Source organism: Pseudomonas sp. TWI628 (assembly GCF_039673865.1).
Classification (GTDB): domain Bacteria; phylum Pseudomonadota; class Gammaproteobacteria; order Pseudomonadales; family Pseudomonadaceae; genus Aquipseudomonas.
Genome location: NZ_JBDJMM010000044.1, coordinates 1 through 43,490 on the forward strand (window position 1 = coordinate 1; position 43,490 = coordinate 43,490).

General features: G+C 63.2%; 39 protein-coding genes. 23 read left to right on the forward strand and 16 right to left on the reverse strand.

Annotated elements, in window-relative coordinates; all coding sequences use genetic code 11:
• Window positions 1–17: 17 nt before the first annotated feature.
• Genes ABE528_RS25690 through ABE528_RS25700 form a run of 3 tightly spaced genes read right to left on the reverse strand, consistent with a single transcriptional unit; the run spans window position 18 to window position 2,657 of the window.
• Window positions 18–599, reverse strand: coding sequence for a TetR/AcrR family transcriptional regulator (locus ABE528_RS25690; protein WP_346654441.1), 582 nt, complete (start codon window positions 597–599; stop codon window positions 18–20).
• 12 nt (window positions 600–611) lie between these two features.
• On the reverse strand, window positions 612–1,460 hold the full coding sequence (locus ABE528_RS25695; RefSeq protein WP_346654442.1) for a 3-hydroxybutyryl-CoA dehydrogenase: 849 nt from the start codon (window positions 1,458–1,460) through the stop codon (window positions 612–614).
• A 12-nt stretch (window positions 1,461–1,472) separates the two neighbouring features.
• On the reverse strand, window positions 1,473–2,657 hold the full coding sequence (locus ABE528_RS25700; protein WP_152956126.1) for an acetyl-CoA C-acyltransferase family protein: 1,185 nt from the start codon (window positions 2,655–2,657) through the stop codon (window positions 1,473–1,475).
• Between the two features lie 168 nt (window positions 2,658–2,825).
• Here ABE528_RS25700 and ABE528_RS25705 point away from each other — a divergent pair, with 168 nt between their 5' ends.
• Window positions 2,826–3,872, forward strand: coding sequence for an AraC family transcriptional regulator ligand-binding domain-containing protein (locus ABE528_RS25705; protein WP_346654443.1), 1,047 nt, complete (start codon window positions 2,826–2,828; stop codon window positions 3,870–3,872).
• Here the strand turns inward: ABE528_RS25705 and ABE528_RS25710 are convergent.
• Both ABE528_RS25710 and ABE528_RS25715 read right to left on the reverse strand, forming a co-directional pair.
• Complete coding sequence (locus ABE528_RS25710; protein WP_346654468.1) at window positions 3,841–5,292, reverse strand: catalase; 1,452 nt, start codon at window positions 5,290–5,292, stop codon at window positions 3,841–3,843. The two genes, ABE528_RS25705 and ABE528_RS25710, sit on opposite strands and share 32 nt — an antisense overlap.
• Before the next feature lie 227 nt (window positions 5,293–5,519).
• Window positions 5,520–6,062 carry a WYL domain-containing protein gene (locus ABE528_RS25715; RefSeq protein WP_346654444.1) on the reverse strand — a complete coding sequence of 181 codons (543 nt, stop codon included), beginning with the start codon at window positions 6,060–6,062 and terminating at the stop codon, window positions 5,520–5,522.
• A gap of 410 nt (window positions 6,063–6,472) precedes the next feature.
• Between ABE528_RS25715 and ABE528_RS25720 the strand changes: the two genes are divergently transcribed.
• Window positions 6,473–6,718: a type II toxin-antitoxin system Phd/YefM family antitoxin gene (locus tag ABE528_RS25720; protein WP_186604409.1), complete on the forward strand. Its 246-nt coding sequence runs from the start codon at window positions 6,473–6,475 to the stop codon at window positions 6,716–6,718.
• Window positions 6,708–6,989: a type II toxin-antitoxin system RelE/ParE family toxin gene (locus tag ABE528_RS25725; protein ID WP_346654445.1), complete on the forward strand. Its 282-nt coding sequence runs from the start codon at window positions 6,708–6,710 to the stop codon at window positions 6,987–6,989. The genes ABE528_RS25720 and ABE528_RS25725 overlap by 11 nt, the downstream gene beginning before the upstream one ends.
• Here the strand turns inward: ABE528_RS25725 and ABE528_RS25730 are convergent.
• Window positions 6,986–7,894 carry a LysR family transcriptional regulator gene (locus ABE528_RS25730; protein WP_152956131.1) on the reverse strand — a complete coding sequence of 303 codons (909 nt, stop codon included), beginning with the start codon at window positions 7,892–7,894 and terminating at the stop codon, window positions 6,986–6,988. The two genes, ABE528_RS25725 and ABE528_RS25730, sit on opposite strands and share 4 nt — an antisense overlap.
• Before the next feature lie 156 nt (window positions 7,895–8,050).
• Between ABE528_RS25730 and ABE528_RS25735 the strand changes: the two genes are divergently transcribed.
• Genes ABE528_RS25735 through ABE528_RS25745 form a run of 3 tightly spaced genes read left to right on the forward strand, consistent with a single transcriptional unit; the run spans window position 8,051 to window position 11,649 of the window.
• The gene (locus ABE528_RS25735; protein WP_346654446.1) at window positions 8,051–9,355 is read left to right on the forward strand and encodes an MFS transporter; all 1,305 of its coding nucleotides are present in this window, start codon (window positions 8,051–8,053) and stop codon (window positions 9,353–9,355) included.
• 30 nt (window positions 9,356–9,385) lie between these two features.
• Window positions 9,386–10,627: a Zn-dependent hydrolase gene (locus ABE528_RS25740; RefSeq protein WP_346654447.1), complete on the forward strand. Its 1,242-nt coding sequence runs from the start codon at window positions 9,386–9,388 to the stop codon at window positions 10,625–10,627.
• A complete protein-coding gene (locus ABE528_RS25745) occupies window positions 10,627–11,649 on the forward strand; it encodes a histone deacetylase family protein (RefSeq protein ID WP_346654448.1) in 1,023 nt (340 codons plus the stop codon). Before ABE528_RS25740 ends, ABE528_RS25745 begins: the two co-directional genes overlap by 1 nt.
• 12 nt (window positions 11,650–11,661) lie before the next feature.
• Here the strand turns inward: ABE528_RS25745 and ABE528_RS25750 are convergent, their stop codons facing one another.
• The gene (locus ABE528_RS25750; protein ID WP_346654449.1) at window positions 11,662–13,086 is read right to left on the reverse strand and encodes a PLP-dependent aminotransferase family protein; all 1,425 of its coding nucleotides are present in this window, start codon (window positions 13,084–13,086) and stop codon (window positions 11,662–11,664) included.
• Window positions 13,087–13,412: 326 nt separating this feature from the next.
• Here ABE528_RS25750 and ABE528_RS25755 point away from each other — a divergent pair, with 326 nt between their 5' ends.
• The gene (locus tag ABE528_RS25755; protein ID WP_346654450.1) at window positions 13,413–14,825 is read left to right on the forward strand and encodes an amino acid permease; all 1,413 of its coding nucleotides are present in this window, start codon (window positions 13,413–13,415) and stop codon (window positions 14,823–14,825) included.
• A 3-nt stretch (window positions 14,826–14,828) separates the two neighbouring features.
• Here the strand turns inward: ABE528_RS25755 and ABE528_RS25760 are convergent, their stop codons facing one another.
• Window positions 14,829–15,008: a hypothetical protein gene (locus ABE528_RS25760; RefSeq protein ID WP_152958786.1), complete on the reverse strand. Its 180-nt coding sequence runs from the start codon at window positions 15,006–15,008 to the stop codon at window positions 14,829–14,831.
• 96 nt (window positions 15,009–15,104) lie between these two features.
• On the opposite strand from ABE528_RS25760, the gene tam reads away from it, so the two are divergent.
• On the forward strand, window positions 15,105–15,881 hold the full coding sequence (gene tam / locus ABE528_RS25765) for a trans-aconitate 2-methyltransferase (RefSeq protein ID WP_152958759.1): 777 nt from the start codon (window positions 15,105–15,107) through the stop codon (window positions 15,879–15,881).
• 36 nt (window positions 15,882–15,917) lie between these two features.
• Here the strand turns inward: tam and ABE528_RS25770 are convergent, their stop codons facing one another.
• Window positions 15,918–16,787, reverse strand: coding sequence for a LysR substrate-binding domain-containing protein (locus ABE528_RS25770; protein WP_346654451.1), 870 nt, complete (start codon window positions 16,785–16,787; stop codon window positions 15,918–15,920).
• Between the two features lie 244 nt (window positions 16,788–17,031).
• On the opposite strand from ABE528_RS25770, the gene ABE528_RS25775 reads away from it, so the two are divergent.
• The 4 genes from ABE528_RS25775 to ABE528_RS25790 all read left to right on the forward strand — a co-directional run bounded on the left by ABE528_RS25775 (window position 17,032) and on the right by ABE528_RS25790 (window position 21,731).
• Window positions 17,032–18,348 (forward strand): MFS transporter, encoded by a 1,317-nt coding sequence (locus tag ABE528_RS25775; protein ID WP_152958762.1) that lies wholly within the window; start codon window positions 17,032–17,034, stop codon window positions 18,346–18,348.
• A 124-nt stretch (window positions 18,349–18,472) separates the two neighbouring features.
• Window positions 18,473–19,183, forward strand: a complete 711-nt coding sequence (locus ABE528_RS25780) for a YebC/PmpR family DNA-binding transcriptional regulator (protein WP_152958763.1) — start codon at window positions 18,473–18,475, stop codon at window positions 19,181–19,183.
• A 109-nt stretch (window positions 19,184–19,292) separates the two neighbouring features.
• Complete coding sequence (locus ABE528_RS25785) at window positions 19,293–20,237, forward strand: LysR family transcriptional regulator (protein WP_346654452.1); 945 nt, start codon at window positions 19,293–19,295, stop codon at window positions 20,235–20,237.
• A gap of 81 nt (window positions 20,238–20,318) precedes the next feature.
• Complete coding sequence (locus ABE528_RS25790) at window positions 20,319–21,731, forward strand: DOPA decarboxylase (protein WP_346654453.1); 1,413 nt, start codon at window positions 20,319–20,321, stop codon at window positions 21,729–21,731.
• 36 nt (window positions 21,732–21,767) lie between these two features.
• Here ABE528_RS25790 and ABE528_RS25795 read toward each other — a convergent pair whose 3' ends face one another.
• The gene (locus tag ABE528_RS25795) at window positions 21,768–23,141 is read right to left on the reverse strand and encodes an MFS transporter (RefSeq protein WP_152958765.1); all 1,374 of its coding nucleotides are present in this window, start codon (window positions 23,139–23,141) and stop codon (window positions 21,768–21,770) included.
• 475 nt (window positions 23,142–23,616) lie between these two features.
• On the opposite strand from ABE528_RS25795, the gene quiC reads away from it, so the two are divergent.
• Window positions 23,617–25,524 (forward strand): 3-dehydroshikimate dehydratase QuiC, encoded by a 1,908-nt coding sequence (gene quiC / locus ABE528_RS25800; protein WP_346654454.1) that lies wholly within the window; start codon window positions 23,617–23,619, stop codon window positions 25,522–25,524.
• Window positions 25,525–25,881: 357 nt separating this feature from the next.
• Window positions 25,882–26,553 (forward strand): TetR/AcrR family transcriptional regulator, encoded by a 672-nt coding sequence (locus ABE528_RS25805; protein WP_346654455.1) that lies wholly within the window; start codon window positions 25,882–25,884, stop codon window positions 26,551–26,553.
• A gap of 6 nt (window positions 26,554–26,559) precedes the next feature.
• Here ABE528_RS25805 and ABE528_RS25810 read toward each other — a convergent pair whose 3' ends face one another.
• Window positions 26,560–27,567, reverse strand: a complete 1,008-nt coding sequence (locus ABE528_RS25810) for a GlxA family transcriptional regulator (RefSeq protein WP_346654456.1) — start codon at window positions 27,565–27,567, stop codon at window positions 26,560–26,562.
• A 139-nt stretch (window positions 27,568–27,706) separates the two neighbouring features.
• On the opposite strand from ABE528_RS25810, the gene ABE528_RS25815 reads away from it, so the two are divergent.
• Window positions 27,707–28,177: an FAD/FMN-containing dehydrogenase gene (locus ABE528_RS25815; RefSeq protein WP_346654457.1), complete on the forward strand. Its 471-nt coding sequence runs from the start codon at window positions 27,707–27,709 to the stop codon at window positions 28,175–28,177.
• A gap of 24 nt (window positions 28,178–28,201) precedes the next feature.
• On the opposite strand, the gene ABE528_RS25820 is transcribed toward ABE528_RS25815, so the two are convergent.
• Together ABE528_RS25820 and ABE528_RS25825 are read right to left on the reverse strand one after the other, a co-directional pair.
• A complete protein-coding gene (locus ABE528_RS25820; protein WP_346654458.1) occupies window positions 28,202–29,458 on the reverse strand; it encodes a cation:dicarboxylase symporter family transporter in 1,257 nt (418 codons plus the stop codon).
• A gap of 98 nt (window positions 29,459–29,556) precedes the next feature.
• On the reverse strand, window positions 29,557–29,982 hold the full coding sequence (locus ABE528_RS25825) for a VOC family protein (protein WP_346654459.1): 426 nt from the start codon (window positions 29,980–29,982) through the stop codon (window positions 29,557–29,559).
• A gap of 172 nt (window positions 29,983–30,154) precedes the next feature.
• Between ABE528_RS25825 and ABE528_RS25830 the strand changes: the two genes are divergently transcribed.
• Window positions 30,155–31,033, forward strand: a complete 879-nt coding sequence (locus ABE528_RS25830; RefSeq protein ID WP_152958770.1) for a LysR substrate-binding domain-containing protein — start codon at window positions 30,155–30,157, stop codon at window positions 31,031–31,033.
• Window positions 31,034–31,129: 96 nt separating this feature from the next.
• Entirely contained in the window at window positions 31,130–31,342 is a 213-nt protein-coding gene (locus tag ABE528_RS25835) for a PLDc N-terminal domain-containing protein (protein WP_012314118.1), read from the forward strand.
• Between the two features lie 41 nt (window positions 31,343–31,383).
• Here ABE528_RS25835 and ABE528_RS25840 read toward each other — a convergent pair whose 3' ends face one another.
• Complete coding sequence (locus ABE528_RS25840; RefSeq protein ID WP_346654460.1) at window positions 31,384–31,710, reverse strand: hypothetical protein; 327 nt, start codon at window positions 31,708–31,710, stop codon at window positions 31,384–31,386.
• Window positions 31,711–31,913: 203 nt separating this feature from the next.
• Here ABE528_RS25840 and ABE528_RS25845 point away from each other — a divergent pair, with 203 nt between their 5' ends.
• The 5 genes from ABE528_RS25845 to ABE528_RS25865 all read left to right on the forward strand — a co-directional run bounded on the left by ABE528_RS25845 (window position 31,914) and on the right by ABE528_RS25865 (window position 39,360).
• Window positions 31,914–32,342 (forward strand): RidA family protein, encoded by a 429-nt coding sequence (locus ABE528_RS25845; protein WP_346654461.1) that lies wholly within the window; start codon window positions 31,914–31,916, stop codon window positions 32,340–32,342.
• A gap of 24 nt (window positions 32,343–32,366) precedes the next feature.
• Window positions 32,367–32,861, forward strand: a complete 495-nt coding sequence (locus ABE528_RS25850; RefSeq protein WP_346654462.1) for a GNAT family N-acetyltransferase — start codon at window positions 32,367–32,369, stop codon at window positions 32,859–32,861.
• A gap of 139 nt (window positions 32,862–33,000) precedes the next feature.
• Entirely contained in the window at window positions 33,001–35,091 is a 2,091-nt protein-coding gene (locus tag ABE528_RS25855; protein WP_346654463.1) for an EAL domain-containing protein, read from the forward strand.
• A 285-nt stretch (window positions 35,092–35,376) separates the two neighbouring features.
• On the forward strand, window positions 35,377–36,255 hold the full coding sequence (locus tag ABE528_RS25860) for a DMT family transporter (protein ID WP_152958775.1): 879 nt from the start codon (window positions 35,377–35,379) through the stop codon (window positions 36,253–36,255).
• Between the two features lie 228 nt (window positions 36,256–36,483).
• On the forward strand, window positions 36,484–39,360 hold the full coding sequence (locus tag ABE528_RS25865; protein WP_346654464.1) for an RHS repeat-associated core domain-containing protein: 2,877 nt from the start codon (window positions 36,484–36,486) through the stop codon (window positions 39,358–39,360).
• A 347-nt stretch (window positions 39,361–39,707) separates the two neighbouring features.
• Here the strand turns inward: ABE528_RS25865 and ABE528_RS25870 are convergent, their stop codons facing one another.
• A complete protein-coding gene (locus tag ABE528_RS25870; RefSeq protein WP_346654465.1) occupies window positions 39,708–40,238 on the reverse strand; it encodes a GNAT family protein in 531 nt (176 codons plus the stop codon).
• Window positions 40,239–40,363: 125 nt separating this feature from the next.
• On the opposite strand from ABE528_RS25870, the gene ABE528_RS25875 reads away from it, so the two are divergent.
• Window positions 40,364–40,987 carry a glutathione S-transferase gene (locus tag ABE528_RS25875; RefSeq protein WP_346654466.1) on the forward strand — a complete coding sequence of 208 codons (624 nt, stop codon included), beginning with the start codon at window positions 40,364–40,366 and terminating at the stop codon, window positions 40,985–40,987.
• 95 nt (window positions 40,988–41,082) lie between these two features.
• On the opposite strand, the gene ABE528_RS25880 is transcribed toward ABE528_RS25875, so the two are convergent.
• Window positions 41,083–43,182, reverse strand: coding sequence for a TonB-dependent receptor (locus ABE528_RS25880; RefSeq protein WP_346654467.1), 2,100 nt, complete (start codon window positions 43,180–43,182; stop codon window positions 41,083–41,085).
• Window positions 43,183–43,490: the final 308 nt, after the last annotated feature.

The following is a 43,490-nucleotide window of genomic DNA, read 5'->3' on the forward strand; positions in this document are numbered from 1 at the left end:
GAACAGGCCGACACAGGTTAACCCAAGGTCCGCTCGATCCCGCCAACCAGCAGGCTCTCCATCAACCCCAGCCCCTGTTCCTCAGGCAAGCCCTTGAGCATCCCCGGCAACTGGTTGAGCAAGGTCGCCACGACATGCGCCGTCGCCACCAACGCCTCGCCCTGCAACCTCGCCCGTGGCGCAATCAGCCGCAGCAACCCCGCCTCGTAGCGCTTGCGCAGCAACCCCAGGCGCGCCTGCTGTTCCTCACTCAGGCAGCACAAATCTCGCTCAGCCAGGCGAAACTGCATGGGCCGCTCGGCATGCAGCTGCCAATGCGCGGTAATCAGGCAACCCATCGCCGATGCCCCACGGGCCATGGCCCGGCGCCCTTGTTCCAAGGTCGCCTGCAGTTCCTCGTACAGCTCCTCGATCAGGTCGAACAGCAGGTCCTGCTTGCTGGGAAAATGGTGATACAGCGAGCCGGCGGTCAGGCCCACATGCGCCGCCAGCTCGCGCATGCTGACCTGGCCAAAGCCCTTTTCGGCGAACAGCGCCATGGCCCGGTCGCGTCGCTCTTCGAAGTTGGCACAGCGCATCGCGGCATTGACCGGGGGCATGGCGTACGCTCCTCAGTAGGTGAAGAAGCCGCGGCCGCTCTTGCGGCCCAGCCAGCCGGCCGCGACCATTTCCTTGAGCAGCGGGGCAGGGCGGTATTTGCTGTCGTTGAAGCCTTCATGGAAGGCCTCCATGATCGCCAGCAGGGTATCCAGGCCGATCAGGTCGGCCAGGGCCAGCGGGCCGATCGGCTGGTTGCAGCCCAGGCGCATGCCGGTGTCGATGTCTTCGGCACTGGCCAGGCCTTCCTGGCGCACGAAGATCGCTTCGTTGATCATCGGCACCAGGATGCGGTTGACCACGAAGCCCGGGCGGTTGCCGGCGGTGATCGGCGTCTTGCCAAGCTTCTCGGTGACCACCAGCGCCTGGGCATAGGTGCTGTCGCTGGTCTGCAGGCCGCGAATGATCTCGACCAGGGCCATCATCGGCACCGGGTTGAAGAAGTGCACGCCGATGAAGCGCTCAGGGTGCTCGATGCTGGCGGCCAGCTGGGTCACCGACAGCGACGAGGTGTTGGTGGCGATCAGGCAGCCGGCGGCAACGTTGGCCGCCACCTGCTGCAGGATGCGCTGCTTGAGCTGCAGGTTCTCGGTGGCCGCCTCGATCACCAACTGCGCGCTGCTCAGCTGGGCGTAGTCGGTGCTGGTGCGGATACGGGCTTTCGCGGCCTCGGCGCGCTCGGCGTCGAGCGTACCCTTGCTCACCTGGCGCTCCAGGTTCTTGCGCAAGGTGGCCACGCCACGCTCCAGCGCGGCGTCGGAAACGTCCACCAGCAGGACCTGGTAGCCGGCCACCGCGCACACCTGGGCAATACCATTGCCCATGGTGCCGGCGCCGATCACGGCAATCTGTTCAATCGTCATGGTTCAGTTCCCTCAGACGCGCTCGAAGACCACGGCGATGCCCTGACCGCCGCCGATGCACATGGTGGCCAGCGCGTAGCGGCCCTGGATGCGTTGCAGTTCGTGGATGGCCTTGGTGGCGATGATCGCACCAGTGGCACCGACCGGGTGGCCGAGGGAGATGCCCGAGCCGTTCGGGTTGACCTTCTCCGGGTCGAAACCGAGCTCGCGGGCCACGGCGCAGGCCTGGGCGGCGAAGGCTTCGTTGGACTCGATCACGTCCAGGTCGGCGACGTTCAGGCCGGCCTTTTCCAGCACCTTGCGGGTCGCCGGGATCGGGCCCAGGCCCATCAGTTCCGGCTCGACACCGGCGTGGGCATAGGCCACCAGGCGCGCCAGCGGCTTCAGGCCCAGGCGGCGCACGGCGTCGCCGGTGGCCAGCACCAGGCCGGCGGCGCCATCGTTGATGCCGCTGGCGTTGCCAGCAGTGACGGTGCCGTCCTTCTTGAACACGGTCTTCATGCCGGCCAGCTGCTCGGCAGTGACATCGGCGCGCACATGCTCGTCGACGGCGAACTGCACGGTGCCTTTACGGGTTTTCAGCTCCAGCGGCACGATCTGGCTGTCGAAGCGGCCTTCGGCCTGGGCGCGGGCGGCGCGGCGCTGGCTGGTCAGGGCCAGTTCGTCCTGCATTTCGCGGCTGATGCCCTGCTGGGCGGCAACGTTCTCTGCGGTGATGCCCATGTGGAAATGTTCGAACGGGTCCTGCAATACGCCGACGGTGTAGTCGATGCCTTGCAGGTCACCCATGCGCGCGCCCCAGCGTGCCTGCGGCAACAGGTACGGGCCGCGGCTCATGGACTCGGCACCGGCGGCCAGGGCCACGTCGGCATCGCCCAGCTGCAGGCACTGGGCGGCCGAGACGATGGCCTGCAGGCCCGAACCGCACAGGCGGTTGACGTTGAAGGCCGGGGTTTCCTTGGGGATGCCGGCGTTCATCGCCGCTACCCGCGACAGGTAGGCGTCGCGTGGCTCGGTGGGGATGACGGTGGCCATCACCACATGGCCGATCTGGTCGGCGGCCACGCCGGCACGCTCGATGGCGGCGCGGGTCACGGCGGTGGCCAGGTCGGCCAGTGGCAGGTCCTTGAGGGAACCACCGAAACCACCGATGGCGGTACGGACGGCACTGACGACGTAGATTTCTGCGCTGCTCATAGAGGCTCCGATTGCGAAGGCATGGCGGGAGCGGGCCAGGCTCTGCGAGAATGGCCGGCGATCCCGAGGTGGGTTCGAGTCTAGGCAAAGGCTCTGTTGCAGCCTATGCCGGATCTGTTCAGTCAACCTGGCATTTTTTGCCACTCAGCATAGACAGCGAATTCCGCCATGCGCGATAGCGATTCGGTCGCGGTGTACTTTCTCAATGCCATGTTGCATGCCCTGCGTGGCCAGCCCGAAGTGCTGGAGGCACGGCTGCGAGGCGTGGGCATCGACCCGGCCTTGCTCGGTCAGGCCCAGGCGCGGGTACCGGCCAAGGCCTTTGCCCGTTTGTGGCTGGAAATGATCGAGTTGCTGGACGACGAGTTCTTCCGCCTCGACAGCCATGGCATGCCGCTGGGCAGCTTTGCCCTGATCTGCCGTGGCTTGATCCAGGAACCCAATCTGGAGAAGGCCCTGCGCCAGTGCATGAGCAGTTTCGCCCTGTTCCTGCGCGACCTGCGTGGCAGCCTTACGCTGCGCGGGGGGCGGGCGGTGATCAGCGTGCAGTCGACGATCGCCGACCCACTGACCCGGGTGTATGCCGAGGAAACCTACCTGGTGCTGATGATCGGCCTGCTGTGCTGGCTGGCCGGGCGGCGCATTGCCATCGACCGCACGGAGCTGGCAGTGGCGCGCCCGGCCCAGGACGATGACGCGCTGCTGTGGGGGCCGGACCTGCGCCTGGGCAGCGGGCGTACCGAAGTCGAGTTCGACAGTGCCTGGTTGCGCTTGCCGGTGGTGCAGGACCTGGCGGGGCTGAAGACCTTCCTGCGCAGCGCGCCCCAGGGCCTGGTGATCCGCTTTCGCAATCAGAATGGCCTGGTTGCCGAGGTCTATCGCCATTTGCGCGCACGCCGCTATGGGCAATGGCCGACCCTGGCGGCCATGGCTGAGCAGCAGGGGATCAGCGCCAGCACCTTCCGCCGCCAGCTGGAGCGCGAAGGGCGCTCCTACCAGCAGATCAAGGATGAAGTGCGCCGGGCGATGGCCTTCGAGCGATTGCGCGAAGGCACGCTGAGTATTGCCGAGATTGCCGAACAGGCTGGCTTTCAGGAGCCCAGCGCGTTTCACCGGGCGTTCAAGAAATGGACGGGGCAGAGCCCGGGCAGCTATCGGGCCAGGCTGGCCGGGCTAGCCAACCTCAATCCTGCAGGTCGGCCGCCAGCGCCTTGACCCGCGCCAGGTCACCCTCTGCGATTTTTGTCACCCGTGCCCCATACTCGGCATCGGCTTTGTACAGGAACGACAGGATGATGTGCTTGCTCTGCTCATCGGCAACAGCCAGCGACTGGCCAAAGCTGTTGACCAGGTCGCGCTGCTCGCTTTTCGAGTAAGCGCGGTAAAGGTCACCGGCCTGCTTGAAGTTCTGCTCGCGGGTGATGCCCTGTTGCTGGGTGGTGCCGCTCAAGGCAAGTTGACTGTAGCGTGCCGAATCGGTGGTGCTGCGCGGCTGCAGGCGGCTGGGCTGGTAGTTGACCATGTCGCGGGTGCGGTTGGGGTTGAGTGCGCCGTCCTGGTTGCCATTGTTGACGGCTGACCGCGGCTGGTTGATCGGCAGGCTGCCAGCGTTGGCGCCGACCCGGTACATCTGGGTGTCGGCATAGGAGAACAACCGACCCTGCAGCAAGCGGTCTTCGGAGGGCTCGATACCCTTGATCAGGTTGGACGGTGCCAGGGCGACCTGCTCGGTTTCCTGGAAGAAGTTGCCGACATTGCGCTTGAGTACCATCTGCCCGACCCGACGCTCGGGCACATCTGGCCAGACTTTGGTGGCGTCCAGCGGGTCGAAGTCGAAATCTGCCAGCTGTTCAGGGCGCAGTGTCTGGATGTAGAGATCCCACTTGGGATAGTCACCACGGGCAATGGCGCCGACCAGGTCCTCGGTCATGTGGCTGAAGCTTTTGCCCTGGATCTTCTCGACAGCCTTGGGGTCGAGGTTTTCCTGACCTTGCAGGCTCTTCCAGCGGAACTTCACGTAGGTAGGTTCACCTTTGGCGTTAACGAACTTGTAGGCGTGCACGCTGTTGCCATCCATGTGCCGATAGCTTTTGGGCGTGCCTTCGTTGGAGTACAGCAGGGTCAGGGTGCGCGTGGCCTCCGGCATGTGCGAGAACAGGTCGAAGCGCCGGGCATCGTTGCCCAGGTTGTTGCGAGGGTCGGGCTTGAAGGCGTGGACCATGTCCGGGAACTTGATGGCGTCGCGGATGAAGAACGTGGGGAAGTTGTTGCCGACCAGGTCCCAGTTGCCGGTAGTGGTGTAGAAGCGGGTGGCGAAGCCTCGCGGGTCGCGCAAGGTTTCTGGCGAGTGCAGGCCATGCACGACCGACGAGAAGCGCACGAAAACCGGGGTCTTTTCGCCGGGGGTGAACAGCGGCGCCGAGGTGAGTGCGGACAGGTCTTCGGATGCGGTGAACTCGCCATGGGCGCCAGTGCCGCGGGCGTGCACAACGCGTTCGGGGATGCGTTCGCGGTCGAAGCGTTGAAGCTTCTGGATCAGCTGTACATCTTGCAGCAGGGTCGGGCCAGTGTCCCCGGCTGTCTGGGAGTGCTGGTTGTCGCCGACGGCCGCGCCGTTGTCGCGGGTCAGGGGCATGGCCAGCAACGCAGGGCTGGCAAGAACGGTTGCGCACAGCAGTGTCAACGCAGGGCAGTTGGGGCGGGTCAGATGCATGGCAGCGGCACTCACTTGATCAAGGGAGTGCCGATGCTAGTCATGCTGCAAGCACCTCACAGTAAGGCTGTTCGGCTCATGCTGTATGACAATTCACTGCTCTTACTCAGTGGATGGTCACTGGGTGAGGGTGACCTGGGTCGAGCCCTTCAATAACCGTCGTCGTTCAGGGCTAGGCTCTGACGCAGCTGTTCGATCATCGACATGCGCAGCGTTTCTGGAGCCTTGACCCGGATCGAGCCGGCTTGGGATAGCAGCCAGCCCATCAGCGCACGGCTGTCCTCAACCGTGGCCGCGAGCATCGCGCCGCCGTTGTCGTGAGGGGCCAGGCGCATGTCCTCGGACAGCGGCTGGTCTACCAGGCGGCGGGCGAGACCATCGTCGACCCAGGCCTGCAGTTCGATCTGTTGCGAGGGGGTGAGTACATCTGGCTGCAACTGCTGGGCCGCATCCAGGCTCAGGCCCGGCTGCCAGTACCAGCCGTACGGCATGCCCTTGCTGTTGCAGTGCAATGGGAACAGTGTTGCCAGCTCGTTAAGGTCACGCTCGACGGTACGCTTGCTGGTCTGGTGGCCGGCCTTGGCCAATGCGGCCTGCAACTGGGTGGAGCTCATCCCGGGATGGCGATCGGGCAGCAACTTCAGCAACTGCCATTGTCGGGCGATGGTGTGGCGGGTCGGGTGGCTGGGCACGAGAGCTTCATCCTTGAAGGCCGGGTACGGGGCGTACCTGAGTGATGGCATATGGCTATTGCGATAGCATACTCCTTCAGCAGATGGGATCCAAGTTTCGCGGGATCGACGGTTGTTGTGGGGTAGTGTAGGAGGGGACCGTTTCAAGGCTGGCAGATGCCAGCCGCAGCATCTTCAGCGCCTATGAACTCAAGCCAGGTACCCCAAAAAACAACTCAATCCAGGCGAATAACCCATTTACCGCCGAGGCTGCCATCTTTCAACGCCCGTAGCGCCTCGGGCAGTGCGAAAGCATAGCCGGGCGGCTTTGCGGCGCATTGCCGGCTTGCAGGCAATGCGCTTGCGCAGTTGCGGGTTGTTTGTATCCTATATATGGACCAAAATATGGTCCTCTATAAAGGGTGGAAAAAATGCAGAACATCTTCGCTAACGTGGCCGTAAGCGTGTCGGAGCTGAAAAAGAACCCGTCGGCCGTGATGACCGGCGCAGCGGGCATGCCCGTCGCTGTGCTCAATCACAACCGAGTGATGGGTTACATGGTGCCGGCCGAATTGTACGAAGCCATGATGGAGCGCCTGGAAGATCTTGAACTGAGCGAGCTGGCCAAATCGAGGTTGGGCGAAAAGGGCGTACCGGTATCTCTGGATGACCTATAAGCTCGAATTCCTGCCATCCGCGCTGAAAGAGTGGGGCAAGATTGGCCACACCGTGCGCGAGCAGATCAAGAAGAAGCTTGGCGAACGCCTGCAGTCACCCAAGGTCCAGGCCGATGCACTGCGCGACATGCCGAACCACTACAAGATCAAGCTCAAGGCTTCAGGGTATCGCCTGGTCTATCGAGTCGAGGATGAGCGAATCGTCGTAGTGGTGGTTTCGGTTGGCAAGCGTGAACGTGGAGAAGTCTATCGCGCGGCTCAAAAGCGTTAGGCCAAGCTCTGCTGCAACGCCTCGATAAACACCTCTTCCGCGCGACTCAACCGCTGTTCCCTGTTCCACAACAGGTGAATATCCACATCGGCAATCCCTTCCTGCGGCGGCAGCTTCCACAGCAACCCTGCCGCCACATCCGGCGCCACCACATGCTCGGGCAGGCAGCCGATGCCGAACCCGGCAATCACCAGCCGGCGTACCTCTTCCAAGCTCGGCGATGACGCCACGATCCGCCCGGAAAACCCTTGCTGGTCGCGGAAGATGGTCAGCGGCGACAGCATGCCGCCAATCTGGTCGCTGGTGAAACTGACGAAATTCTCCCGCTGCAGATCGCCCTCGGCCTGGCCGAACAGGGCGTGGTGCTTGCCGCAGAAAAACGCATAACGCTGGCGCAGGAACAGCCGTTGCTCCAGGCGTGGCTGCGGCCGGCGATTGAGGCTCAGGCCCGCCGTGGCGGTCTTTTCCTGCAAGGCGGCGACGATGTCCGAGCTGCGCATCACGTCGATTTCCAGGTCCACCCGCGGGTGCTGGTGGTGGAAGTCCGCCAGAAAGTCATCAAAGCGCTCGCTGACGATGCGGCTGATCATCAGCAAGCGTACCTTGCCCACCAGTTCATCCGCCGGTTGCTCCAGCAGGCCGCCGATCTGGGACATTTGCCCATACACCTCGCCAGCCAACTGAAACAGCTGCTCGCCCATGTCGGTGAGCACGAAGCGTGGCCCGCGGCGGGCGATCAGTTGGCGGCCGAGCTGTTCCTCCAGGCGTTTGAGCGCCTGGCTCACGGCCGGTTGGGTCAGGTGCAGGCGCGCGGCGGCGCGGCTGATGGACAACTCCTGGCCGATCACCCGGAAGGTGCGCAGCAGGTTCCAGTCGAGGCGGTCGTTGAGCAGGCGGTCGGACATGGCAGGCTCGATGATAAGCAGGGCTAATAGTGCGAATAATAAATAGAAAATTGACTAATCATAGCCCCGGGACGATAAATCGCAGTCAGAGCGCCACCAGAGCGCCACCGTGACCCCCCTCAACTCCTGCCAGAAAAACAAGCAAAGGAGCCCCCCATGAAGCCCACCGCTTCGCCCCAGCCGCGCCGCGCTGCCGCCGCCGCGTTCATCGGCACCATGATCGAGTGGTACGACTTCTACATCTACGCCACCGCCGCCGCCTTGGTGTTCGGCGCGTTGTTCTTCCCCTCCGACGACAGCTTGTTCAGCACCATGGCCGCGTTCGGCACCTTCGCCGTGGGCTTTTTCGCCCGGCCGCTGGGTGGCATCGTCTTTGGCCATGTAGGCGACCGCATCGGGCGCAAGAAGTCGCTGGTCATCACCTTGTTGATGATGGGCATCGTCACCGTCTGCATCGGCCTGTTGCCGACCTACGCGCAGATCGGCGCCGCCGCACCGGTGCTGCTGATCATCCTGCGGGTGATCCAGGGCATCGCCGTGGGTGGCGAGTGGGGCGGCGCGGTGCTGATGGCCGGTGAACATGCGCCCAGGGGCCGGCGCAATTTCTTCGCCTCGTTCGCCCAGCTGGGCAGCCCGGCGGGCCTGATCCTGTCACTGCTGGCCTTTGGTGCGGTGACTCGCTTGCCCGAGGAAGACCTGATGAGCTGGGGCTGGCGCGTGCCGTTCCTGGCCAGCGCGCTGTTGCTGCTGGTGGGGCTGGCGATTCGCCTGGGGGTCAACGAGTCACCCGAATTCATCGCCAGCCGCGAGCAGGCGGCGAGGGCTCAGCGCAAGGAGCAGGCACCGGTACTGGAAGTGCTGCGCACCGCCTGGCGCCCGCTGCTGCTGTGCATCGGCGCCAACACCCTGGGCATTGCCGGGGTCTATTTCACCAACACCTTCATGATCAGCTACACCACCCAGCAACTGCACCTGGAGCGCTCGCTGATCCTCGAATGCCTGTTCTTCGTGGCGGTCATCCAGTTCTGCGTACAGCCGCTGGCCGCCTGGTTATCGGAAAAGCTCGGCGCCACCCGCTTCCTGGCTTTGGTCGCGCTGCTGGCAATGGCTTCGCCGTACCCGATGTTCGTGCTGGTCAGCTCCGGCCAAGGCCCGCTGATCGTGCTCGGCATCGCCCTGGCGGCGGCCTGCATGGCTTCGTTCTACGCGGTAATCGCTGGCTACGTCAGCGGCATGTTCGAAACCCGCGTGCGTTACACCGCGATCTCCTTGGCCTACCAGGTGTGCGGTGCCATCGCGGGCGGCCTGACGCCGCTGATCGGCACCTGGCTGGCCCACAGCTTCACGGGCCAATGGTGGCCGATGGCGGTGTTCTACACCCTGATCGCCACTATTTCGCTGGCCTGCGTGCTCGCCCTGGCGCGCCAGTACGCCCGTAGCCAGCGCCTGGAACTGGCCTGATCGATCTACCTGACTCTGGAGTACCCGCACATGTTGAAAAGCAATGGCGAGCGCCTGTGGGCGAGCCTGATGGCCATGGCCGAAATCGGCGCCACCGCCCGCGGCGGCAGCTGCCGCCTGGCCCTGAGCGACGAGGACAAGGCTGGCCGCGCACTGTTCAGCCACTGGTGTCGCGAGGCCGGCCTGACGCTTAGCGTAGATGCCATCGGCAACCTGTTCGCCCGCCGCGCCGGCAGCGATCCGCACGCGGCCCCGGTGATGATGGGTAGCCACCTCGATACTCAGCCCGAAGGCGGCCGCTTCGATGGCGTCTATGGCGTGCTGGCCGGCCTTGAGGTGGTGCGCCGCCTCAACGACCTGAACATTCAGACCCGCAAGCCGCTGGAAATCGCCGTGTGGACCAACGAGGAGGGTGCTCGCTTCACCCCGGCCATGTTCGGTTCGGCGGTGTTCACCGGCAGCCTTGCGCTGGAGCAGGCCCTGGCCATCCGTGATGCGCAAGGCATCAGTGTTGCCGATGAGTTGCAGCGCACCGGCTACGCAGGTCAGCGCCCATTGGGTGGCAAGGTCGATGCCTATTTCGAGGCCCACATCGAGCAAGGCCCGATCCTCGAAGACAACGCCAAGGCCATCGGCGTGGTCAGCGGTGGTCAGGCCATCCGTTGGCTGGATGTGACCGTCGAGGGCATGGCTGCCCACGCCGGCACCACGCCGATGCCGCTGCGCAAGGACGCCCTGTATGGCGCCGCGCGGATGATCCAGGCGGTCGAACAACTGGCCGCCGACTTCGCCCCGCAAGGCCTGACCACCGTTGGCGAACTGTCGATCGCTAAATCCTCGCGCAACACCATTCCTGGGGTGCTGCGCTTCACCGTCGATCTACGCCACCATCGCGACGAAGCCATCGAAGCCATGGAGCGCGACCTGACCCTGAAGCTGCAGGCCATCGCCAACCAGCGCGGCCTGCAGGTGCGCATAGAGCGCCACTGGGTCAGCCCGGCCACGCCGTTCGATGCCGACTGTGTAGCTGCCGTGCAGCAAGCGGTAGACGGCCTCGGCTATGCCCAGCAGTCCATTGTCAGCGGCGCTGGTCACGACGCCATCCTGCTGGCCCGCTACTGCCCGACGGCCATGGTGTTTATCCCCTGCGTCGGCGGCCTTAGCCATAACGAAGCCGAAGACGTGTTGCCCGAGGATGCCCGCCAGGGCGTCGACGTACTGCTCAACGCCGTGCTGGCCCGCGCCGGCCAAGCCGAACAAGGAGACGCCTGATGCGTTGCTACTTCCATCCCGAACAGCTGCTGCACCACCCGCGCAGCTACTACTCGCGCGGCGCCATGCGCACCCCGCAGGAAGTCCCCGAACGTGCCCAGCGCCTGCTGCTGGCTGCCAAGGACCTGGGCTTCGACATCCGCCAGCCCGACGATGCCGGCCTGGCGCCGCTCAAGGCCGTGCATGGCGAGGCCTACCTGGCGTTCCTGGAGGAGGCCCATGCGCGCTGGAAGGAAGTGCCCGAAGACTGGGGCGACGAGGTGATGTCGAACATCTTCGTCCGTGAGCCCAATGCCTTGCGTGGCATCCTCGCCCAGGCCGGGCGCTACCTGGCTGACGGCAGCTGCCCGGTGGGCGAGCACACCTGGCGCTCGGCCTACTGGTCGGCGCAGAGTGCAGTGGCCGGGGCCCAGGCCATTCTCGATGGTGAGTCAGCTGCCTATGCGCTGTGCCGGCCACCGGGGCACCATGCGCGGTTCGATGCGGCCGGTGGGTTCTGCTACATCAATAATGCTGCCGTGGCGGCGCAGGCCCTGCGCAACCGTTACAGCCGGGTGGCGATTCTCGATACCGACATGCACCACGGGCAGGGGATTCAGGAGATTTTCTACGAGCGCAATGATGTGCTGTACGTGTCGACCCATGGTGACCCGACCAACTTCTACCCTGGGGTGGCCGGGTTCGAGGACGAGCGCGGCAGTGGTGCCGGGGAGGGGTACAACCTCAATCTGCCGATGGCCCATGGGGCCAGCGAGGCGGACTTCATGGGGCAGCTTGAGATTGCCCTGGATGCGCTGAAGGACTTTCGCGCCGAGGTGCTGGTGCTGTCGCTCGGGTTCGATATCTACGAGCTGGATCCGCAGAGCAAGGTGGCGGTGACGACGGAAGGATTTGCTGCGTTGGGTGAGCGGATTCGGGCGTTGTGCTTGCCGTGCCTGATTGTCCAGGAGGGGGGGTATCACCTGGAGAGCCTGGAGGCGAATGCGCAGGCGTTTTTTGCGAGCCAGGTTGACTGGCGGTAGGCGACACAATCCCTACAACCCACCCCGGCGCACATGCTTCACCAGCACCTTTTCCAACAATTCCCACATCGCCGGATCGGTACTGAACGCCACATTGAACCGCATCCAGCCGGTGGCCTTGGCATCGACCATGAACAACTGCCCAGGCCCGAGCATGATGCCTTTCTCCAAGGCATCATCCAGCAACGCCGCGCTGTCCGGAATCGCCGGGTGACGGGTCCAGATATACATCCCTTCATCCGATTCGGTGAACAGTTCAAAGCCCAATCGATGCAGATGCCGGCCAACTTCCTGATGCGCCTCGGCCAAACGCTGGCGCAGGCGCTTGAGGTGCTTGCGCCAGCGCCCGTCAATGATCGCGGCATACACGACCCGCTCCATCACCTGCGAAGTGGTCAGGCCCGAGCGCATCTTCAGGTGCAGCAACTTCTGCGACAGCTGCGGGTTGGCCAGTAAATAGCCGACCCGCACGTTGGGCGAGATGCTCTTCGAATAGCTGCCCACGTACACCACCTGCTGCAGGTGGTCGAGGCTGGCCAGGCACGGCTGCGGCTCGGCGACCATGTCGGCGTACAGGTTGTTCTCCACCAGACGGAAGCCATGCTGGCTGGCCAGTTGCAGCAGACGGTGCAGTTGCGCCAGCGGGGTGCGTGAACAGGTCGGGCTGTGCAGGTGCGGCTGGGTGAAGAACGCGGTAGGGCGGTGGTGTGCCAGCAAGTGTTCGAGATGATTGAGGTCGTAACCGTTTGGCGTACGTGGCACGCCGATCAAGGTCGCGCCCTGGGTGCGCAGGATACTCATCAGGTTGGGGTAGCCGGGGTCGTCCACCAGCACCACATCACCCGGGCGTACCAAGGTCCGCACGGCCAGGTCCAATGCCTGGCTGGCGCCGTGGGTCAGCATCAGTTGCGCCGGATTGCAGACGATCGACAGTTCCTGCTGCAGGTTCTGCGCGGTGAGTGCGCGCAGCTCCGGCAAGCCCATCGGGTCGCCGTAGCCAGACAACTCCAGCGGGCTGCCAGCGACCTGGCGCAAGCCACGGCGCAGGCCTTCTTCATACATCCAGTCGTTGGGCAGCCAGCCGCAGCCGGGCTTGAACGGCAGTTGGCGGATCTCGAAGATCTGCTGCAGGTACCACTCCGAATTGAACGTCGGGCGGCCGGTCTCGGCCTCACTGTTCTGGCTTTCAAGCAGCTCGTTCGCCGCACGATTGACGAAGAACCCCGCATTGCCCTTGCTCACCAGCAGCCCTTGGGCGACCAGGCGGTCATACGCCTCGACCACGGTGAAGGTGCTCACCGAATAACTCGCGGCGAAGGCGCGGATCGACGGGACCTTGGCGCCGGGCTTGAGGGTCTGGTTATCGATCAGCTCGCGCAGGCCGTCAATGATCTGGTTGACCAGCGGCGTGGAAGAGTCTGGATGTAATTCGAACATTCGGGGCCTTCAGGAGTGCGTAACGCCAAGCGCCAGCGGGGTGTATTGCATCGGCGGCCTGTACAGTGCAGTGCGAGATTCATGCCACTGTGCATGGCTCTCTACGTCGGACATTTTTACATTAGGTGTCAGATATCGCCACATAAAGCATGTTCAGTTCGCCCGAGGTGCCAACCCTGGGGCGCGTCAGCAGGCCGCCACGGAAGGCCTGCGTGTGTTTGCGCACACCATCCTGCCCGCATTAGCACTGATGTACAGGTGAAACCGAGAGCCATCGGGGTTTCACAGTTTTCCTTGGATAAAAAGAAGCACGGGGTACACAACTGATGGACGCAACATCCACAACAACCACCGCGAAAAGCGGGCACGAGAGCAAACTCAGTGCCTCGCTCAAGTCGCGCCACCTGACGATGATGTCGATCGCCGGGGTTATCGGCGGCGCCTTGTTCGTCGGTTCCGGCAGCGTGATCCACAGCGCCGGCCCGGCCGCAGTGCTGGCCTACCTGGCCGGCGGCATCCTGGTGGTGCTGATCATGCGCATGCTCGGTGAAATGGCGACTTCCTCGCCTGACACCGGCTCGTTCTCCACCTACGCCGACCGCGCGATCGGCCGCTGGGCCGGTTTCACCATCGGCTGGCTGTACTGGTGGTACTGGGTCATCCTGATGGCCTGGGAAGCCTATGTGGCGGGCAAGATCCTGCACGGTTTCTTCCCCGACGTGAGCGTCAACGTGTTCGTGCTGGCCACGACCCTGCTGCTGATCACCGTCAACTTCTTCAACGTCAAGCACTACGGTGAGTTCGAATTCTGGTTCGCGCTGATCAAGGTGGTGGCGATCGTCTGCTTCCTGGTGGTGTGTACCGCCGCCGTGATGAACATCTGGCAGTTCGGTGAAGTGCGTGGCATCACCCACCTGACCGCCGAAGGCTTCATGCCCAACGGCATCACCACGGTCATAGGTGCCTTGCTCGGGGTGATGTTCGCCTTCCTCGGCGCCGAAATCGTCACCATCGCCGCTTCCGAAGCCAAGGACCCGGCCACCCAGATCGTCAAGGCCACCAACTCGGTGGTATGGCGTGTGTGCCTGTTCTACGTCGGCTCGATCTTCCTGATCGTCTGCCTGGTACCGTGGAACGATCCGCAACTGGGTGTTTCCGGCTATGGCGCGTACCGCCGTACCCTGGAGCTGCTGGGCGTGCCGCACGCCGAGCTGCTGATGAACTTCGTGGTGCTGACCTCGGTGAGCAGCTGCCTGATCTCCGGTCACTACACCGCTTCACGCATGCTGTTCTCCCTGGCTCAGCGTGGCGACGCGCCGTCGTTCTTCAAGATCACCCGCGCCGGCACTGGCGTACCGGTGTACGCGATCATCGGCTCCTGCGCCGTGGCCGTGGTCTGCGCGTTGATCAACTTCAGCGAGACCCTGCGCCCGAAAGACGTGCTGGAAACCCTGATGAACACCACGGGCATGATCGCCCTGCTGGTGTACCTGGTGATTGCCTTCTCGCAGCTGCGCATGCGCCGCAAGCTGATTGCCGAAGGCAAGGAAGTGCGCCTGCAGATGTGGCTGTTCCCGTGGCTGACCTACCTGGTGATCGGCTTCATCATTGCCGCGCTGGTGACCATGGCCTTCATGCCTGACTACCAGATCCTGGTGATCTCCACCGGCATCGCCGCGGCGGTCGTAGTGGCCATGGGCGTGGTGCACCAGATCCGCTCTGGCAAGCAGCAGCACTAAGCGTCACTTGTTGTTGGAAACGGCCGGCTCCCTTTGGGACCCGGCCGTTTCGCGTTGTTGGGCGTGGTGTTTTTCCTCGGGCATGTGAAACCGCTGGTTCATCCAGGGGGAGCCGAGCAGGGCGGCGGCTGCGATGAGCGCCAGAATGGCCAGGGCCAGGGATATTTTCATGGGCATGCGCATGAAAGGAGTGACTTCAAGCATAGGACGACAGTTCAAGCGCATGCGCTTCGGTACATGGCGTATGCTCACTGCATCGTCCGCCATAAGGAGCCGCCCATGGCCTGGTCCGCCACCCAGTATTCCCTCTTCGAAGACGAACGCACCCGCGCCGTGCGAGACCTGTTGGCCGCCGTGCCGCCACGGCCGGTGCGCCATGCCACCGACCTGGGCTGTGGCCCCGGCAACTCGACCGAAGTACTGCTGCAGCGTTGCCCGGATGCTCAGGTCACGGCGCTGGACAGCGACAAGGACATGATCGACAAGGCCCGCGAGCGCAAGCGCCTGCACATTCCGCGGGTGCGCTGCGAAATTGCCGATATCAGCGACTGGTCCGCCCCCGAACCGCAAGACCTGATCCTGGCCAATGCCTCGCTGCAATGGGTGCCCGACCACGGCTCGCTGTACCCGCACCTGGTGCGCCAGCTGAGCGAGGGCGGCAGCCTGGCGGTGCAGACCCCGGACAACCTCGACGAGCCCGCTCACCGGCAACTGCGCAAGATTGCCAGTGAAGGCCCGTGGGCGGAGAAATTCGCTGACTTCCACTTGCCGCCCCGGCACAACGCGGCGTTCTACTACGACCTGCTCAGCCCCCTGTGCGCGCGGGTGGACGTGTGGCGCACCACCTATCACCACCCATTGGCCGGCGGCGCCGAGGCGGTGGTGGAATGGTTCAAGGGGTCGGCGCTGCGGCCTTACCTTGCCAAGCTGGACGAAGAGGAACAGGCAAGCTTCCTGCAGATGTACCTGCAGGCCATGCAGCATGACTATCCGCCCGCCACCGATGGCAAGGTGCTGCTGCCGTTCCCGCGGCTGTTCGTGGTCGCGACCCGTTAGGCCCGAGGCCGGATGATGTAGCGGCCGGTACTGGCGCTACAACGCTTCCTGAACCATCTGCAGGAAGGTCGCCACCACACGGCGGCTTCTTTGCTCGCTCAGGCACACCAGGGTTTCGGTCAGGTGCCGCTGGCAATCGATGATCGGCAGCGCACACACCCGTGCATCGGCGCCAAACTCGGCCGCCGACACCACCCCCACGCCAATTCCCACCACCACCGCCTCGCGCGCAGCTTCGCGGCCTTCCACCTGGATCGCCGGGCGAATCCGCAAGCCTGCGCGCTGCATCTCTTCCTCCAGCGTCTGCCGCGTTACCGAACCCGGCTCGCGCAGCACCAGCGGTGTGTCGTCCAGGTCCGCCAGGTTGATCGAGCCGCGGCTGGCCCATGGGTGGTTGTGCGAGACGAACGCCACCATCGGGTCGCGGCGCAGCGGCACGCAGTACAGCCGCTCGTCATCGACATCGCGCCCGAGCAGCGCCAGGTCGGCCTGGTAGCTGAACAGCCTTGCCAGCGATTCATCGGTGTTGCCGGTCTCGACCTTGACCTGGATGCCCGGGTAGCGCTGGCAGAAGCGGGCGATCTGCGGCAGTACGTGCACCGGCGCATCCACCGCCAGCACCAGGCTGCCGGTGTGCAGGGCGCGTGAATCCTGCAACAGGTCATGCGCCTCGGCCTCGCAGGCGAACAGGCGCTGGCTGATGCCCAGCAGGCGCTCACCGAGGTCGGTCAGTTGCACCGAGCGCTTGTTGCGGTGGAACAGCAGCACGCCGAAGCGCTCTTCGAGCTTGCGCACCTGGTCGGACACCGCCGGCTGGGTCAGAAACAGCTTTTGCGCCGCACGGGTGAAGCTGCCGTGCACGGCCACTGCATGGAAGGCCTTGAGTTGAGCGTGGGATACCGACATGCCGACTCCAGTAACAAGCTGAGCTTATGTGTGAAATACGATAAATCGATTTTCTTTATCAGTCAGCAACTGTTTCCATACGTTTCAACCCGAGGCCACCGCCACAAGCAGCGGCCGGGCCATGGCCCGCACAGCGGTGCCATCTGACCAGATGACGAGCCTTCGTCATGCAGTGCGCAACACAACAACAAGACAGGCGTTTCTTAACAATCTGCCGGCACACTTGAGCAAGAGGTCAGAGTCAATGAATCAGTCACTAGCCGCGTTGAAACGCTGGCGCATCCAGATTTTCGCGATCACCTGGCTGGCCTACGCCGCCTTCTACTTCACCCGCAAAGCCTTCTCGGTGGCCAAGCTCGGCATCGCTGAAGACCCGACGTTCATGCTCGACAAGGCCGCCATGGCCAACCTCGACGCGATCTACCTGGCTGCCTATGCCGTGGGCCAGTTCACCTGGGGCATGCTTGCCGACCGTTTCGGCCCGCGCGTGGTGGTGCTGGGCGGCCTGCTGATCTCGGCAGCGGCCGCCGTGGTGATGGGCAGTTACGCGACCTTCCCGATCTTCGCCACCTGCATGCTGATCCAGGGCCTGGCGCAATCCACCGGCTGGGCCGGGCTGTGCAAGAACATCGGCAGCTTCTTCCCGGCTGCGCAGCGCGGGCGGGTGCTGGGGCTGTGGAGTTCGTGCTACGCCTTCGGTGGCCTGGTCGCTTCACCGTTCGCCGGCTGGTGGGCCTATACCCTGGTCGGCACCTGGCATGCGGCGTTCTTCTCCAGCGCTGCGGTGGTGGCCGGCGTGGCCGTGCTGTTCTTCTTCCTGCAGCGCAACAAGCCGGAAGACGTCGGCCTGGCAGCGGTCGAACCGGAGCCGCAGAGCATGGCCCCGGCTGGCAACCTGTGCAGCGTGTGGGCGCCACTGCGCGAGATCCTGCGCAACCGCACGGTGCTGACCCTGGGCCTGGCCTACTTTCTGTTGAAGCCGGCGCGCTATGCCATCCTGCTGTGGGGCCCGGTGATCGTCTTCGAGCAGATGCCATCGGTCGGCAAGGTCGGCGCGGCGATCATTCCCACTGCCTTCGAACTGGCCGGGCTGCTCGGCCCGATCATCATCGGCCTGGCTTCGGACAAGCTGTTCGGCGCCCGGCGCATGCCGGCCTGCGTGATCAGCCTGGTGCTGCTGACGCTGACCCTGGCAGCGTTCATGGCGGCCATGCACAGCGGCAGCATCGTGATGGTGGTGGCCTTGCTGTTCGTCATGGGCCTGACCCTGTATGGGCCGGACTCGATGATCAGCGGTGCGGCGGCCATCGACTTCGGCACGGCCAAGGCCGGCGCCACGGCGGCAGGCTTCGTCAACGGTTGCGGCTCGGTGGGCGCGGTGCTCGGCGGCCTGCTGCCGGGCTACTTCGACAGCGTCACGGTGTTCATCGTGTTTGCCGGCTGCGCGCTGTTCTCGGCCCTGGTGTTGTTGCCGCACTGGAACAGCCGCCCGGCCAGCACGCCCCAGGCCAATGACGTGGCGCCCAACACCAGCATGGCGATCAAACCACTACGCACCTGAAGGTAAGCGGGCAAGGCGACAAACCGTGAGATTACTTGTCGATCCACTGCCCGAGGGCGTATAAACTGCACCCACTTTTGGCCGGTCGCTTCCTGAACCGGCCGTTGAAACAAAGAGAGTCGACATGGGCGCACAGTGGAAAGCCAAACATAGAGAAACAGCTGCCAATGCCAAGGGCAAGATCATGGGCAAGCTGGCCAAGGAAATCCAGATCGCTGCCAAGTCTGGCGCCGACCCGGATATGAACCCGCGCCTGCGCCTGGCCATCGTTCAGGCCAAGAAAGCCTCGATGACCCGCGAGACCCTGGAGCGTGCGATCAAGAAAGGCGCCGGCCTGGACGGCGACGCCGTGCAGTACCATGCCGTCAGCTATGAAGGCTTCGCTCCGCACCAGGTGCCACTGATCGTCGAGTGCCTGACCGACAACGTCAACCGCACCGTGGCGCAGATCCGCGTGCTGTTCCGCAAGGGCCAGCTAGGCGCCAGCGGCTCGGTGGCGTGGGACTTCAACCACGTCGGCCTGATCGAAGCCACCCCGGAAGGCGATGCCGACCCGGAAATGGCCGCCATCGAAGCCGGCGCGCAAGAGTTCGAGGAAGGTGAAGAAGAAGGTTCGACCTTGTTCATCACTGACACCACCGACCTGGATGCTGTGCAGAAGGCGCTGCCTGAGCATGGTTTCACCGTGACTTCGGCGAAGATCGGTTATACCCCGAAGAATCCGGTGAGCGCGGCCAGCCTGAGTGCTGAAGCGCTGGCTGAGGTTGAAGCGTTCCTTGAGGCGATCGATGAGAACGATGACGTGCAGAACGTCTACGTGGGCCTGACCGCCTAAAAAGCTGGGGCCGCTTTGCGGCCCATTCGCGGGTAAACCCGCTCCTGCATGCCCTGTAGGGGCGGGTTTCCCCGCGAATGGGCCTGTAAAACCACGCAAGGGAGCCTGCATGAACCCGACTTTCGCCTCCCTCAGCCTCGCCCACCTGCGCACCCTCGACTGCCTCCTGCAGCTGAAGAACCTCAGCCACGCTGCCGACCGCCTGGGTGTCAGCCAATCGGCCCTGAGCCGCCAGCTGGCCCACCTGCGCGAAGCTTTCGACGACCCGTTGCTGGTACGCCAAGGCCGCGGTTATGTGCTCAGCGAGCATGCCGAAGCCCTGGCCGAACCCCTGCGTCAGGTCCTCGAAGAGCTCCAGGCCCTGCGCCAACCCGCTGCCTTCGACCCGGCCCGCTGCGAGCGGCGCTTCTGCCTGGCCGCCTCCGACTATGTAGCCGAGCACATGCTGCCGTTGCTGGTGGCTGCCTTGGAACAGGAAGCCCCGGGCGTGTCCATCGACTACCGCACCTGGCAGGCCGGGCAATACACCTTGCTCGCCAGCGGCGAGATCGACCTGGCCACCACCTTGTTCGACGAGTCGCCGCCCAACCTGCATGGGCGTTTGCTAGGCGAAGACCGCGCGGTGTGCCTGATGCGCCAGGATCACCCGCTGACCGCGCTGGACGCGCTTGGCCAGGACGATTACCTGGCCTGCAAGCACGTGCGCATTTCCGGTGGCGGCGACAAGGACAGCTTCATCGACCGCCACCTGCGCGCCCAGGGTTTGCAGCGGCGCATCAGCCTGGAAGTACCGTTTTTCTCGGCCACCGTGCAGGTAATCGGCAACAGCCAGGCGCTGGCCACGGTACCCGAGCACATCGCCCGCCAGTTGTGCCGCCTGCACGGGCTGGCGTGGCGGCCGTTGGGGTTTGTCGAGCATACCCAGCGCTATTGGGTGGTGTGGCATCAGCGTTTGCAGGCCTCGGCCGAGCACCGCTGGTTGCGCAACCGGGTGTTCGAGCTGTGGCGCCAGTCACAGTTCGGCGTGCAGGGCGGGGTTGCGGATTTGCCATAGCAGGTATGCGCGCAGCGGGGTTATTCGCGGGGGCGCAGGCGCCTAGACTGGGGGCACTGGACAATCCTCAGGAGCGCGCGCGTGACCCCAGAACAATTCCGCCAGTACGGCCACCAGCTGATCGACCTGATCGCCGACTACCGCCAATCCGTCGGCGAACGCCCGGTCATGGCCCAAGTCCAGCCCGGCTACCTCAAGGCCCAGCTGCCACAAGGCGCCCCACAGCAGGGCGAGTCGTTCGAGGCGATCCTCGACGACGTCAACCAACTGGTCATGCCTGGCCTGTCGCACTGGCAGCACCCGGATTTCTACGGCTACTTCCCGTCCAACGGCACCCTGTCGTCGGTGCTCGGCGATTTCCTCAGCACCGGCCTCGGTGTGCTCGGCCTGTCGTGGCAATCCAGCCCGGCGTTGAGCGAGCTGGAGGAAACCACCCTCGACTGGCTGCGCCAGCTGCTCGGCCTGTCGGCCCAGTGGAGCGGGGTGATCCAGGACACCGCATCCACCAGCACACTGGTGGCGCTGATCAGCGCCCGTGAGCGGGCCGCCGACTATGCGCTGGTGCGCGGCGGCCTGCAGGCCGAGGCCAAGCCGCTGATCATCTATGTCAGTGCCCATGCCCACAGCTCGGTGGACAAGGCTGCACTGCTGGCCGGCTTTGGCCGTGCCAACATTCGCCTGATCGCCACCGACGACAAGTTCGCCATGCGCCCGCAGGCGCTGCAGGCTGCCATCGAGCAAGACCTCGCCGCCGGCAACCAGCCATGCGCTGTGGTCGCCACCACCGGTACCACCACCACCACCGCCCTTGACCCGCTGCGCCCGATCGGCGAAATCGCCCAGGCCAACGGGCTGTGGCTGCATGTCGACTCGGCCATGGCCGGCTCGGCGATGATCCTGCCGGAATGCCGGTGGATGTGGGACGGCATCGAGCTGGCCGATTCTGTCGTGGTCAACGCGCACAAATGGCTGGGTGTGGCGTTCGATTGCTCGATCTATTACGTGCGTGATCCGCAGCACTTGATCCGGGTGATGAGCACCAACCCGAGCTATCTGCAGTCGGCGGTGGATGGCGAGGTGAAGAACCTGCGGGACTGGGGGATTCCGCTGGGCCGTCGGTTCCGCGCCTTGAAACTGTGGTTCATGTTGCGCAGCGAAGGCGTGGAGGCGTTGCAGCAACGCTTGCGCCGAGACCTGGAGAATGCCCGCTGGTTGGCGCAGCAGGTTGAGGCTCAAGCGCAGTGGGAAGTGCTGGCACCGGTGCAACTGCAGACCTTGTGCATTCGCCACCGGCCAGCGGGGCTGGAAGGGGAGGCGCTGGATGCGCATACCAAGGCGTGGGCTGAGCGGCTGAATGCGTCCGGGGTGGCGTATGTGACGCCGGCGACGCTGGAAGGGCGGTGGATGGTGCGGGTGTCGGTGGGGGCTTTGCCGACCGAGCGGGAGCATGTGGAGAATCTTTGGCTGAACCTGCAGGAAGTGGTCAAAGGCTGATATCGCTGGGGCCGCAAAGCGGCCCCGTACGATCTATTACTGGCTCACTGCCTGAAAGCTGCCTTTGCGGCTGGCTTCGTAAGCTTCCTTCTCCATCGGCTTGGCATCCGGGTTGCCCAGATCTTCCATCGCCAAACGGTGGGTCTCCGGCGCAATGTAGGCCGCCAATGCACACACGCAGGTGATGAAGAACGCCAGGCCACCGATCACCAGCGGAATGTTGTCCGAACCCGGTGGCGCCACCAGGGCGAACAGCGCTGGCAGCATGGCGGTGAGCATGGTGCCGATGTTCTGCGCGATGGCCATGGCCGATACGCGGTAGCGGGTTTGGAACAGCTCCGGGTAGAAGCTTGGGAATACCGCGTTGTAACCCTGGTAGACCATGCCCCACATCACGATCGAGGCGGCGAAGGCCAGCGGCACGTTCTGGATGCTGATCGCATACAGGTAGACGAAAGCCAGCAGGCCAGAGCCCAGGCAGCCGGCGATCATGGTCGGGCGACGGCCGATCTTGTCGGACAGGTTGCCCACGAACGGAATCACCAGCACCGCGACGATGTTGCCCACTACCGGGATCCACAGGTACACGCTCTTGTCGAAGCCGATGCCATAGGCCGGCTGCACCGCGTAGGCCGCGCCGAAGATGGTGGCAACTACCGGGATCACGTTCATCAGGGCCATGAACATCACCAGCACCATGTGCTTCCAGCTGTGGCGGAAGGCCTCGCTGATCGGCGACTTGGCAACCTTGTCCTGCTTCTCTTCCTTCACGAACGCCGGGGTTTCGTGCACTTCCTTACGAATGATGAAGCCCGCAAGCAGGACGAAGGCGCTCAACAAGAACGGAATGCGCCAGCCCCAGTCATTGAAGGCTTCACTCGGCATGAAGTAGGCCAGTGGCAGGAACACCGCCGCCGCCATTACCTGGCCGGCCTGCACGCCCTGCAAGGTGAAGCTGGCATAGTAGCCACGCCGGCCGAACGGGGCGTGCTCCATGATCATTGAGCTGGCACCGGAGATTTCACCGGCCACGGCAAAGCCCTGGACCAGGCGCAACAGCACCAGCAAGGCCGGGGCCAGCATACCGATATCGTGGTAGGTCGGCAGCAGGCCGACGGCCATGGTCGACAGGCCCATCAGGAACATGCACAGCAGCAGCACGTTCTTGCGCCCGCGGGTGTCACCCCAGTGGCCGAGCACGAAGGCGCCGACAGGGCGGGCCAGGTAGCCCACACCGTAGGTGGCCAACGAGGCGATGATGGCCATTTTCGGGTCGGTGTTGGGGAAGAAGATCTGCGGGAAGATCAGTGCCGCAGCCTGGGCATAGATGAAGAAATCGTAGTATTCGAGTGCCGAGCCAATCCATCCACTGGCGGTCGCTTTCTTGGCTTGAGAGCTTGAGTGAGCCATCGTTGTCTCCGTTGTTCTTGTAGGTCGCCGCACGGCTGGCGTCGCCCAGGGGCGGCCAGAGGGGTGCGATCGCTTTTCGGGAGTAGGGCGGTTATAGCGCGATTGATCGCAGGCGGTGTCTGCAGAGGGAAGACGAACGAGCAGGTGCGGATCGCAAGGCGATGGAGGTGTGCATAGGTCGGTACCCGGTTTATTGAACTTATTATGTTGTGACGTTGGGCTTGTCTGCGCAGGTTTTGCCGAACCACCGTCAGGGCAGAAGAGGGCGGTCGGTGTGCCTGCGTCTGGGTCCATGTTTGCTTAGGGTTGGCAGTGAATCAATTCGCCAAAATCGGTTTTGTGCGGTAATCGAACGCAAAACTAACCATTTCGTACAAACAGATTGCCGGGTCGACTTTACCTGCGAATAATTGACAGTGCCAGAAACCCAGCAAGGTTTCGGCCCGTCGTCCGTCCAATAACAAGGAACTCCCCCATGCAGCGTTCGATAGCCACCGTGTCCTTGAGCGGCACCCTGCCGGAAAAGCTCGAAGCCATCGCCGCCGCCGGTTTCGACGGCGTGGAGATCTTCGAGAACGACCTGTTGTACTACGCTGGCAGCCCGCGTGAAGTACGGCAGATGTGCGCCGACCTCGGCATTGCCATCACCCTGTTCCAGCCGTTCCGTGACTTTGAAGGCTGCCGCCGCGACCGCCTGCAGAAAAACCTCGACCGCGCCGAGCGCAAGTTCGACCTGATGCAAGAGCTGGGCACCGACCTGGTGCTGGTGTGCAGCAACGTCCAGGCCGACGCCCTGGGCGATGAACAGATCCTGGTGGACGACCTGCGCCTGCTCGGCGAGCACGCCGGCAAGCGCGGCCTGCGCATCGGCTACGAAGCCCTGGCCTGGGGCCGCCACGTCAATACCTACCAGCAAGTGTGGAACCTGGTGCGCCAGGCCGACCACCCGGCGCTGGGGGTGATCCTCGACAGCTTCCATACCCTGTCGCTCAAAGGCGACCCGGCGGCGATCCGTGACATCCCCGGCGACAAGATCTTCTTCGTGCAGATGGCCGACGCGCCGATCCTGAACATGGACGTGCTGGAATGGAGCCGCCACTTCCGCAACTTCCCGGGGCAGGGCGAAATGGACCTGGCTGGCTTCCTTGCGCCGATCCTCGCCACCGGCTATCGCGGCCCGCTGTCGCTGGAAATCTTCAACGACGGCTTCCGCGCTGCACCGCCACGGCAGAACGCCGCCGACGGCCTGCGCTCGCTGCTGTACCTCGAAGAACAGACCCGCCTGCGCCTGGAGCAGGAAGGCACTGCCATCGAGCCGGGTGTGCTGTTCACCCCGCCGGCGGCCAGCGCCTACGATGGTGTGGAGTTCCTCGAATTCGCCGTTGACGAAGCCGTCGGCGCGCGCCTGGGCAGCTGGCTCAAGCGGCTGGGCTTTGCCGAAGCCGGCAAGCACCGTAGCAAGGACGTGCGCCTGCTGCGCCAGAACGACATCAACATCGTGCTCAACGCCGAGCCGTACTCCTTCGGCCACAACTTCTTCGAGGCTCACGGCCCTTCGCTGTGCGCCACTGCCCTGCGGGTGAAGGACGAGCATGCCGCGCTGCAACGCGCCACCGACTTCCGCGGCCAGCCATTCCGTGGCCTGGTCGGCCCCAACGAATGCGAAGTACCCGCCGTGCGTGCCCCGGACGGCAGCCTGATCTACCTGGTGGAGCAGGGCAAGGAAGGACCGTCGCTGTACGACACCGACTTCCGCCTGGACCCGGCCGCCAATGCCATCGGCGGTTTGCAGCGCATCGACCACATGGCCCTGGCGCTGCCGGCCGAGTCGCTGGACAGCTGGGTGCTGTTCTACAAGAGCCTGTTCGACTTTGCTGCCGACGATGAAGTGGTGCTGCCCGACCCGTACGGCCTGGTCAAGAGCCGCGCCTTGCGCAGCCAGTGCGGCAGCCTGCGCTTGCCGCTGAACATCTCGGAGAACCGCAACACCGCCATCGCCCATGCGCTGTCCAGCTATCGTGGCTCGGGTGTGCATCACATCGCCTTCGATTGTGGGGATATCTTCGCCGAAGTGGCGCGGGCCAAGGAATCGGGCGTGCCACTGCTGGAAATCCCGCTGAACTACTACGACGACCTTGCGGCGCGCTTCGATTTCAACGACGAGTTCCTTAGTGAACTGGCGTACTTCAACGTGCTGTACGACCGTGATGCCCAGGGGGGCGAGCTGTTCCACGTGTACACCGAGCCGTTCGAGGAGCGCTTCTTCTTTGAAATCATCCAGCGCAAGGGCGGCTATGCCGGGTATGGCGCGGCGAACGTCGCGGTGCGCCTGGCGGCGATGGCCAAGCGGCGCAGTGGGGCGGTGCGCAAGCCGGTGTTGTGATTCTGAGGCGTTCGCCGACAGGCATTCAGCACCTATAAGATCGAGCGCCGCCCGCGCGGCGCTCGATCTCACCAGCGCTGTAAAACTTTCGGCGGACACTAGGCTCTGTACGAAAAGTCTTGAGACGCAGGTCAGGCAAGGCGAAAACAGCCGAGGAAGCGGAGTGTACTGGAGTACATGAGCATTCCGAGGCTGTTTTCAACGCAGCATGAACAAGTATCAAGGCTTTTCGTACAGAGCCTAGCGGCCATAACCTGAGTCCCAAGACCCGTTCATCGGGCCCGGGAAGGCTTGCCGCAGGGCGAACCCGTCACGGATAATCCCCTCAAATCCCAAAAAGACACCCCGTGAGCCGCCATGAGCAACCCCGTAGCCCCCCTCAGCCCGCCTGAACCCTCGGCTACGCGCCAACCGCGCAAGAACAACCCCGAGAAAACCCGCGAGGACATCCTCCAGGCCGCCATCAACGAGTTCGTCCAGCAAGGCCTGGCTGGCGCGCGCGTGGACGCCATCGCCGAGCGCACGGCCACCTCCAAGCGCATGATCTACTACTACTTCGGCAGCAAGGAGCAGCTGTACGTCGAGTGCCTGGTCAAGCTCTACGGCGACATCCGCAAGACCGAACAGAGCCTGGACCTGGAATCGCTACCGGCCGAGCAGGCGATTCGCCGGCTTTCCGAGTTCACCTTCGACCACCACGACCGCAACGTCGATTTCGTGCGCATGGTCTGTACCGAGAACATCCATTACGGCGAGTACGTCAAGAAGTCCCCGGCCATCCGCGAGATGAGCAGCCTGGTGCTGCAAGCATTGGGCAGCACCCTGGCGCGTGGCGTGAAAGAGGGCGTGTTCCGCCCCGGCATCGAGGTCATCGACCTGCACATGCTGATGAGTTCGTTCTGCTTCTACCGGGTGTCCAACCGCCACACCTTCGGCGACATCTTCCAGATCGACCTGGCCGACGAGCAGGTCAAGCTGCGCCACCGGCAGATGATCTGCGACGTGGTGCTCAGCTACATCCGCGCCTGAACCCGCTTACTCGCCCAGCCGTTGCTCGCGTGACGGCGGGTAGCCGAAGTAGGCGGCGTAGCATTTGCTGAAGTGCGAGACCGAGACGAAGCCGCACGCCACTGCCACCTCCATCACCGACAGGTCGGAGTACTGCAGCAGGCGGCGGCTCTTGGTGATGCGCAGTTCCATGTAGTAGCGCCGCGGCGAAGTGCCGAGCTGGGCCTGGAACAGGCGGTCGATCTGCCGACGCGAGCGGCCGCTGTAGGCGGCCAGCTGGTCGAGGCTCAGGGTTTCTTCGAGGTTGTTTTCCATCAGCTCGACAATGGTGCGCAGGTGCAGGCTCATGGACTTTTTCGCGCCGGGGCCGACCTGGCGGTAGCGGGCACCGGAGAACGACAGGATTTCTTCCACGCCTTCGGCCAGGCCGTCGCCGTACAGGCGGCGCACCAGGCCCAGCATCAGCTCCATGGCACCGTTGGGGCTGGCGGCGCTGAGGCGGTCGCGGTCGAGGGTGAAGCTGGCCGGGGTGATGCGGGTTTGCGGGCTGCGCTCGGACAGGCTGGCGCGCTGCTCGGGGTGGATGCTGCAGCCGTAGTCGTCGAGCACGCCGGCCCGGCCGAGGAACCAGGCGCCGTTCCACAGCCCGCCCAGGGCCATGCCGTGGGCGGCGCAGTCGGCCAGCAGGCGGTCGAGCTCGGGGTATTTCAGCGGTGTACGCAGGCCGCCGCAGACGATCAGCAAGTCGAGCGACTTGAGCTCCTCGGCGGACAGTTCGCTGGCGACCAGTTCCAGGCCCAGGTCGCTGAGCACCCGGTCACCCTTGGGTGACAGCGGGGTGAAACGGAAGCTGTCGGCGCGCAACAGGTTGGCGGTGACCAGCACGTCCATGGCCACGGTGAAGCTGGCCATCGAGAAGTGCTCGAGCAGGATGAAGTCGACGCGGTAAGGTGCCTCGGGGCTACCGGCGTTGGCCTTGAGCCGCAGCATGTTGCTGGTGCTGGTCTTCTTGCTGAACTGGCGTGGGATGGGCACTCTGGACTCCGCTTCCTGGCTGGCCAGCAGAGTGTGGCGGCAGCGTGCGGGAAAGACAATCTCCGGGGGGCGCGTGTCGTATTGCAGGTCGTGTTGAGGCAAGTGGGCTATGCTGGCGCCTCTGTTCTGGAGAACCTCGATGAAATACGCCATCGCATTACTGTTCGGTCTGCTGCCGTTGCTGGCCCATGCTCTGGAGGCAGGCGAGCGGTTGGCGCCCTGGACGCTGCTTGACCAGTACGACCAGCCTTACAGCCTGAACGCCGGCACGCACATACTACTGGTGGCCCGCGACATGGAGGGCGCCAAGCTGGTCAAGGCCGCCCTGGCCGACGCGCCCAAGGGCTACCTGGAGGCGCGCGATGCGGTGTTCGTCGCCGATATCCAGCGGATGCCGGCGCTGATCAGCAAGCTGTTCGCCATACCGGCGATGCGCGATTACAGCTACCGGGTGTTGCTCGACCGCGAAGGCCGTATTGCCAGTCGCTATCCGGGGCAGGCAGGGCAGGTTTCATGGCTGCGCTTGAAGGATGGGGTGCTGGTGAGCGAGCAGGCCTTTGCCGATGCCGTGGCGCTCAAGGCGGCCCTGGACGGGGTGCCGGCGCACTGATGATGCGCCAAGGGCTCTGGCCGTTCAGTCACGCACCGCCAGCAAGCCGTCTTCACCTTTCAACGCCACGCCCTCCCAGCGGGCAATCACCAACGGCGCGATCGCATTGCCGAGCACATTCAGCGTAGTGGTGCCGCTTTCGATGACCCGGAAGATACCGGCCACCAGTGCCACCGCTTCCAGTGGCAGCCCGGCCGATGCCAGTGTCGCCGAGAGGATGATGATGGCAAAGCCCGGCACGCCCGCAGCGCCCTTGGAGGTGAGCACCATCGTCACCACCAGCAGGATCTGCTGGGATAGCGTCAGGTCGATGCCATACAACTGGGCGATGAAAATCGTCGCCACGCCCAGGAAGATCGACGCACCATCGAGGTTGAAGGCGTAGCCGACCGGCACCACGAAGCTGACGATGCGCCGGGGCACTCCATACCGTTCAAGCTTCTCCATCAACTGGGGCATGACGGCGGCCGACGCGGCGCTGGAGCAGGCCAGGATCAGTTCGTCCTGGAAGTAACGCACCAGCTTGAGCAAGTTTTCGCCTATCAGGTAGCAGATACCACCCAGCACGATCGTTGCAAACAGCAGCAGTGCTAGGTACACCACGCCAATCAGCTTGAGCAGCGGCAGCAGCGAGGCGAAGCCGAAGGTGGCGACGGTGGCGCCGATCATGCCGAACACGCCAACCGGTGCGTAGGCCATCACATAGTTGACCAGTTTGAACATGGCGTCGGCGGTGCCCTGCAGGGTGGCGATTACCGCTGCACTCTTTTCCCGCGGCAACGCGTTCAAGGCCATGCCGAACAGGACGGCAAAGAACAGGATCGACAGTAGCTTGCCTTCGGAAAGTGCCTGGAACAGGTTGTCTGGCACGATGTTCTGCACGATCAGCAGGGCGCTTTTGGCGGGCTCCGTCTTCATCACGGCATCACCGTGCGCCATCCCTGCGATGACGGTGCCTGATCCAGGTTGCAGGAGATTGCCAAGCACCAGCCCGACAACGATCGCCAAGGTGGTGATGGCAAAGAAATAACCGAGCGACTTGGCGCCCATGCGGCCGAACGACTTGTTGTCGCCGCCGCCGGCAATGCCAAGCACCATGCAACAGAAGACGATCGGCACGACAATCATCTTCATCATCTTGATGAAGATGTCACCCAGGGGCTTGAGGATTTCTGTACTTGCCCATTGTTGATAGGCAGGGTGACTGTTCAGGTACCAGCCGACGAGGATACCGAGAAACAGACCGGCAACGATCTGCCAGACGAGCGGGATTTTTTTCATGGCTCTAGCCTTTTTTATAGAAGGTGTGCTGCGCAGTTGGCAGTAGCTAGATGCGTGAGCGCGAGCGCCCACGCCAAGGGCACGCTGAGCAATCAGGCTTATTTGGCGAAAATCTGCCCCATATCCTTGAACGCCTTGAATTCAAGTGCATTACCGCAGGGGTCGAACAGGAACATGGTGGCCTGTTCGCCTACCTGGCCCTTGAAACGGATGTACGGTTCGATCACGAACTGGGTACCCAACGCGGTCAGGCGCTTGGCCAACGCCACCCATTCGTCCCAGTGCAGGATGACGCCGAAATGCGGAGCCGGCACATTGTGGCCGTCCACAGGGTTGCTCAATGCCTGTTCCTGATAGGCCATCTTCGGGTGTTCGTGAATCACCAATTGATGGCCATAGAAGTTGAAATCGACCCATTGCGCAGCCGAGCGGCCTTCTTCAAGGTCGAAGACTTCGCCATAGAACTTTCGGGCGGCAGCAATATCGTGAACGGGAATGGCAAGGTGGAAAGGAGAGAGGCTCATCAGGTGCTCCTGTGATCGATTTAATTGAGGCGAACGTCAGGGCCTTCGCCTGGAACCTGAAAACCGAGCTTGCTGGCAAGCGTCTGTTTTTTGTTCTGCGGACGAGTGTAGGGATGGCGAATCAATAAAAAAATCAATATATTTTTCTTAAAAACACAAAGGAAATTTGTTGATGATTCGCGAACTCAAGACGCTGATCGTGGTGGCCCGCGAGGGCACCTTTGCCGCGGCGGGGTTGAAGGTCAACCTGACCCAGGCAGCGGTGAGCGCCCAGATGCAGCGGCTGGAGGAGGAACTGGGGTTCGAGATTTTCGAGCGCAAGGGCAGGAATGCCCAGTTGAACCGGCGTGGTCAGCAAATTCTGATTCAGGCGCAGGAAGTGCTCAGGCTTTACAGCAGTCTGGGCTCCAATGTTGCTGGGGCCGCGCCCACCGTGCAGGTGGACATTGGTGCCATCGCATCCATACAGCGCTCGCTGCTGCCCCAGGCGCTGGCGCAGTTTCACGCGGCCCGTTCGGAGTGCCGCACACGCATCATCCCCGGGCTGTCACTGGAATTGCTCAGTGCGGTCGATGCCAGAGAGCTCGATATCGCGGTGATCATCCGGCCGCCCTTTGAGCTGCAGAGCGATTTGCAATGGACCACCCTGGCCCGCGAGCCTTACCGTCTGATCGTGCCGGCTGGGCTGGAGCAGGCTGAATGGAGCGATATCCTCACCACGCAGCCCTTCATTCGCTATGAACGCTCCTCGTTCGGAGGTCGTCAGGTCGATCGCTTCCTGCGCCAGGCTCATTTCAGCACCCGCGAAGTGTGCGAACTGGACGAGTTGGAGGCCATCACCGAACTGGTTGGCAAGGGCGTTGGCGTGGCGCTGGTGCCGCAGACCGTCACCCGGGATGCCTGGCCCGCCAGCGTGCGGGCCTATGACCTTGGCGCACATACATTCCACCGCGACATCGGCCTGGTGCACCACGCCAATGTGCTGTTGAGCGAGCAGGTGGCACAACTGATTGCACTGATCGTCCAGGCTGCCCGGCAATCGGTGACTTGAGGCGCGCGGGTGGTCACTGGGCGCACGTATCAAATCCGAGTGAACCCTCACCGCTGGCTGTAACCCAACCCAGTACATGCCAACGGGAGAGTGCACATGGAAATCGGAACGATCTGGATCATTGTCGCGGCCTTGGTCATTCTGCTGGAGATCTTCGCCATCTGGCACATCATCGGCAGCGAACGGCGCGCAGAGCGCAAGATGCTGTGGATCGTGTTCGTGGTCTACGCACCGTTCCCGGGGCTGCTGTTCTGGGCCTGGCGTGGGCCGCGGGCGGTCAAGGGCAGGGCGGTGCTGCAGGAGAAGTGACGGCAGCGGTATCAGGCGCGTGGCGCCTGATACCGGTGGCTTCAATCGGGTGTGATGCCGATCTTGATGGCCGGGTCGAGGCCGCTGACCATCAGGCTGCCGGCGAAACTGACCGTATCGTCTACCTCAAGGGTCTTGAATGCGTCACGGATGCGGGAACGGATCGATTTGCTGGCTTCCTTGCGTTTTTCGTCAGTCGTACCCGGGGACAGGACAAGTTCACCGTGCAACGTCGTTTCGACTTTGCCGGAGGTTTTCCAGCCCATCTCTTCACGCAGGTGAGTGCGCGCCACAGCGGCATCACCTTCGTGATCGTTGTTCACAGGGCTGATGGTGTAGGCGAGTTGGAACGCGTAGGGCTTGCTCATTGGCTTTTCCTTCAGTGAAGCGGCGCTGCGCCGCAGTGCTGGCCTCCGTGCCGGGAGCTGCAATCTAGCGAACTGCGCGGCGCAATCCTACATACGCGGTGTTGAGATTCCGCATAGCAATAAAGAAAGTTCCTACAGCAGCTTGACCTCTACCTAACTCGAGCCAACAGACTCGGACGCTCATCCACACGCAGGAGCGTTCCATGACTCGCGCATTTCAGCTGTCCAATCCACAAGGCCTGTACGACCCCAGCGCCAATGCCTATTCCCACGTTGCCGAGGTCGCTGCCGGCAGCCGCCTGCTGTTTATCGCCGGGCAGGGCGGGGAGGATGCCGATGGGCAGCTTTCGCCCGAATTTGCACGGCAGGCCCGCCAGGCGCTGGCCAACCTGCAGACGGCGCTGGCTTCGAAAGGGGCGGAGCTGGCCCAGGTGTTCAAGCTGACATTGCTCATTGTCGATCACAGTGAGGAACGCTTGGCGCAATGGGTGGCTGAGGCCGATCGTGCCTGGAGAGGGCACATGAAGCCGACCTGTACGCTGATACCGGTGCCGCGCCTGGCGCTGGGTGGAATGCTGGTGGAGATCGAAGCAGTGGCGGCGGTGACAGGTAACACAAAAGCCTTAGAATGATCTTTTACCCGAGCCATCCCAGCCATGCTGCCCATCGAACTGCTGCCCACCACTTCCGACCAGGCCGAGCTGATCCGTAACCTCTATCAGTTCTATGCCTATGAGTCCTCCGACTGGGAGCAGGAAGATGTCGAGGTGGACGGCCGTTTCTACATCCACGAAGAGCACCTGCAGCGCTACTGGCAGTCCCCAGGCTGGAGCGCCAGCCTGGTGCTGGCGGATGGTTTCATCGCCGGTTTCGTGCTGGTCGAACGTAGCGAATTGCCCGGCATCGAGGCACTGGAGCTGGCCGACCTGTTCATCCTCAAGCGTTATCGGCGCCAGGGCATTGGCCGCGCCGTGGCCAATCAGTTCCTCGCCAGCCCCGGTGACTGGCTGCTGCGCTGCTACGCCCTGGACCCGATTGCAGTGGCATTCTGCAAAGCGGTGGTGGCCGACTTGCAACGGCCAGTGCAACAGATCTTCCCCGCCGATGAGCCGGACTTGCTGACTTATCAGGTGACGTCGGTCTTCCACTGACGGCCTGTCGATGCAGCAAAATTTTGTGACCCACTTCACAAAATCCACTCGCAAGGCATAATGCCAGCACTGCCTTTCAAGACCCGGCCCCTCTGGCCAGGGGTTCCTTTCGCACACGTCGCAGGTTCAGGTAATTTTCATGTCGCTAGTCGCAAGCCCCGACATCATGTACCGGCTGTTGATCCAGAGCGTGGTGGACTATGCCATCTACCTGCTCACCCCCGACGGTATTGTCGCCAACTGGAACCCTGGCGCGCAGCGGGCCAAGGGCTACCGCGCCGAGGAAATCGTCGGCCAGCATTACTCGCTGTTCTACAGCGAAGACGAGCGCGTCGCCGGCCTGCCCGAACAGAACCTGGAGCAGGCGCGCAGCACCGGCCGTTTTGAAGAGATCGGTGCGCGCCTGCGCAAGGACGGCACGGCCTTTCACGCCCATGTGGTGATCGAGGCGGTACGTGACGACCATGGCCAGTTGGTCGGCTTCGCCAAGGTCACCCGCGACATTTCCGAACGCCGCCAGCAGGAGCTTGAGCTGTTGCAGGCCAAGGAGCTGGCCGAGCAGTACAGCCAGGAAATGGCCAACTTGTCGCAGTTCCTCGATTCGGTGATCGCCAACATCCCCGCCAGCGTCATCGTCCAGGACCTGGCAAGCCAGCGTATCCTGCTCGCCAACCAGCAGGCCGAGCGCTTGTTTGGTGGGGGCTCCCTGCCAATGGTCGGTCACACGCCCGCAGAGTGCCTGGCACCGGCCGCGGCGGATTACCTGGAAACCCAGCTCAGCCGAGGCGCGCGCAGCAGCAAAGGCTTTGCCGCCGAAACCCGGGTCGACACCGCCTGTGGCCCGCGCACCCTGCGCAGCCGCGCGCTGCTCAGCCAGAAATGCGCGGGCCAGGCGGACTACGTGCTGTTCGTGGCCGAAGACGCCACCGAAGAACTGGCCGCCCACGCGCAAATCCACCACATGGCGCACCACGATGCGCTCACCGGGCTGCCCAACCGCACCTTGTTTCACGAGCGCCTCAAGCAGGCCCTGGTGCGGGGCCACGACAGCGAAAAACTCACCGCCGCGCTGTGCCTGGACCTGGACAACTTCAAGAACATCAACGACTCCCTCGGCCATGCCTTCGGCGACAAGCTGCTGCGCGCCCTGGGCAAGCGCCTGCGCCGCGAACTGCGCGAGCACGACACGCTGGCCCGGCTGGGCGGCGATGAATTCGCCGTGGTGCTGACCCACCTGGACAGCCGCGAAGCCGCCTGCACCACCGCCAGGCGCCTGATCGAGGCAATCTGCCCGCCATTCCAGATCGACGGCCATCAGTTCTCGGTGGGGGTCAGCATCGGTATCGCCATCGCCCCCGACGACAACGACCAGGCCGAACAACTGCTCGGTTACGCCGACATGGCCCTGTACGAGGCCAAGCGCAACGGCCGCAACCGCTACGAGTGCTTCCACCTTGAGCTGGATGTCGCCGCCCGCCAGCGCCGCCTGGTGGAAACCGACCTGCGCACCGCCTTGCACCTGGGGCAGTTGCACCTGCACTACCAACCGGTGGTGGATCAGCAGACCAGCAGCGTGACCGGCTATGAAGCGCTGTTGCGCTGGGAGCACCCGACCCGTGGCATGGTCATGCCCATGGATTTCATCCCCATCGCCGAGGAAACCGGGCTGATCCACGAGCTCGGCACCCGTGCGCTGAACCTGGCGTGCCAGGAGGCGGCCAGCTGGGGCACCGAGCAGACCGTGTCGGTGAACCTGTCACCGGTACAGTTCAAGAACGCCAACCTGGTCCACACCGTGACCCTGGCCCTGGCCGATTCCGGGCTGGCGCCGCAGCGCCTGGAGCTGGAAATCACCGAGTCGGTGCTGCTGGGCAACAGCGAAGAGAACGTACGCACCCTGCGGGCGCTGAAGGACCTGGGGGTGTCGATCTCGCTGGATGACTTTGGTACCGGCTATTCGTCGTTGGGGTACCTGCGTTCGTTCCCGTTCGACCGGATCAAGATCGACAAGTCGTTCGTGCATGACATGTGCGACAGCCGCGAGGCGATGTCGATCATTCGCGCCATCACCGAGTTGTCCAACAGCCTGATGATCAAGACCACGGCCGAAGGGGTGGAGTCGGAGGAGCAGATGCAGCGGCTGCGGGCGGAAGGTTGCTCGCACTTCCAGGGCTATCTGTACGGGCGGCCGGCCCCGGCCAGTGAACGTTTGAAGCAGGTGTCGGTGTAATCGAGCGAGGACGCAGGGGCTGCAAGGCAGCCCCCGGCTTCTCAGCTATTCCAGTCTGGCGCAAAGTCCGGGCTGACCACCTGCTGATCCTGGTCCAGCAACCACTTCTACGCCGCCTGGCTCGGCACAGCCAGGGCGGAAAGTGGTCGATCAGCGAACGGAATGGCAAACGTCCCATGCAAAGGTTGGAATTGAACTTCCTTAAGTCGTCGTATCTCTTCTAGAATTCGTGCTGTCGCAGCTTCCCCTGGCGCAGCATTGAGCCGCGCCGCCGTCGAGAAAGCCATGAGTTCCAGCACACCGCTGTCCGGAGTCAACCAACCCCTGCGCGGCATCGCCCTGGTGGTGGTGGCGACGCTGCTGTTCGCCAGCCACGATGCCTTGTCCAAATTCCTCGGTGGCCTGTACCCGATCATCATGGTGGTGTGGGCACGTTATGTGGTGCATACGTTGCTGATGGCCGGGATCTTCCTGCCCAAGGCCGGCCTCAATGTGCTGCGCACCCGTCGCCCGGTGCTGCAGACCTTGCGTGCGCTGAGCCTGCTGAGCACCAGCCTGCTGTTCACCACCGGCCTGCAGTACCTGCCGCTGGCCGAGGCGACCTCGGTCAACTTCCTCGCCCCGGTGCTGGTCACCGCGCTGTCGGCGCCCTTGCTCAAGGAGCGGGTGACGCCAGGGCAGTGGGTGGCGGTGGTACTGGGCTTCATCGGTGTGCTGGTGGTGGTGCACCCCGGAGGCGCGATGTTCACCCCGGCGATCCTCTATCCGTTCGGATCGGCACTGGGCTTCTGCTTCTATCAGCTGCTCACGCGCATCCTGGCGGCCCACGACAGCCCGACCACCAGCAACTTCTACGCCGGGCTGTGCAATACCCTGGTGATGAGTGCGCTGGTGCCGTTCTTCTGGGAAGTGCCGCGCTGGGATCACGCCCTGCTGATGCTGGCCCTCGGTGGTTTCGGCATGAGTGCGCACTTGCTGCTGACCCAGGCCTTCCGTCATGCAGCGCCAGCGCTGCTGGCACCGTTCAGCTACTGCCAGATCGTGTTTGCCGGGTTGCTGGGGCTGCTGATCTACGGCCAGGTGCCCGACAGCGCGAGCTTGCTGGGTATCGCCATCATTTGCTTGAGTGGCTTGGGCGCGGCGTGGATGCAGCGCAAGAAGTGAGGGCCGCAAAGCGGCCCCATGGCCCGGGCAGTTGATCGATACCTATTGGCCAAGCGCACCTGACATTTCTACCAGTTTCGGATTTGCAGTAGTCCAGTTAGTGTTCTCCTGCCGCCGTGTCGCTGTGCACGACAACAGGCGTGTAAGAACGACACCTGGCACCGAGGTGATCGAGATGTCGCGGGCCAGGGGGCCGGTGGACGTTGCACTGAAGCCAGGAGGACTCCCATGGTCAGTACCCCGTTGGCCGTCCAGCATGACGGCACGCCGGAGGTGGCCGTCATTGCCAGCACGGGCGATCAGGCGCGTGTCCTGCGCTTGTTGCGTACCCAAGACGCAGCCTTGCCGCCGCGCTGGCTGGCTACACGCATGCTGTGCGACCACCTGGCGCGTACGTTACGGCAGTTTGGTGCTCGCCCTCTGAGGGCATCGGCCGAGGCGCCGCTGCTGGCCGACGCTACCACCCTGCATGGCCTGGGCAGGCAGGTGCTGAGGCGGCATACCGTTGACGGCGACGCCACGCAGACCCTCACCGACAGCGCCGGGCGATCCCTGTGGTCTTGCAATGCCCAGGGCACGGTCTGGTTGCACGCGCATGAACCGCCGAATGAAGGCGGGCGCTTGCTTGCTGTTTCGGAACAACCGGCCGGCGGCCCATGCCGCCAGCGTGAGCGCCTGCAATATGGCGAGCCGGTGTTGGCGAACCGTGAGCGCAATCTGGCAGGCGAGCTCACTACGCATTTCGACAATGCCGGGGTGATGCACGTCCGCTCGCTGTCGCTGGGTGCTCAGGCGCTGGAGACGCAACGGCGTCTGTTGCACCCGCAGGCGCAGCAGCCAGACTGGGCAGTCGGCAGTGAGGATGAACTGGAGCAGCCGCTGCTCATGACCCACCAGTACGATGCGGGTGGCGCCCTGTTGGTGCAGGTGAATGCGGCGAGTGTCACCAGGCGAATGGCCTATGACATCAGCGGCGCGGTGGCGCAGGCCTGGATGGCGCAAGGCGCCGCCAACATCCTGGTGCTCAGCGCCATACAACGCCGGGCGGACGGCGTGCCGCTGGCGCAGACGGCGGGTAATGGAGTGGTCGACACCTTTGCTTATTCAGCCCGCAGCCAGCGCCTGACGCGTCACCGCACCGCCCGGCCGAGTGATCACGCATTGGGTGCGCTGGTGATCAGCGACCTGCATTACCGCTACGACCCGGTGGGTAACATCCTTACCCTGGATGACCAGGGTGCCGAACCGGCCTGGCACCGCAACACGCGAGCCGATGGCTTGCGCACGTATGCCTATGACACGTTGTATCGCCTGGTGTCTGCCAGCGGCCGCGAGCGCACCCCGGTAGCGGGCACCTGGGCGCCGGGCTTTGCGGGTTCGGACCGCAAGGGCGGTGATGTCTGGGGCCGCTACACCGAGCACTACAGCTACGATGACGGCGACAACCTGACTGAACTCAGCCATAACGGCGGCGCTGGCTCGCGCAGCCGCAAGCTGGTGGTGTCGGAACAGAGCAACCGTGCGTTGCCCGAGGGACATGACCTTACACCGGATACCGGGTTTCTGGCCGGTGGTTTGCAGAAAGCGCTGGCTGATGGCAGACCTTTGACCTGGTACGCGGACAACCAATTACGACAGGTCAGCTTGGTTAGGCGCCCCGACGACGCCGATGATCTGGAGCGTTACTACTACGCTGATGGCGGTACTCGCACGCGCAAGGTCACGACTGTGAAAGTAGCGGATGGCTTGCAGACGACGGTCATCACTTACGCGGGTGGTTGTGAAACGCGCCGCAGGCAGCGAGAAGGGCGATTGCAACAACAAGTTGTCATTACCGAAGATGCCACTGTGCGCTGGATACAAACGCCACTGGGTGCTGAGCCTCAACAGCGTTATGGATTTATTGATCATCTCGGCAGCAGCAGCGGCGAAACGGATGCACTCGGTAGGCTAGTGGCACGCCAGGAGTACTCGCCATACGGTGAAACCACCGGCAGTGATGAAGACATTGAGGAAGTCAATACCCTGTTGCAGCGAACCTTGCGCTACTCGGGCAAGGAGCGGGATGCTACGGGGTTTTATTATTACGGTTGGCGTTATTACCAACCGGAATTCGGGCGCTGGTCGAGTGCTGATCCAGGCGGGCTAATTGACGGACTGAACCTCTTTCGGATGGTGCGAAATAATCCAGTTACACTTCGGGACGGCACGGGCTTAAATCCTCGTCGAGCACTCAGTGAAACAAGTTTGGATCATAGGGAAGACGGCATGCTGCGGCAAGGCGGCTTAGAGGTATACGCTTATAATTCACAGGCATTGGAGGTAAAGAACCCAGCGTTAGCGAGGAACATATCAGGAGCATTACAGGCTGCAAAAGAAGGTGTTAGGTTTACACGTGATGTGGTTGCTAAAATTTTGGACAGCGGGGGGCGGGTACGAGGTACAGGGTACATGACACAATATTTCTTATCCGCCAACGGGGCCTCCTTGTCATTTCAGAATGTGGAGACAGTCCAGCGGGTAGTTAATGGCTTGACGCAATATCTTGATTCACTCACTGTCGACGATGTGAAGGTGCTAAATTTTGATTCCGAAGATAACAGATTAGCTATTTCCGACAGGAACGGTGCTGTGAGAGGGATTTTTCTGAACGGTGCGCAGTTTTCTGGGGGACGGGAAGATAGTTCGCGTGATTTGATGTTTACGATCATTCATGAAGCTTCACATCTTGCGATGAAGACTAAAGATATGTGGTATACCAATCTCCCGGCTGCAAATGAATCGGGGGATCGGAAAGACTACCATATGATTGACTTGAACGATATCGTAAGTCTTGTGCGCGAAGGGAAAAGGCAGCAAGTCCCCGATAAATATGCACGCGTATGGGACGGTCCTGAGCATGAAGCATTAGACAAAGCAAAGTTTGGCGGAGTGGGTAATCGTGACTACACAGTTAAAGCGATGATGGAGAATGCCGATTCTGTCGCAATGTTCGTTTATTATATGAATGTCAAACTGGGTGGCCCGTTGAATGTTTACTCGCGAGAGCATGGGGGGTTGCGTCATGGTTCGTTTAGCCAATTGCGCAGGCGCGCGAGTATTTAGCGCGCCTCGCTCCGACCCCGGTGCGCCATGCCGCTAGGGCACGGACCGAGAGTGAGCATGTCGTCAGCGTCTGACGCGCGCAAACATGCATCTATGTCACCTTGCTCTACGGCTGCGTGATTTTTCATGGGCGTGAACGTCTCGACGCTGGCCGCAAGTCCTGTTCGGTAGACGATTGGCAGCAACCGCGCTGCCAGTAATGGCAGCGCGATCAGCAAGATTTTGCGCCGCCCCAGCATTGTCGAAACAATCTTCATGGGCCGTGTCCTCGTTGAGTTCCAACTCGTCGAGGTGATTTAGCGGCGCTTAAAGTGCGCGGACAGCTAGCAGAAGTGTCAGGTCCCGGTTCACACGCGCCCGGCAGGTGCACGGCGGTAAAGTGGCCGCGGGATACTGGGATCAATCTCGGTGAGCTTACTGCCGGCCGCGACGAACCCGCTACGTTCGGCCAGGCGCTGGCTGGCCAGGTTGTCGATGTCGGTGGTCAGCCACACCGGGGCATCGACGGCGTCCAGCAGGCAGGTCAGCGCCTCACGCATCAGGCCCTGGCCGCTGCTGGCCTGGTTCACCCAATAACCCACTTCGTACTCATCATCGCCGGGCCGCAAACCGATGCAGCCAATGACATCACCGCTGTCTGCGGCAAGCACGAAATAGCGTTTTTCCTTGGCCGGGTCGAGAAATTCCTCGGCGCTCAGTTGCAGCGTTTCCTGCACTTCCTTCAAGGTCCAGTCGGGCTTGGCCCATGCCAGGAACGGCTGGTGCAGGGCGTAGCTGTCGAGCAGCGCCTGCTGCAGTTGCTGGGCGAACGCCAGTGCGGGGCGGACCAGCAAGGTGCGGGGCGTGGACAAGGTACGGGGCAGATCGGGGTAGGGCATTACAGGCCTTCCTGGCGGTTTGATCGGGAAAGCTAAGCACATTTTTGTGTAATCTGTGCGCGCCTCTTTGCGGGTTTACCGTGAATGCCCACACCGATCATTCAAAGGAAACTGAAGGTCCGCCCATGCCCGACTACAAGCTGCATTGTTTCGCCGAATCCGGCAACGCCTACAAGGCTGCGCTGATGCTCGAACTCACTGGCCAGGACTGGCAGCCGGTGTTCGTCGACTTTTTCAACGGCCAGACCCGCGACCCGCAATGGCGCGACGAGGTCAACGAGCAGGGCGAAGTGCCCGTGCTGGAGCACGCCGGGCAACGGCTTACCCAGTCGGCGCTGATTCTCGAATACCTCGCCGAGCGCACCGGCCAGTTCGGCCCGCGTAACGACGTTGAGAAGCGTGAGATCTGGCGCTGGATGCTGTTCGACAACCACAAGTTCACCAGCTACTACGCGGCGCTGCGTTTCCTGCTGTGCCTGAAGAAGACCGGTGAGACCGATGTGACCGGCTTCCTGCGCGAGCGGGCCACGGCGGCGTACCGGATTGTCGATGCGCACCTGGCGGACACGCCGTTCATGGTTGGCGGGCGGCTGACCATCGCCGACCTGTCGCTGGCGGGGTATGTGTTCATGCCGGAGGACACCGGGATCGTGCTGACCGAGTTTGGCCATATCGAGGCGTGGAAGCAGCGGATTCAGGCGGTGCCGGGGTGGAAGCATCCCTATGACCTGATGCCGCGGACGGCGTAAGCCTGTACCGGCCTTTTCGCGAGTAAATCCGCTCCTACCAGGTCCGCGTAGGCGCGGATTTATCCGCGATAGGCCGGCACAGGAAAAATCAGCTATCAGTAGCGAACCTCGACCCCGACATAAGCCCCAATCCCATCCCCCGGCCAGAACGACGCGGTATCCAGCCCGCGCGCGTTGTACACCGGCGTCACCGCCGTCACGTACGCTTTGTTCGCCAGGTTCTTCAGGTCCAGCGACACCTTCCAGTTGCCCTTCGGCGCCTCATACCCCAGGTTCGCCCCCCAGATCGTGTACGACGGCGCATACAAGCTGTTGGCATAGTCCACCGCCGTACGCGACGCCGATTGCACGTTCACCCCGGTGTACCAGCCGCTGTGGTCCTGGTATTGCAACTCACCCTGGTAGATATGCTTGGGCACGCCCGGCAGCTGGTTGTCGCCGAAGGTGTCGTCATGCCGGTAGTAGAAATCGTTGTAGGTGTACGACTGGCGCCAGCGCACCAGGTCGCCCTGGGGGTTGTCCCACAGGCGCGTATTGAGCCCGGCTTCGACACCCTGGTGGATGGTCGGTGAAGCGTTGAACGCGCCAGTAACCGCTGCTGCGGTGGAGGTGGCAGGGATGATCTGCACGTTCAGCAGTTCGTCGTGGATCCACGAGCGGTACAGCGCCAGGCTACCGTCGAAGATGCCGTGCGAACCCTTGATGCCGACCTCGAAGGTGTTGGCCTTCTGCTCCACCAGCGGGCGGATGTACGGCAGGGTCGGGCCGGAGCCGGAATATTCCCATGACGCAGGCGGGTCGATGCTGCGGCTGAAGTTGGTGAACACCTGCAGCTCGGGGTTGATCTCGTAGCGCAGGCCGATACGCGGGGCGACGCTCCAGTTGTCGTAGTCGACATGCTGCGGGAAGGTGGTGGTGTTGGCTCTTGCCGCATAGTCGATGTTGACCTTGCGCCGCACGTTGATGAACGACACGCCACTGGTGAGCCACAGCTTGTCGACCAGGTTGATGTCGTTGCCCAGGGCAATCACCCGGTCGAACGAGTCCTTGTAGTTGACCTGCTTGAGCGACACCTTGTTGCCGTTGGCCGAATCCACCCCACCGCGCAGGTGCTGGGTCGAGGTGAAGGCGATGTTGCTGCGGCTCTCATGGCCGAACAGGGAGTCGACGCGGTCATAGCCCAGCAGCAGGCCGAGGTCGTGCCAGTCCCAGTAGCTGGGGTTGCTCGGGCTGCGCGGGCTGTTGGTGTGGCGGTAGTCGTGGTACGACAGGCCGAAGGTCAGCCGCGCATCGTCGTCGAAGGTATAGGTGGTCTTGCTGCCGACCCAGATGCTGCCCGGGCGGCGTGCACCGGCGCCACTGCTTTCGGCGGTGGCGCTGGCCCGGCGCGGGTGGTGCAGGGCATTGTCGAGGGTGGTGGCGCTGGGGTCGTTGTGGGTTTCGTCGCGGTAGCGCAGCAGCAGGCGGGTTTCCAGCTTCGGGTTGAAACGGTAGCCGGCGTTGGCGACGATGCCGGAGCTTTTCGACAGGCTGTAGTCGCGGTAACCGTCGTTGCGGTAGTTGTCGGCCTGCAGGTAATAGTCCAGGTCGCCTTCGACGCCGCCGTAGCTGATGCTCTGCTTCTGATAGTGGTAGCTGCCGGCCTCGGCACGCACGCGCAGGCCGGGGGCGCTGTAGCCGCTGTGGTTGACGAAGTTGACCGCGCCGCCGAGGGTCAGCGCGCCGTACTGGAAGGCGTTGGCGCCACGCAGGATCTCGGTGTAGTTGACGCCGCTGGCGTTAAGGAACTCATACGGGGTGCCGCCGGGGCCCGTCAGCGGCAGGCCATCGAAGAGGAACTTGATGCCTTCGCGGAAGTAGCCGGGCGAGGTGTTGGCGCCGGAGCCACGGATCGAGATCTTCGCCGCGTCGTTGCCGCCGGTGGACTGCACGAACACGCCGGGCTGGTAGGCCAGGGTGTCTTGCAGGGTGGCGGTACGGCCTTTGGCGACTTCTTCGCTGTCGACCACGCTGGTGCCGCCGGGCACTTCGGCGAGGGCGCTGGCGGCCTGTTGCACTTCAGTCTGCTTGGCGGCCTGCACGGTCACCGTGCCGAGGGTCGGGTCAGCGGCCAATACCGTGACCGGGGCCAGCAGGGTGGCCAGGGCGGCCTGGCGGATGGCCAGGCGCAGTGGATGGAGGTGAATCGCACGCATCGTCGTATTCCTTGAAAGTCATCGTAGGTCCTCGGCGTTCTATGGGAATAGTCAGGCCTGTCGTAATCGGTAAGAGCAGTTTCTGTGCCAGCTGGCAAAAAGCCGGAAGTTGGGGCTTTGCCAAGTAATTCAGTGTGTGGCGATGAACGAAACAGCAAGTTTTGTTGTGGGCGTGTTGTAATTTAAACAGTGCCGGTTATATACAAATATCCAAATCAAACGGCGAACCCTGTGGGAGCGGGGTTTAACCCCCAAGCGATGGAAAGGCCAACCCCCCCAACACGCGGAAAAACCCACACACAACCCCC

Excerpts from the sequence above, each read along its gene's own strand:
- ABE528_RS25695 (WP_346654442.1), bottom strand. The coding sequence starts at position 1,460 with ATGACGATTGAACAGATTGCCGTGATCGGCGCCGGCACCATGGGCAAT.
- ABE528_RS25880 (WP_346654467.1), bottom strand. The coding sequence starts at position 43,182 with ATGCGTGCGATTCACCTCCATCCACTGCGCCTGGCCATCCGCCAGGCC.
- ABE528_RS25835 (WP_012314118.1), top strand. The coding sequence starts at position 31,130 with ATGGAAATCGGAACGATCTGGATCATTGTCGCGGCCTTGGTCATTCTG.
- ABE528_RS25820 (WP_346654458.1), bottom strand. The coding sequence starts at position 29,458 with ATGAAAAAAATCCCGCTCGTCTGGCAGATCGTTGCCGGTCTGTTTCTC.
- ABE528_RS25860 (WP_152958775.1), top strand. The coding sequence starts at position 35,377 with ATGAGTTCCAGCACACCGCTGTCCGGAGTCAACCAACCCCTGCGCGGC.
- ABE528_RS25830 (WP_152958770.1), top strand. The coding sequence starts at position 30,155 with ATGATTCGCGAACTCAAGACGCTGATCGTGGTGGCCCGCGAGGGCACC.
- ABE528_RS25745 (WP_346654448.1), top strand. The coding sequence starts at position 10,627 with ATGCGTTGCTACTTCCATCCCGAACAGCTGCTGCACCACCCGCGCAGC.
- ABE528_RS25780 (WP_152958763.1), top strand. The coding sequence starts at position 18,473 with ATGGGCGCACAGTGGAAAGCCAAACATAGAGAAACAGCTGCCAATGCC.
- ABE528_RS25750 (WP_346654449.1), bottom strand. The coding sequence starts at position 13,086 with ATGTTCGAATTACATCCAGACTCTTCCACGCCGCTGGTCAACCAGATC.
- ABE528_RS25845 (WP_346654461.1), top strand. The coding sequence starts at position 31,914 with ATGACTCGCGCATTTCAGCTGTCCAATCCACAAGGCCTGTACGACCCC.
- ABE528_RS25705 (WP_346654443.1), top strand. The coding sequence starts at position 2,826 with ATGCGCGATAGCGATTCGGTCGCGGTGTACTTTCTCAATGCCATGTTG.
- ABE528_RS25740 (WP_346654447.1), top strand. The coding sequence starts at position 9,386 with ATGTTGAAAAGCAATGGCGAGCGCCTGTGGGCGAGCCTGATGGCCATG.
- ABE528_RS25720 (WP_186604409.1), top strand. The coding sequence starts at position 6,473 with ATGCAGAACATCTTCGCTAACGTGGCCGTAAGCGTGTCGGAGCTGAAA.
- ABE528_RS25785 (WP_346654452.1), top strand. The coding sequence starts at position 19,293 with ATGAACCCGACTTTCGCCTCCCTCAGCCTCGCCCACCTGCGCACCCTC.
- ABE528_RS25730 (WP_152956131.1), bottom strand. The coding sequence starts at position 7,894 with ATGTCCGACCGCCTGCTCAACGACCGCCTCGACTGGAACCTGCTGCGC.
- ABE528_RS25865 (WP_346654464.1), top strand. The coding sequence starts at position 36,484 with ATGGTCAGTACCCCGTTGGCCGTCCAGCATGACGGCACGCCGGAGGTG.
- ABE528_RS25760 (WP_152958786.1), bottom strand. The coding sequence starts at position 15,008 with ATGCGCATGCCCATGAAAATATCCCTGGCCCTGGCCATTCTGGCGCTC.
- ABE528_RS25805 (WP_346654455.1), top strand. The coding sequence starts at position 25,882 with ATGAGCAACCCCGTAGCCCCCCTCAGCCCGCCTGAACCCTCGGCTACG.
- quiC (WP_346654454.1), top strand. The coding sequence starts at position 23,617 with ATGCAGCGTTCGATAGCCACCGTGTCCTTGAGCGGCACCCTGCCGGAA.
- ABE528_RS25710 (WP_346654468.1), bottom strand. The coding sequence starts at position 5,292 with ATGCCCCTGACCCGCGACAACGGCGCGGCCGTCGGCGACAACCAGCAC.
- tam (WP_152958759.1), top strand. The coding sequence starts at position 15,105 with ATGGCCTGGTCCGCCACCCAGTATTCCCTCTTCGAAGACGAACGCACC.
- ABE528_RS25850 (WP_346654462.1), top strand. The coding sequence starts at position 32,367 with ATGCTGCCCATCGAACTGCTGCCCACCACTTCCGACCAGGCCGAGCTG.
- ABE528_RS25855 (WP_346654463.1), top strand. The coding sequence starts at position 33,001 with ATGTCGCTAGTCGCAAGCCCCGACATCATGTACCGGCTGTTGATCCAG.
- ABE528_RS25755 (WP_346654450.1), top strand. The coding sequence starts at position 13,413 with ATGGACGCAACATCCACAACAACCACCGCGAAAAGCGGGCACGAGAGC.
- ABE528_RS25795 (WP_152958765.1), bottom strand. The coding sequence starts at position 23,141 with ATGGCTCACTCAAGCTCTCAAGCCAAGAAAGCGACCGCCAGTGGATGG.
- ABE528_RS25825 (WP_346654459.1), bottom strand. The coding sequence starts at position 29,982 with ATGAGCCTCTCTCCTTTCCACCTTGCCATTCCCGTTCACGATATTGCT.
- ABE528_RS25840 (WP_346654460.1), bottom strand. The coding sequence starts at position 31,710 with ATGAGCAAGCCCTACGCGTTCCAACTCGCCTACACCATCAGCCCTGTG.
- ABE528_RS25875 (WP_346654466.1), top strand. The coding sequence starts at position 40,364 with ATGCCCGACTACAAGCTGCATTGTTTCGCCGAATCCGGCAACGCCTAC.
- ABE528_RS25700 (WP_152956126.1), bottom strand. The coding sequence starts at position 2,657 with ATGAGCAGCGCAGAAATCTACGTCGTCAGTGCCGTCCGTACCGCCATC.
- ABE528_RS25735 (WP_346654446.1), top strand. The coding sequence starts at position 8,051 with ATGAAGCCCACCGCTTCGCCCCAGCCGCGCCGCGCTGCCGCCGCCGCG.
- ABE528_RS25815 (WP_346654457.1), top strand. The coding sequence starts at position 27,707 with ATGAAATACGCCATCGCATTACTGTTCGGTCTGCTGCCGTTGCTGGCC.
- ABE528_RS25725 (WP_346654445.1), top strand. The coding sequence starts at position 6,708 with ATGACCTATAAGCTCGAATTCCTGCCATCCGCGCTGAAAGAGTGGGGC.
- ABE528_RS25770 (WP_346654451.1), bottom strand. The coding sequence starts at position 16,787 with ATGTCGGTATCCCACGCTCAACTCAAGGCCTTCCATGCAGTGGCCGTG.
- ABE528_RS25690 (WP_346654441.1), bottom strand. The coding sequence starts at position 599 with ATGCCCCCGGTCAATGCCGCGATGCGCTGTGCCAACTTCGAAGAGCGA.
- ABE528_RS25775 (WP_152958762.1), top strand. The coding sequence starts at position 17,032 with ATGAATCAGTCACTAGCCGCGTTGAAACGCTGGCGCATCCAGATTTTC.
- ABE528_RS25870 (WP_346654465.1), bottom strand. The coding sequence starts at position 40,238 with ATGCCCTACCCCGATCTGCCCCGTACCTTGTCCACGCCCCGCACCTTG.